We start from the raw sequence: 57,671 nt of genomic DNA on the forward strand, positions 1-57,671 counted from the left end.
ATCAATTTTCAAACCTGTTGCCTCCAACCATATGAAAAAACAATCAATAACCTATAAATAAAAATGAGTACAAGTAACACTTACTTTGAAACAAAAAAACACTACCCTATTCTTGACGGGCTGCGCGGCGTTGCCTCTGTTTTGGTTATTTTATACCACGTATTTGAAGCGATAAGCAGCGGAAGTCCCGCTGGGCAGCTCATTAATCACGGCTACCTCGCGGTCGATTTTTTCTTTGTATTGTCGGGCTTTGTTGTGGCCTATGCGTATGATGACCGTTGGGGCAAAATGACCCAATGGGATTTTTATAAGCGGCGGTTGGTGCGCCTTCAGCCAATGGTGATTGTAGGATCATTGATTGGTGCCGCGCTATTTTATTTCCAGGTAAGCCCCGCGTTTCCGGCGATAGCGGGCACACCCGTTTGGAAAATGCTGCTTATTATGCTGATAGGCTGTACATTGATCCCGGTAACAAAATCAATGGATATCAGGGGCTGGCAAGAGATGCACCCATTAAACGGCCCGGCCTGGTCGTTGTTTTTTGAATATGTTGCCAATATTCTTTATGCGCTGGTAATACGCAGGTTTTCAAAATTGGCGCTATCAGTTTTTGTTTCGTTGGCTGGTTGCCTGCTGATAGGCTATCTCCTAACCGGTAATAACGGCGACCTTATTGGCGGTTGGTCCATCGATCAAACCCAGCTGTTTATAGGTTTTACGAGGCTTCTATATCCATTTTTTGCAGGCATATTGCTTTGCCGGGTGGGCAAAATTATTCATACTCAAAATGCTTTTTTGTGGTGCAGCGTGCTGTTGCTGATAGTTTTATGCATACCGCGAATAGGCGATCATCAACACGTTTGGATGAATGGATTATATGAAGCCCTATGTGTTATTATTATATTCCCGCTTGTAGTAGCTATGGGGGCCGGAGGCCAGCTTAACACACCAACATCAACCAGGATATGTAAGTTTTTAGGAGATATTTCTTATCCCTTATATATAACACACTTCCCATTAGTTTACACCTATACGGCCTGGGTTTCAAATAATAAACTAACCATGAACACCTATACCATCGCGGTTGGCTTAGGCCTTACACTAACAAGCATATTTATTGCTTACATCTGCCTTAAACTGTATGATGAACCTGTAAGAGAATGGCTAAGGAAAACCGTTTTGATAAAAAAAGCCTCAAAGTAAGTTCGTACACATGTCATCCATTAAATCGCCAGTAAAATTTAAACTTTCACAGCGGGCGATAAATATGCCAAAATCCATTTTTTCATTTTTCAAATGCAACTAAGTTGCATTTGAAAAATCTTTATCTATTTTTGCCATCCAACAACGATAGATTTAAGATGAAAAAATTACCGGTAACCGTACTAAGCGGATTTTTAGGGGCAGGGAAAACCACTTTACTTAACCATGTTTTGCACAATAAAGTAAATATGCGGGTGGCCGTAATTGTGAATGATATGAGCGAGGTAAATATCGACGCGGAGCTGGTAGCCAATCAAAAAACACTTTCCCGAACCGAAGAGAAGCTGGTAGAAATGAGTAACGGCTGTATTTGCTGTACGCTGAGAGAGGATTTGATGATAGAGGTAGAAAAACTGGCCCGTGAAAACAGGTTTGATTATTTGCTGATTGAAAGCACCGGCATTTCAGAGCCTATTCCCGTTGCACAAACGTTTTCATTTGTTGATGAGCAGGCTGGGATAGACCTGAGCCGTTTTTCACAACTGGATACAATGGTTACCGTAGTTGATTGTTTTAACGTTCATCGCGATTTTGGATCGAACGAACTTTTGCTTGATCGCAGCCTTGTTGAAAGCGAGCAGGACCAGCGGACCATCGTTAACCTACTTACCGACCAGATAGAGTTTGCGAATGTTATCATCCTGAACAAAACAGATTTAATTGAAGCTGAATATGTGCAACTACTGGAAACATTGATAAAGAAATTAAATCCCGATGCGAAACTGATCCGCTCCCAATTTGGCGCGATAGATCCTGCTGAAATATTAAACACGGGCTTGTTTGATTTTGAAAAAGCATCACAATCTGCCGGATGGATCAGGGAATTGGAAAATGAGCACATGCCCGAAACAGAAGAATACGGTATAGGTTCTTTTGTATTCAGGTCATCAAAGCCTTTTCACCCCCAGCGTTTCTGGCATTATTTAAATTATGAGTACCCTACCAATATCATCAGGGCAAAAGGATTGTTTTGGATCGCCTCAAAGCGGGATGAAGCTTTAAGTTTTTCGCAGGCCGGAGGTTCATCGCGTTTGGAAAATGCAGGGGTTTGGTGGGCTTCAATGCCTTACCAGGAACGTATTAAGTACAGCGATTTTGTTGATAATCAACAGAAAATTGAGGCCGGCTGGTCGGCGCAGTTTGGCGACCGTAAAAATGAATTAGTGTTTATTGGCCAGCATATGGATAAGGAGAAAGTTATCGCGGAGCTTAACCAATGCCTGATCAATAACGAGGAGATGGAGGCTTATAAAAACCAACAGTACTTTGAAGATCCCTTCAATCAGGTTTTGTAAATCTTTCGAAGCGTCTGTTTAAATCATATAAAATTAGAAGGCAATTATGTTTTTGGGAGAGATAAATCTACCCGATCAACCCAATTCGTCGACACATTAATCATCTTCGTCTACTTCAGTTGCCGTTTAGCAAGGTAATGGTTTGCTTTGACGAGTTTTTAACCGTATCGCGGGTATTACCCGTGGTATATAACTACCAAACAAAAACATGAAAAAAATAATTTTAACCTCGTCCCTCTTCCTGGCCGTATTAGTAACCAGTCATCCTGCAAAAGCGCAGGTTAGCATCAGTGTTAATATCGGTTCACAACCGGCGTGGGGCCCTACAGGCTATGATCACGTAGATTATTATTACATCCCTGCAGTAGATGCTTATTACTACGTTCCTTCCTCGCAGTATATTTATCTTGTTAACAACAAATGGATCTGGAGTTCGGCGTTGCCTTCACGTTATTCAGGCTTTGATTTGTACGGTGCTTACAAAGTAGTGATGAACAGCCCGAAACCGTATCTGCAACATCAATCACATATTACAAAATATAGCAGGTACAAAACTTATACGGCCAAGCAACCGGTTATCAGGGACAGCCGCGACGTGAAATACACTAAAGCCCGTTCAAACGAAGGGCACAACCAACCACAACAGCAACGTGGCCCGCAGCAACCAGAAAAAAGCAGGTCCACGCCGGCGAGAGGAGATCAGCATCAAGCCCCATCATCGCAAAAAAACAATAAGCCGGGTAAAGATGATAAAAACGGCCATGGTGGCCATTAATTAAATTGATCGCATTAAGTTTAGCAGTACACAATTTATAAGTACGCCTAACTTAATGCGATCATTTACCATTTTCTCTCTGACTAACCAACCGTGATAGCGCTAATCAATAAAAAATCGGTTTAGCATTATTAAAAATAGCGGATAATAAACGATATTGTAGGCTCCAATCAATTACAGCCTAATGAAATTATTTACACTCCGATTTTTTATCGCCCTGCTTTTACTCGGGGCAACTATTGAAAGTAACGCCCAAACTACCACTGCCGTTATTCCCGGCGACTTTCCTGATCCTACCATTATCTCAACTCCTAAAGGTTATTATGCTGCGGGAACATCATCCGAGTGGGCTCCTCATTACCCGATATACCACTCAACCGATCTGAAAAACTGGAAACAGGTTGGCTATGTGTTTGATAAAACTCCCCAATGGATAACCGGCTCATTCTGGGCACCGGAGTACTACCACATCGGCAATACCTATTACATTTATTATACAGCGCGCCGTAAAGCTGATAACATCAGCTGCATTGGCGTGGCCACCTCAAAATATCCCGACCATGGTTTTACAGATCACGGTGTTATCGTTGATTTTGGCAAAGAAGCCATCGATCCGTTTATCTACAACGATAATGGCCAACTCTACATCAGCTTTAAAGCCTACGGGCTTGACAACCGCCCTATCGAGCTGTTGGCCTACAAACTTTCGGCAGATGGTTTGAAAACAGAGGGAGAAACCTTCTCTTTATTAAAAGACGATAAAAAAGCAGGAATGGAAGGGCAAAGCTTTTTGAAGCATGGCAAATATTATTACCTGTTTTACTCGGCAGGTGGTTGCTGCGGTATCCCTTGCAGTTATCACGTAAAAGTAGCAAGGGCCACCAAATTTGCAGGCCCTTATGAAAAAAGTGATAACGAACAATTGCTGAAACCCGCACCCGGATGGAAATGCAGCGGGCACGGTACCTTTGTAAAAAACACCAATGGTACATACGCCTACCTTTGCCACGCCTACAGCGAGCGCAGTGAAGTGTTTACAGGACGCGAGGGTGTATTATCAACCCTTAGCTGGGATGCAAAAAGTGGCTGGCCGGTTATGAAGGCTTTAAACGAGGCCCGTCCCCTACCCAATATCCATGATAACTTTATGGCTAAAAGTCCGGCTTTATACTGGCAATATGATTTTCATAACGCTGCGCCTGTTGTAAAACAAGGCAACGGGATCTTCTCATTATCAGGAAAAACGCTTGATAAAAACACAACCGGAATAGTTTATGGCGTACGCCCCCTATCCGATCATTTCGATATGACAACTACCGTAACTAACCATAATGATGCGCTTAAAGGCCTTACATTTTATGGCACCTCAAATGCCGCCCTGGGCATTGGTACAGCGGGCAAGAGCGTAAAATTGTGGATGGTGCGCGATGGAAAATTTAGTGTGATAGATTCGGCAGCTATTACCGGTAACTCTCGTGTTGAACTTAAATTCAGCATGACGCCCGACAGAACCTGTAAAGCTTATTACAAACAGGGTGGCGACAAATGGACAGAGCTAAATGCAGGCGGCAATGCCTCGTTAAACTTTTTGCCGCAGTGGGACAGGCCGCAAAGAATAGGATTGTTCTTTAAGGGACTGCCAACCGAAAAGGCCCAATTTAGCAGTTTTAGTGTGGAGAATAAGAAGGATTAGTAACTTTTGAAGATAATTCGTTAGCTAATCTATTAACGGAGGTAAAGCCTGGTATAAACATACCGGGCTTTACTTTTTAATATCCTCATCAAAGCCAAACCATACAAGCATTGGCAGGATTTGTACAAATCTTTCCCGTTTTTGTCCATGTTGGCAGATAGGCCATCAGGCTAATTTTGTTTCATCAAAGCAGGACATTTTAACCTCAACGGGATATGAAAAACAACGGGATCATTATTCGCCAAAGTCAGTTACCGGTAAGGGAAACCCTCGATAAGATAGCAGACGTGCTATCAAAAAACGGGGCGACTATTTACGTCCGAATAAACCAGCAAGCTGAAGCTGCCGAAGCAGGCATTCAATTAAACCATCTGGAGTTTATCCTTTTCGGAAACCCCAAACGCGGGGGACTGGTAATGAAAGAAAATCCGGTTGCCGCGCTCGATCTACCATTGAAGATCATGGCCTGGCAGGATGATGAAAACAAAACCTGGGTTTACTACAACGCGGCCGATTACCTGCAAACAAGGTTTTCCTTAAGTGCAGAAGCCACCGCCCTGGTTGATATCGATGCTCTGGTTACCAAGATCCTGCAATAACAACACATTAAAAAACACACATAACATGCGGGGCACACCAGCCAACACATCGCATGCAAAACAACTTTATGAAAACTTTAAAACTCATTATCGGATTACTCTTAGTATCCGTAATAACCGCAAACGCGCAAAAAACAAAATCATTACAATGGATAGGCGGCCCAACCTATGTACTTCATTTGGGCAGTTTTAAAATATTGACCGACCCAATGCTAAGCCCTAAAGGCGATTCGGCATTTATTATCAAACAGCATCCTACCACAGGGCAGCTAAATGCACCTATCACCCGCCTCATAGCACCCGCTAAATTTGATATGGATAATATCGATGTGCTTTTAGTAAGCCACCCCCATGCCGATCATGTGGATAAACAGGCAGTAGCAACATTACCCAAAAACCTGCACGTTGTAGGCCCATTGATAAACAAACAGGTTTTTAATGATTGGGGATGGACGGTATTTACCGGCCTTAACTGGGGCGATAGCACTGTAGTAAAAAAGGCAAACGAAACACTTACCATCACTGCGGTAGAGGCGCATCACGCGGCTAACGACCCGCTTAAAGCACAGTTGGGTAAAGGCAACGGATACATTATTACATATAGCAATGGAAATGATATTTACCGCATTTACTGGGCTGGCGATACCGTATGGTTTGATGATATAGCCACTTACACCAAATATGGTAATATAGACTTGCTAATACCTGATATGGGTGCAGTTGGCTCGGACGGGGCCATTGGGAGAAGAGGTTTAAACTCTGCCGATTGCCTTCAAATTGCCAAAACACTTAACCCGCAAATGATCATCCCAGTGCACCACAGTACTTTTTCGATGTATGTTGAACCGATCTCGGTTTTAAAAGACACACTCAATAAAACCGAATTTGGCAAACGCCTGCATATTCTTAAAACCGGGCAAACAGCTAAACTATACCCCGTAAAACAGCATAATTTTTAATAAATATATAAGTGATATCGATGAAAGAGAAAGTGATAAGATCAACCGAAGGACAACAAATTAACGTGCTAACCGGCAGTCAGATCATAAAACTGACCGGCCAGGAAACTAACGGGCAATTTGCTTCAATTATTCAAAACCTGCCGCCCGGCACGGGTGTCCCCCGACATATCCACAATGACAATGACGAGCATTTTCATATACTGGAAGGCGAAGTCCATTTTGAATTTGGCGATGATGAAGGTACTTTAAAAGCCGGCGACATGATATTTTTACCCCGTAATGTACCACATTCGATACTTGCAGTTGGCGATCAAACAGCAGTTATTGCATTAACTGTAACACCCGCCGGTGCCGAAAATATGTTTTTAGAATTGAGTGAGCTGCCCTCCGGAACGCCGGATTTTGAAAAGGTTAGCGAAATATGCAGCAGGTACGGCATAAGCTTTGTTTAGAAACACCTAAGGCCCATATAATTATAGGCCAAAAGGTAAAATATGATAAGGTTTAGGTTGTAAAGAACTAAAAGGGTAGTTAATTAAAATTTTGCCCTTTAGTTCTTTACAATACAAAAGTAACCTTACCCTTTTTGCCCTGCAATACTGAAAAAGTGGTATATCAGTATGCTCTGAATTTATTAATTGCTTCTACTTTATTCTGTACCTGCAACTTAACGTAGGTATTACGGATATGCTTTTTTATGGTACCGGTGGTAATTTGGAGCTTATCGGCAATTTCTTTATACTGCAGGCCGCGTGCCAGGTAGTTAAGCACTTCTATCTCACGTTCGGTTAAATTTTCGGCAGCGGGCGAAGCTGGCTTGGCTTCGGCAGTGTTGTTAAATGATGCTATTACACGTCGTGAAATGTAGGCGCTCATCGGCGAACCTCCCGCGGCTATCTCGTTAATGGCATTTTTAATTTCATCGGCCGATGACTCTTTGAGCATGTAACCGGTTGCCCCGCTTTTTAACGATTCAAAAATATTGGTGTTATCATCGTTTATGGTGCATACCAAAAACTCGGTTCCGGGAACCTGAGGTTTGGCCCGGCGTATAAACTCAATGCCGGTCATGCCGTCAAGGTTTATATCAACTATAAAAATATCAGGCTTAAGCTGCCCTATTTTTTTGAGTACGGCTTCGGCATTACTGTATGATCCCATCAAACTTACACCGCTCATATCATGGATTATCTGTTCCAATCCACGCCTGAAATGTAAATTATCTTCTATTAAAACTATCTGGAGCATGCTTGCAGTAAATGTAGATGGCTAATATCCTAAATTATATACACTTTTGTTATACCTATTAAGTAGTAGATTAAATGTGCACTTTAAAGCTGATTGATGTTCCTTTTCCACGGGCTGTATCAATTTTTAGATCGGCATTTAACCTCCCTGCCCGCGCGTAAATATTGCGGATCCCCATGGTTTCAAGTTTACGTGGATCCAGCTCAAAACCTTTCCCATCATCGCGGATAGTGATATGCAGCTTTTTTTTATAAAGGCTGATACTCAGAAAAGCATTCCTCGCACCCGAATGCTTGATGATGTTGTTCAGACCTTCCTTAACCAGCAAATAGATCTGCCGCCTTTTTTCGCCGCTGATGGTTATAGTAACATCACTAACTAAAGTACTTTCATTAAGGCGGATATCGCTAAATTCAAACAGCCTGATAGCCTGCTTATGAATAAAATCGGTAAGGTTGCCCACTTCGTCGTTTTCCGGGTCAAGGCTCCAGATAATTAAACGCATTTGGGTTGATATATCGGTAATCGCCTCGTGAATAGCATCTATCTCTTTAAACGCGGGCTGGTCGGCCACCCTTTTACTCAACAGTTCGGTACGCAATTTAATACCAGATATACTTGCACCCAGATCATCATGTACTTCGCTACTAATCCGCTGACGTTCACGCTGCAGCGCAAGGGCACTTTCATAGTCCTTTTTTTGCAGGCCTATAATGGATAAATAATACTTACGCACTACCAAATACACTATAATTATCGCGCCTAAAACAGCTACTATTTGTAACCATAATTGTTGATACCATAAAGGCATCACATCAAAGCTAAAAACAATTGTGCGGCTCAATTGATTAAAGCGATCGGCAGCGGCGGCTTCCAATTCATAATGCCCGGGTGGTAACAGGTCGAAACGCTTTTCGCCGGATGGGGCCACACTCCAGCTTTTATCAACTCCTTTAAGCCTGAAACGGTATTGTATTTTACCCATGCTTTTGTAGGATAGTGCAACACAATTAAACACAACGGGCTGCCCATAGGTAAAGCTGCTTTCCTCTGTGCCTGCCCCATCATCAATTATAACCGGCTTGGGCAAATTAGTGTTCCCCATGTTTTGAGTAACCGCTATACCCTGGTCGGTAGCTATATAGTAATCGCGGTTGTTCCGTACAACGTCGGCAACGTTATCTGATGGTAAGCCGTTGCTGGTATTAAGCAGGCTTACCTTATAATTTTGATAGTTATTTTTAAAGCTGATAATGCTTACCCCGTTGGCCGTGCAGGCCCATAAGGTGTTATCATCCGTCCAGATGAGTTTACGGATATCGCCCGATGATATAACAGGCGCGTTAAATTGCACCACCTTTTTATCAACCCATAAAAACAAACCTTTGGCCTCGGTGCCTATAGCTAACGCGCTATTGTTTGATGCCATGCATTTTACAACATCAATCCCCTTATCGGGAGATATTTTGGTATAATAACCGCTACTTTTATGGTTAGGCTTAAACTGATATAAACCGTAAAGCGAACCTATCAACATGTGGTTTTTATACCAGGCTAAGGACGTAAGTCGCAAATTTTCGAACGCGTAACCCTGCAACTCCTTAAAATCATTCGACATGGTAAGCACCGAGTTTTGCGAAATAAAACACAGGTCATCGGGCTGTTGGGCAATTCCTTTTATAGGCCCAAAAAAACATTTTACCGGCTGCCATGATGAGGGCTTGCTATTGGAAACATCCAAACCAAATATGCCATTATCAGTACCCACCATAAGCCTGTTGCCCGAAATGGTAACCAGGCTGGTGATCCGATTAAAATCAGACCGGTCCTGCTTTATGGTTATGCTGCCTATGGCCGGGTTGGGATTAGCATCAAGCTTCATGTAATTCAATACACTTAAAATGTGCCCGGTAAACAAGTAGCCGCCTGCTATGCCCAGTTTTAAAACATCCTCATTGGCCAGCCCGCTCTCTTTATTGATAACCGTTACCTCGGGATTAGTGCTTAAAAAGAAGCCTTTATCATAACTGCCAAACCATATGTTATTTTCCTTATCAACAACCGTTGCCGTGGTGATGTTGTTGTTCAGATAATTTTTACGCTCGCCGGTAAGGTAGTTGATGATATAAGTGCCCTGCTTTACCGTGGTAACAGCAACCGTATTTTTACCCGTTGGATAAACCGACGTAACGTTCCCCTCAAAGCGGACTTTATAGATCGGGACGATGCCGTTTTCTGTCGACTTGTAAACCTGCACCCAATCTTTGGTTATTAATAACAAATGATTTTGCTGCAAAGCCAACCGGTAAGGCCTGGTATTATCTTTAGCTGTAAAGTAGCTTAGCTGCCCGGCGGAGAGTTCCTTTTCAAGTATGTTGATATCATTGTCGGTAAGACTTAGTTCTTCACCGTTGGGGCCATAGGTATAGCCTACCAAATGTTGCAAGGCATGTGGTTTTGACCGCAGTTGCGCAAAATGATAAACTTTGGTACTGAGCGCATAGGTTACACAAAGCTCGTTGTATCGGTTAAAAAAGAAATTGCCGAAAGGCAGCACCCATATTTTTTGCTGAGGATCAAGCTTATGGATAACACCGTTTTCATAGTAGCAAAAGCGATAGTTATTACAATAAAAAAATATGCGGTGGTAATTATCTTCGGCAATACGGAAACACTCATTGCTTTCCAAACCATCGGCCGAGGTGAAATTTTTAAAATGCTGTCCGTCAAACCTACTCACACCTTTATCGGTAGCTATCCAGATAAAGCCTTTACTATCCTGCATCATATAGTTTACCCGCGAACTTGGCAAACCATCGGGTGTGCTATAGTTTTTGAGGTATACTATTTGGTAGGGCGTACTGGCGTATACGCCCGAAAACGAGCATAAAGCAAGTATTAAAAGTTTTAGAAAAGGCATCTTTAATCCCATGCTTAAAGGTGTAGTTTAAAGCTAATGGATGTCCCTTTTCCGCGGGCGGTATCAATTTTCAAATCGGCATTTAACCGTTTTGCGCGTGCGTAAATATTACGTACCCCCATGGTTTCAAATTTCCGCGTATCCAGATCAAAGCCTTTGCCATCATCGCGGATAGTGATCTGCAAGCGTTTTTTATAAATGCTGATGCTTAAAAAAGCGTTTCGTGCGCCCGAGTGCTTGATAATGTTGTTCAGTCCCTCTTTCACCAGCAAATAGATCTGCCGCCTTTTTTCGCCGCTGATAGTAATAATCTCTTCGCCTACAGAAGTGCTTTCGTTAAGGCGGATATCACTAAATTCAAACAGCCTGATGGCCTGCTTATGGATAAAATCGGCAAGGTTGCCCACCTCGTCATTTTCCGGATCAAGGCTCCAGATAATTAACCGCATCTGGATGGTAATATCGGTTATGGCCTCATGAATGGCATTTATCTCTTTAAACGCGGGCTGATCGGCCACCCGTTTACTCAATAGTTCGGTGCGGAGCTTAATACCCGAGATACTCGCGCCCAGATCATCATGTACCTCACTGCTGATGCGCTGACGTTCACGCTGCAGGGCAAGGGCATTTTCATAATCCTTTTTTTGTAGGCCGATAATGGATAGGTAGTATTTACGCACCACCAAAAACACGATGATTATCGCGCTTAAAACAGCCACTATCTGCAGCCATAATTGCTGGTACCACAAGGGCATCACCTCAAACTTAAAAACAAGTGAGCGGCTTAGCTGATTAACACGATCCGCGGCAACGGCTTCCAGTTCGTAATGGCCGGGGGGCAACAGATCGAACCGTTTTTCGCCGGAGGGTGCTATGCTCCAGTTTTTATCAACTCCCTTAAGCCTGAAACGGTACTGTATTTTCCCCATGCTTTTGTAGGATAGGGCAACACAGTTAAACACCACAGGCTGGCCATACCTAAAGCTGCTTTCCTCTTCGGGGATCCCATCGTCTATAATAACGGGCTTTGGCAAATTAGCATTCCCCAAATTTTGAGTAACCGCTATGCCCTGATCTGTAGCTATATAATAATCCCGATTATTACGTACAACATCGGCCACGTTATCTGATGGTAAGCCATTGCTGGTATTAAGCAAACTAACCCGGTAATTTTGATAATTATTTGTAAAGCTGATGATACTTACCCCGTTGGCAGTACAGGCCCATAAGGTATTATCATCCGTCCAAACCAGTTTCCGGATATCGCCGGATGATATAACCGGCGCGTTAAATTCCTCCACCTTTTCATTCACCCATAAAAATACGCCCTTACCTTCGGTACCCACGGCCAGCGCTTTGTTATTTGATGCCAGGCATTTCACAACATCAATCCCCTTATCGGCCAGGATCCGCTCATTTTTAAATTTGCCCTGGTTAATTACGGGTATTAAAGGTGTAAAACGGTACAAACCGTACAGTGAGCCTACCAGCGTTTGGTTTTTATAACGCGCGAGTGAGGTCATGCGGACCGATTCAAGGTTATAACCTATCACATCCTTAAGTTGGTGCGAAAGGATCCCGATAGAATTGTGCGAAATAAAACTTACCGTATCAGGCCAGTTTGCGATTCCTTTTATGGGGCCAAAAAAGCGTTTCACAGGCTGCCATAGCGCAGGGTTACTATTAGAAACATCTATACTAAATATGCCATTATCCGTACCAACCATAAGCTTATTATCAGGAATGGTGACCAAACCGGTGATCCGGTTAAAATCAGACCGCTCCTGCTTTATAGTTATACTACCTATAGAAGTGTTCGGAGCCCCGAGCTTCATATAATTAAGCACACTTAAAATATGCCCGGTAAACAGATAGCCGCCCGCTACACCCAATTTTAAAACATCCTCGTTGGCCAGGCCGCTTTCTTTGTTAATAACTGTTACTTCGGGATTGGTGCTTAAAAAAAAGCCTTTATCATAACTGCCAAACCATATGTTATTTTCTTTATCAATAACCGTAGCCGTGGTGATGTTGTTGTTCAGATAATTTTTACGATTGCCGGTAAGGTAATTGATAATATAGGTACCCTGCTTTACTGTGGTAACCGCCACCGTATTTTTGCCCGTTGGATAAACCGATGTAACGTTCCCTTCAAAGTGGATCTTGTTAAGCGGAACAATTCCATTTTCTGTTGATTTGTAAACCTGCACCCACTCTTTGGTTATTAGCAGCAGGTGATTTTTTTCTACGGCAAGCCTGTAGGGTTTAGTGTTATTTTTGGCAGTAATATAGCTTAATTCCCCATCCGAAAGTGCCTTTTCGAGTATATTGATATCATCGTTGGTAAGGGTTAGTTCTTCGCCGTTGGGGCCATAAGTATAGCCCACCAAACGTTGCAGGGTATGAGGTTTTGACCGCAGTTGCGCAAAATGATAAACCTTTGTACTAAGGGCAAAATTTACGCAAAGCTCGTTATACCGGTTAAAAAAGAAATTAGCAAAAGGCACTACTAATATTTTTTGCTGCGGATCCAGCTTATGGATAAGCCCGTTTTCGTAATAACAAAACCGGTAATTGTTGCAGTAAAAAAATATCCGATGATAATTATCTTCGGCAATACGGAAGCACTCATTGCTTTCCAGCCCATCGGCCGAGGTGAAGTTTTTGAAATGCTGCCCGTCAAACCGGCTTACACCTTTATCTGTAGCTATCCAGATAAAGCCTTTGCTATCCTGCATCATATAGTTTACCCGCGAACTGGGCAAACCATCGGGCGTGCTGTAGTTTTTAAGGTATACCACCTGGTAAGGTGTATCGGCATATACTCCCGAAAATAAAAACAGACTTAGAATTAGTATTTTAAAAAAAGGGCTTTTCAGCAGCATTTTATCACCTACAATCAATTATATATCTTTCCCTTGTTAATAATACACAATTATACGGAGTGCGCGGCTTTGTGTTATATTATTGGTGAATATTAAAGTTGAACAGGTTTTTCATCTCAACGCACCATCGCGGTTATACCGCCCGCGATATTCTAACGGAGAGAAGCCCGTAATTTTTCTGAATACCTCTCTAAAAGCCTTTAAATCGGCATAACCAACCTCATACATTACTTCGTTAACAGTTTTCCGGCTGGTTTCAAAAGCTTTTTTCGCTGCTTCTATCTTAACCCGCTGGGCATACTCTACCGGGGTATTGCCGGTAGCCTTGATAAACCTTCTGTCGAAATTACGACGGCCAATGGCAAAGCTGGAAGCAAGACTTTCTATAGAGATCCGTTCATCCAGTTTACTTTCAATATAAACCTGTGCTTTTTTAACCAGCTCATCGCCGTGGCTGCGCTGTCCCTTAAAAATAATGAATGAAGATTGGCTGTGCCTGTCCATTTCTATCTGAAAAACTTTTGAGCAATAAATGGCGGTTTCCCTGTCGTAATATTTTTCAACTAAGTAGAGGATGAGGTTAAGAAAAGAGTAAGCGCCGCCGTTGGTATAGATCCCCTGCTCATCGGTTATTAACTGATCGGTTTTCAAATTAATATCAGGGTAAAGCTGCTTTAACTGATCTGCCGCCGACCAATGTGTTGAGCAACTTTTACCGTCCAACAAACCAGCAGCAGCCAACAGGTAAGCCCCGGTGCAAATACTGGCAATGCAGGCACCGTTGCGATATTGATCACCTATCCAGTCAATTATTTCGCCATTTAGTTTTATAGCCTGTTGATAGTTGTGATTGAGTGACGGAACAACAACCAGATCGGTTTTATTTATGGCCGAAATATGTTTGTGAGGGCGGGCGGTAAATAATCCACCATAAAAATCAACCTCGGCCGCAATACCCGCCAGTTCAATTTTAAACACTTCTTTTTTGCCCTTTTCTTTTTGGTAAGCATTGGCGCGGGTGAATATTTTATAAGCGCCTACAATGCTGCTCAGGTTGTTTTCGCCGTTGGGCACAATGATGGTGAGGTGTTTCATAACTATGGCTTTGAAGTAAAGATAGGTATTTCGATATGTCCAAATCAACCCACCACAATGTCTAAATAACACCTTTTATCGGCGCATTCCGGATGGTATATTTGTATGTAAAACATTGAATTACTTAACCATACCAATATCAAACCAATGAGAAAGCTAACTTTTTGCCTGTTGCCAGCATTGCTAAGCCTTAGTGCTTTTAAAAACGATACCCGGTTACCACACTCCGTTCAGTTAAACACCATGACAACTATATCAACTACGGCGAAACCCGATCAGCTTACACCTAAAGAACGGGACTACGCCATTAAATTTTTAACCGAAACAGAATCGGGAGTTTTTGATGCAGTAAAGGGACTATCAGAGGCACAGCTACAATTTAAGCCCGCGGCCGATAAATGGAGTGTGGAAGATTGTGTGAAACACATAGCAGCGTCCGAAAAAAATCTTTGGGACATGGTAGATGCATCGCTAAAGCAACCGGCCAACCCCGAAAAGCGCGCTGGAATTAAATTTAGCGACGAACAACTGGTTGGCGCTGTGGAAGACCGTTCGCATAAATCAAAAACTTTCGCGGCCCTTGAACCGGCAAACTCACCCTATAAAACACTACCCGAAGCACTTGCCGCTTTTAAAGAAAACCGCGAAAAACTGATCGCCTTTGTTAAAAATACGGATCAGGACTTACATAACCATGTATCTGTTTTGCCTATCGGTACTTATGATGCTTACCAATTTATCCTGCTTATTTCGGCACATACCAACAGGCATACTCAGCAAATTAATGAGGTGAAAGCAAGTGCTGATTTTCCGAAGAGTTGATTGAGGAACCTATTTAAAAACGATTAGATAAAATTACTATCCCTAACGTCATTGCTGTAATTAAAAGCCGCGGCATCTAAAGGAGGTATGACATTATCCCATTTGTCATGCTGAGGTACGAAGCATCTTCTTCGCCCTGTATAGCGGATATGCTTGTTGAAGAAGATCCTTCGCTATCGCTCAGGATGACAACAGTTTTTAATTATGTCATGGGTAGGCACGAAGCAATCCCCGACTTTACAGGGCGGATTTGCATAGCCACTCTGCCTCTTGGGGATTGCTTCGTGCCTCGCAATGACGGCTTCGATATGTTTTAAGCCGCCTCTGAAGAACAATATATAAATACCATGAAAGATTTCACTACCTCATTCACCTTTACCCAAACGCCCAAGCAAGTATTTGATGCAGTAACCAATGTTCGCGGCTGGTGGTCGGAAGGGTTGGAAGGCCAATCTGCGCAGCAAGGCGATGAATTTGTTTACCGCCACAAAGATATCCACTACAGCCGCCACCGCTTAACCGAGGTTATACCAAACAAAAAAATAGTTTGGCTAACCACCGATGCCAGCATCAATTTTGTTGACGATAAAACCGAATGGACGGGCACTACCATTACTTTTAATATTGATGAGAAGAACGGGCAAACAACCCTACGCTTTACACACAAAGGCTTAACGCCCCAACTGGATTGTTTTGAGGCCTGTAGCGGCGGCTGGAATTACTACCTGCAAAGCCTCCATGATTTGGTTATTACAGGAAAAGGACATCCCGACGAGGCTTGCTAAACGTTTTTAAGTGCTGTTGAAAAATGCAAAGTATTCATTGCCGTTGGTTTCAACCAACGGCAAAAAAGACAAAATTTCCTGGCTTTAGCCCAACTAAGCAAGCGGATTGGGCTAAAGCCCATTTGCTTGTTGTTCATTATTCCGTTGGTTAAAACCAACGGCAATGAAGGCTTTTAGCAGGATGTGATTATCATACTATCAAACAAACAACGCCTTACTCTTCGGCGTAACTTTCCCAATCCGGCTATCCTTAAGGGTTACCAATTGGCAAAGTTGTACCGCGGCGCTTTCAAAATCATCATGCTTATCGCTAAGCAGCAGCCAGGCGGTATCAAAGCCCTCTTCCAGTTCAAAATTGGTAATAGCCGGTATCTCTGTTTTTAAACTATCGTGATACTCCCTTTTAGTTTCGATCCAGATGCCGTTGTGTTGCGGATTCTTATTTGTTTTGCGGAAGATGAGGACTATCTTTTTATCAAAATAGATATAGAACATACCAACGGCCGGCTTAACGATCAAGCCCGGGGGCAAATAATCGAGCAGGAAATCAAAAGGCATGGGTTTCTTCATTGTTGCTTAAACTAATGACCACTATTATACGGATAGTGGCAGTGTAAACCAAAATGTACTACCGTTCCCCAATTCACTTTTCACTCCTATTTCGCCGCCATGTTGTTTAACAATTTCGGCACAGATGTATAAACCTAAGCCCAGGCCCGATTGAGGTGCACCGTTTTCCGACCGGAAGTATCGCTTAAATATATGCGGCAATTGATCCGGCTCTATGCCCGGCCCCGAGTCTGTAACATTAACCCGCACAGCATCCGGAAGTTGTTGCACCTGGATGGAAATTACCTTAGAGTATGGAGCGTATTTTACAGCGTTTTCTACCAGGTTAACCAATACCTGTTCTATTTTTTTCTCGTCGCCAACTACTTGAACAGATAAGTCGCCTTCAATATCCAGTTCATGCTTGCCCGAAACAGTGATAAAATCGCAACAGGTGGTGATGAGGTTCCCCAAATCAAAAGGCAACTTTTTTAAAGTATAATTTCGTGCAGCCAGCCTGCTGGCATCAAACAGATCGGTTACCAGGTAAGTAAGTTTATTTACACTCCGGTTGGCCTGCTCTATCATTATTTTATTCAGCTCTATCGGACCTTCATCCTGGTGGGCGTGCAAAACCTGTATTGCTGCCTTTAATGCCGTAACGGGAGTGCGCATTTCGTGGCTGGCTATGGCTATAAATTCATCGCGTTGTTGTAACAGCGCGATATTGTTACGCCTTAACTCGGTTTGCTCCATCGCTACGTTGGCCAGTTTTTTCAGAAGCTTCTGTTCTTTTTCGGTAAACAACCGTGGTTCGGTATCAATAAGGCACAAGGTGCCAATAATGTAACCATCGGGCGTAATTATGGGGGCACCGGCATAAAACCTGATCCGAAGTTTATCGGTAACATAGGGATGATTAACAAAAAGCTCGTGCTTATAAGTATCCTCAACCAAAAGCAGATCGGGCTGTAAAATTGCTACCGAGCAAAAACCAACGCCCCTGTTTACAAACTGTAAACCATTTAGGCCAACTTCGGCTTTAACAAATTCGGTATCGGCGTTTAAAAATGAAATGTGACTTATCGGACAGGAAAATAACTCGCAGGCAAGCTCACAAATGCTATCAAAAGCTTTTTCCTTGTGCGAGTTGAAGATCTGGTAACGCTCGAGCGCCGCAATACGCTCCGCATCATTATCAGGAATAAGGTTTATTCCGTAAACATTGTCCATAATACGTTTTAGGATTGACAGCAACTAATATAAACTTTTCAAAAGTTATTATTTATAAACATTAAATATCTTTCCTAATATTCAATGCAATTAACTATAGCGGCAAATAAAATAAAACCCGGGCGCCAACACCGTTAGCGCTCCGGGTTCTTCAATAGTGAAAGGTAATAGGTTAAAATGGCTTGCGTAGTGTTGCCTATTCGCCCCTATCAGGGTTGGTTATTTCGAAAAATCAAATTTGCCTTCAAACAATTTGCCTACCACCGGGAGCGGTTTGGTAGCTTCGTTATTGGCGGTAATTACACCAAGTAACAGCAATACAAGTGTTACAATGCCGGTAACCATAGATACCATTGAAAGCGCCGGAACAATGGCGGCCAATACAGAAAGTGCTACACCTAACACTACCGATAAAATAATTAAACCAAGAGATTGCCCAAGATGATAGTTAACAAGCGGGCTTTTATCGGTACGTTTTTTATACTCCAAATAAGATACGATCCAACCGATGATGGTGATGTATGCCACAATGGCCATGCTTTTGTTTGTCATAACTTTTTGTTTTTTAAGGTTAAACGATAAATGATGTTGACCCAAAATTAGGGTGCACTTTATCGTCAACCAAAAAAACGCCGACTACAAGCCGTCTACAGCTACAACTACACGCATCTACAAAACATCTACAACAATTAGCTAAGTTTTTGTGTTACAAAGATGATCTTGTAACCTTAACAGCAAATCAAACAATACATCCTAATGCCTTTAAAATATATAATTGCCGCAACAATTTGCTTTATTTCAACCACATATGCTACGGTAAGTAAGGCCCAATCGCTAATGATCGATTCATTGCAGCAAGCTTTAAAAACCGCGCCGAACAACCAAAAGCCGGTTATCATGGCCGAGTTTGCCCGCAGTACAGTTGATAAGGATATCCGTTTATCAATTACCAATGCAACTAAAGCCATAAAACTGGCAAAGGATAATAACGATGCCGGTGCGAAGGCTTTCTGTTACGCCACCATGGGTTATTTACTGATGCAGAACGATCAGCAGCACCGTGCTTCTCTTTTTATTGATAGCGCGGTGCAAGCGGCAGCTAAATCAAAAGATAACACCCTGGCAGCATTTGCCTGGTTGCGCAAAGGCTGGTTTGAATTGGTTAAAGGGAACAATGAAAAGGCTATGCCCGGTTTACTCAAAGCCGAACAACTGCTACAGAATAATACCGACCGGCGAGCCTTTAGCTACAAAACGCTAATAAACCATTACATAGCCAGCATTTATGCCTACGGCAGCGATACCCTAAAACAACGCAGATACGCTAAAGATTGCCTGGCGGCGGCAAGGCAAAGCCAATGCCCTGATGATCTGACCCTGGGTTATATGACCTTAGGCCACAGTTTCTTTTCAGCATTTGAAAAAAACATTTCCAACCGTACATTGCTCGATTCATCTACAGCCTGTTACCGGGCATCGATGGTTATTTATCAACGCTATAAACAAAAGATCTTATTACAAAGCAACGCATCTACCACTGCGCTGAATATCGCCAACAGCTACCTCAAATATTATCCCCCGGTTTATAAAGACAGCGCTTACCACTACGTTAACATGGCCCTCGAAATAGCCCGGCAAACCAACGGCAAGGAGATAATTGCCAATTGCTACGGCATTTTAAGTGAGTATGCGCTGCGCGATGGATCGCCGCAAAAGGCTGAGCAGTTTTTATTAACCGGCCTTTCAGAGTTAAAAGATTCAACAACCGGGGTTGATATAACGCGCTCAAGGTTAATGCAGGGGCTTGCAGGAATAGCCGAAAAAAGCGGCAATAAAGCCAAAGCGCTTGATTATTATAAAAAGTATATCGATTACTATCGCAAGGCTTTCGATAGTCAGAAACTGGCCACCATTCAGCAGCTTGATGAGGAATATCAATCTGTACTGAAAGAAAAGGAGATAGCCTATTTAAAGGAGCGCGGCAACTTTAACAGGAAGCTGAACTGGCTTTATGCCATTATAGGTTCGGCAAGTATAGTTTTACTTGGTTTGCTGCTTAGCTCGTACCATTATAAACTAAAGGCGTCGCAACAGCAAAAGCAGCTTACCGAGCAGGAGAAGGAAGAAATGAAGCTGTTAGCCCAACTGCAACAGGCCGAAGCCCAGCGCCTCCTCCTCGAAAAACAGGAGGCCGAGTTACAGGTATCTTTACGCGAAGAAGAACACGCCCGCGCCAAAGCCCAACAGGAACTGTTGCAAGACCGTACCGACTGGTTGGAAAAAGAACTTCTGGCCGGATCTCTCAAAATAGAAGAAAAGAACGCCATTTTAGAACAATTGAAGGAGAAATCGCTCAAAGCGGATTCGCCGGGGGTAGCGAAGCAAATAGGCCGCATCATTAATCAAAACCTGCGGATGGATAAAAACATCGACGAGCAACAGGCTATCAATCAAACCCATCCGGGCTTTTTCCATGCGCTACAGGAACAGGCCGAAAACAACCTCACCCGGCTCGATCTTAAATATTGCTCGTACATTTTAATGGGGCTTGATACCAAAGAGATAGCCAACCGTCTGGGTGTTGAACCTAAAAGTATTAGGATGGCGAAATACAGGCTTAAACAGAAACTTAGGTTATCTAAGGATGAGGATCTGGATCAGTTTATTACCCGGGCGGGGAATTATGTATAGATGATTACATAAGGGGTGCATCGGTCATCTTTTTTAAGCAGGAAAGGAATATATCTTCAGTAAGATTGTTACACCCAACCAAACCCTATCTTTAATAAATTGCTTTCATAAATCCGTCAACCCATGTCGCTTGAAATTAAAGCAATTTATATAACCGTTGCACTGTTTTTCTGCACGTTAATTTCATCCGCGCAGCAAACCACATATCCCCCAACAGATAAAGTAGCTGCCGATTTTAAAAAGCTATTGGAGCGCCCTCGCGTTCCATTTAAACCGTTTTTCGAGGAGATCAAAACAGATTCGGTAATTATTGAACGTGGGTATATTTATAGCGACCGGAATGAAAAGGTGCCTTTCCTCATTTACAAACCTGTTACCGGTACTAAACCCTACCCCGCTGTTATTTTTTTGCATGGCACGGGCGGCAAAAAGGAAGATTGTAAAGAGATGCTGTATCAACTGTCGAAAAGAGGCATCATGGGCGTTGCCATAGATGCCCGCTTTCATGGCGAACGTATTAAAGGAGGTGCACACGGATCAAAAGAATATGTAGCCGCCGCTACAGCCGCATGGGAGAATAAAGATAAAGCCCATCAAAATCATCCCTTTTTATTCGACACCGCCTTCGATCTTTGGCGAATGACCGACTATCTGAGCGACCGGATGGATGTAGACCCTAAAAGAATAGGCATGGGCGGCATCTCCATGGGCGGGATTGAAACATGGCTTGCCGCCTCGGTTGATAAACGGATAAAAGTGGTGGTATTGGATATTGCAGTGCAGAGCTTCAAGTGGTCGTTAGATAATGATAAATGGCAGGGACGCGTGGGTACCATACAGGCTACACACCTGCGGGCAGCTCATGACCTTGGCGATTCGGTGTTGAACAAGCATAATGTAAAAGCGGTTTGGGATAAGCTGATACCCGGTATCACCGGCGAGTTTGATTGCCCATCAATGCTGCGGTTGATGGCACCACGAGCGATGTTGGTTATAGGAACTGAGAATGATCCCAACTGCCCCCTGCCCGGTGCAAACATAGCATATGCTTCGGCGCTAAAATCATATGAGCAACAAAACGCTACAGATAAGATCCATCGGGATGTAACACCTAAATTAGGCCATACCTCTACCCCAGAGCATTTTAAAATGACACTGGATTGGTTTAGTAAATGGCTATAGCTGATTTGGCGCCATTGTTTGTACGCACATTATTTGGGGCTATTAATCATCGCTTTAGATATATTTTTCGATAAAAGGCAAAGTTATGTGTAACCAAAGGACCCCTTTGGTAGTCTTTTAGGCATGAAGATACTTCGACCTTTTTTCTTAACCTTGTTCACACTGTTCCTGTTCAACTTTGCCAACGCGCAAACTCCCGGCGGTAAAATTTCGGGTACTGTGTTAGATGAAACCAAAAAACCACTCGATGGGGCGACCGTTATATTGCTTACAGCAAAAGATTCGTCGGTAGTAGCCACCCAGCTTGCCAAAGCTGATGGCAGTTTCGCATTCCAAAATTTAAAAGATAATACCTATTTAATTAAAGCAACCTACATTAGTTTTAAAAACTATGTTGGTAGTCCCATAAACCTCAGCGAGGCAAAAACCATCAACTTACCTGCGTTCTCGTTAGCACCAATAGGTAAAACGTTAAACGAGGTATCTGTAACCGCAAAAAAATCATTCATACAACAAAAAATTGACCGTACCGTAGTTAACGTTGGCGCGCTGATATCAAACACCGGCACCAACGCGCTGGATGTGCTTTCAAAATCGCCGGGCGTGCAGGTTGATGCCGATGGCAATATTACTTTTAAAGGCAAGGGCGGCGTACTGGTGATGATTGATGATAAGCCCACCTATCTTTCGGCATCTAACCTTGCCACTTACCTGCGTTCGCTGCCATCGTCGGCATTGGACCAGATCGAACTGATGGATAACCCACCCGCTAAATATGATGCTGCCGGGAACGCTGGCGTTATCAACATCAAAACAAAAAAGAATACTACCCGTGGTTTTAACGCGGTTATCTCGTCGGATGTATCGCAGGGCGTTTATTTCCGTACCAATCAGAGTATTAACTTTAACTATCGTATTGATAAGGTTAACCTGTTTGCCAACGTAAGCTACAACAGGCAGCGCACCCACCGCAAACTTGAGATAGACCGTGATTATTTTGATGACAACGGAACCAAGACCTCATCATTGGCGGATATTTCCTACTTCAGGCCAACAAGTAACAACACAGATATTAAAACAGGGCTTGACTACTACCTATCGCCTAAAACAACCTGGGGTGTAGTGTTTACGGGAACACTATCTAATGACCATGACAGCAGCCCGGTTTATAGTATGCTGTATAATCAAGCCGGAGGCCTCGATTCGACCATTAACACCCTCAACACCTCAAAAAATCACTTTAACAGTAAAGGTGTAAACGTTAACTATACCCATAAATTTGACAGCACCGGTCGTACATTAACTTTCGACTTAGATTATATTCATGACGCGGCCGGCAGCAACCAGATCTTTGTGAACAACACTTTTTTGCCCGATGGCACTTTAACAAATTCACAAACCATTACCGATAATTTACCATCAACAATTAATATCTACTCGGCCAAGGCCGATTATTCACACCCGCTTAAAGGCAAAGCCAAATTTGAAGCAGGCATTAAAAGCAGCTATGTAAATACCGATAACGCGGCCAATTATTTTAATGTAATTGATAACATAACCACTATTGATTATAATAACACCAACCGCTTTTTATACAAGGAAAACATAAACGCGGGGTACATCAACTTCAATAAAACCATTGGCAGGTTTTCGATACAAACAGGCTTAAGGATGGAAAACACCAACGGCAAAGGGAATCAATTGGGCAATGCACAACGTCCAGACTCATCGTTTGTAAAGCATTATACCAACCTGTTCCCTACGGCGTATCTATCTTATAACCTTGATACGGCAGGGCATAATGTATTGGTAGCATCGTACGGCAGGCGTATAGGGAGGCCAAGCTATGGCAGCCTTAACCCTTTTACTTTTTTTGTTGATAAGTTCACCTATTTTTCGGGCAACCCATTCCTTAAACCGCAGTTTACAGATAACTACAAACTGGCCTACAGCTTTAGGAGTTTAATTACCATAGCGGTTACTTACAACTACACCGCTGATGTTCAAAACGAAACTATTCATAAAGATGGGCAAGTATTCATCAGCACCACCGGCAATATAGGGCAACAAAAAACGCTGGATTTTTCTGTGAACAGCAATTTTCAGCCGGCCAAATGGTGGTCGGTTAATTTATATGCCGAAGTTTATAAAAATACTTACCAGGGGGCTTTTTACACTGGTTACCTTAACCAATCAAAATATACCTTTAGCGCTAATGGCAATAACCAGTTCACCATATCAAAAACATGGAGCGCCGAGCTAAGCGGCTTTTTTAACAGCAGCGGTACTTACGGTCAGTTTGTATCGATACCAACCGGCATGCTCAACACGGCTGTTCAGAAAAAGATATTGAACAACAAGGGATCAATAAAACTGAATGTGCGGGATGTGCTTAAAACCTTTAGCCCGAGCGGCACCATAACCAATATTGAAGGCGCTGCAGCCAAATATCATAATACCCTCGATACAAGGGTGGCAACCCTGGCGTTTACCTATAGCTTTGGTAAATCGACCAATAATCCGCAAAAACGGAATATCGGTGGAGCGGATAGCGAGCAAGGAAGGGCGCATTAATCTAACAAGGAAATTTCCACCTATTTTTTTGATCCATAATAAAAAATGTGCTGGCGAAACATAACAGTCACTACCAGACACATTTTTTTAACCGCTATAACGGATAGCTACCTAACTACAGGTGATATGCTTTGCTTAATAATACTCGGCCGCGCCTATATCACAAATGCCATTATTTATGCGTTTACTACCATAATAATCATACCACACAGCAGATGAAGAAACATCAGTTCCCTTATTAATAAACGGAGAAGATGATAACAGCCGATAGTTACCCAATTTGTAATTTACAAATCCACACAAATTTATATCGGTACCAAAATAATTGTTTGAAGCTTTTAGCTTTACACTCCTGCTTTTTGTGATTATAGTTGGCAAACCGGCTTTTTGCACAATAGCGTTGTTAATAACGGTATTCATGGGAATGGTTTCGGAGTTTAATTTTATGCCACCCAAAGCCGAGCCAATGATAGTATTATTTAAAAACTGAAAGTTTGGTCCCGGCGTGTATCTTGAATCGGCAAAAATACCGTACGATTTTGAATCCAAAATATAATTGTTGTACACCACGTTATCGCCTAACCCTAACACTATAATGCCATTACCGGGCGCATTTTGTATCAAATTATTGTAGCATCTACCACCAGTACCTTCGCCTAATTGAATACCATTATCCTGGTATGCAGAAAAAGGCGATACACCTGGATTTTTAACTGTATTAGTATTAATAATACAACCGAAAGTAGCACTTCCAACCTGAATCCCTTCCGAGCCTGTGGAATCTGTAAGGTTACGCAATACTTTTAAGTTCACCACATCGTGCGGTAAAACTGTTCCGCATGATGTAGAAACACCATCTTCATAAAATGAATTTCCGATGTATAAGCCTTCCCCCCCTGTTTTATGAACATAATTATCATGAATATAAACATTGGCCATTGTAAAATGGCCGCGCCATGTAGCCTGATCACAGGTAGGGTCGGTTTTTGCCATTATTCCTGCAAAGCCGGTATTGTGAACATCTACGTTGGCTATTTCAAAATCCGAACTCAGGTCGTCCATTGTCATACCTATGTTCCCGCCGTTTACCTCAAAACCATATTTTACAGATGAAACACCATTTCCAAGCACTTTAAAATAACGACAATTTTGGGTTTTGAATCCATACGAAGCACTCAGGTCTGTTGAAAATGTAACTTTTCCTCCCTGGTTTACAATTATAATAGGCGCAACTGAAGTACCTTTTAAATTTTTCAATAATAGTGCACCTCTTTTTCCAGCTGGAATATAGATAGTGGCACCCGCCGGTATCTTTGTTCCATCAACCATCCATTCGGTAGGCTTAACGGTGTATGTAAAATTAGTAACTGCCAAACTCTGCATGTTTGCTACAGCTGTATCAGACATTTGCGCCGAACTTTGTGGTTTTTCGAGTGAGTTTATTTTTTTTGTGCACCCCGCTAAAAATGATAAAGCCAGTACACCGGCTGTCATTTGAATTAAGTAGTTTTTTCTCATCAACAGTTAAAAAAAATAATTAATAGATATTTTCTTAAATCATACTTCAGGGTACTCTGGTTCAAGAAACTTGGTCATTATACGTTATTTTTAATTTATAGTTGCCAAAAAATCGGGACGATTAAAAAAATAGCCAAAAACAGGGTATAAAGTATCCCAGCAGATTGTTGTATCTTTCAGCGTATTCAGTTATGATCACTAAATGAAAAAAGCGGTTATCATTATTTTGACAATGTTTTTTATGCCACTGATAACACTGGCTCAAACTACTATACATTGCCTTATTAAAACCCAATTGGGCAATATTGCTATTGAGCTTTATCCGGCCAAAGCACCGGTTACCGTGGCCAATTTTATGCATTATGTAGATGATAAACAATATAATGGGAGCAGCTTTTTCAGAATTTGTACACCCACCAACGAGGCAAACCGGAAAGTGAAGATCCAGGTAATACAAGGCGGCAATGTGCCCGATAAGATGAGTTTTGACAGCATCAAAATTGAAACCACCAACTACACGGGTATCCTGCACAAAAATGGCACCCTATCTATGGCACGTAGCGGTCCCAACTCGGCCACCAGCGAATTTTTTATTTGTATAAATGATCAATCCGCTTTAGATTATGGCGGAGCCCGCAACCCCGATAGGCAAGGTTTCGCTGCCTTTGGCAAAGTGACCGCGGGTATGGATGTGGTGAAAAAAATTCAATCGCAAAAAGATACTTTCCAATATCTGGTTAACCCGGTAAAAATATTGCAAATAAGCAGGGTAAAATAGCAGGCCCTACTAAACGGTAAGTCCCTTACCGTTCAAAATTTGCGGAATACACTTTTCAACCCTTGCCTCCCTGGTTTTGGCTTGTTTAGGTTGTGAAAAATGGAGCAGATAAGCTCTTTGCCTTCCGGGAGTGAGTGTTTCAAAAGCATTTTTTAGTGCGGGGAGTTCATCCAGCTTTTGTTGAAATTCATCTGCCACTGCAAATTCGGTGGTCTTTTTTAATTCTACTTTCAGGCCTGCTTTTTCAACTTCGATAGCCTGATAGATATAGGTTTTCAGGACGGCGGCAAGTTCTGTTATTTGCTTAACATCCGTAAACCTGATCTGCCGCGCAGCCTGTACATTTTCTGATTGCTGGATAAGGATGCTATCAGTATCACTTAATAATGCGCCTTTAAAAAACAGGAAGGCGCAATACTCTTTAAATACATGGATCAAAACTACGTTGCTTTCGCCCAACGTATAACAGGGACAGCCCCATTTCAACTCTTCATCTAACCCACAGTCGAGCGTGATCAGCCTCATCTGTTCTATTTCCTGCTGCCACTTTTGTTCTTTACTGAAATAAAAATCAACTTTCGGATTCATCAAGATCGTTTTAAACTTTTAACAAACCACGAAACCCACGGGCCGCATAATAAGATTCAGCACCATTGTGATAGGTAAAAACGGTATCATATCTTCGATCGCAAAATATGGCACCGCCAAGTTTACGGATGTTGGCAGGCGTTTTTACCCAGCTTGAAGTTTTCAGATCAAACTTACCCAGTTTTTGCAAATCGCGGTATTGTTCTTCTGTTAGTATCTCTATCCCCATATCCTCGGCGGCGGCTATAGCGCTATTGGCGGGTTTATGTTCTTTTCGGGCTTCGAGTGCTTCGTGATCGTAACAATAACTCCGGCGGTTTTTAGGGCTTTCGGCAGCGCAATCGTAAAAAACGTATTCGCCGGTGCTTTGATCATGGGCCACAACATCCGGTTCGCCGCCGGTTAGTTCCATTTCGTTAAGCGACCATAATTTCACTGCATCAGCATTAAGTTTGGCCAGTACGCCGGCCCATTCAATGCCTTTATGGCGATCTTTATTTTTTTCGAATCGGGCTTTCAGTATGCCAAGCAGCTCTTCGGTTTGCTCTGTAGATAATTCCTTTTTCATTCGGTTTGTATTATTGGTTTGCTGAAATAACTTTCCTGTCGGCAGGCCTAAAATACCACGATACTATGGTTAGCACGATCAGTAGCACTGGGCCAAAAAATTCCTTCCCGCCATCGCCCACCGCTAAATGCGAAAATACCGCGCCCGACATTACAAAAAAGAAACCCGCGTAGGCCCATTCTTTCAGTAAAGTAAATTTAGGGATTAGCACCACTATTACACCTAAAATTTTCCAAACGCCTATAATGGTTAACACGTATGCAGGATAGCCCAGATGTGCCATCATAGCTGTTTCATCCTTCATTTTTATTAGCTGTACAACGCCGGTAGATGTCATTCCGAAAGCCAGCCAAAGCGTGGCTATCCAATAAATGATCTTGTTTCTTTTGCTCATGATGGTTTATTTTAATTTGCCAACAACTTCCTGTAAACGGTTATGCGCCCAGTTAATACCTTGCGCAAAGGGCAGTTTCAGCATCTCGTCCCTCAGTGCAGCCGATTGATATATGGAATGCATATTCAGCTTACTGGTGCTATCAGTAAGTTTTTCGAACGACAGAATTTCCAGTTGCGCGCCAAAAGGGGCGTTCTCCATTTCAAAAGTGCGGACTATCTTTTGGTTGGCCGTAAACTCGTGAATGGTTCCGTTAGCTTTAAATACCACGTTCCCTTTCGGGTCGGAAGTTTCAAAGCGGTAGCTGCCGTGGTTTTGGTTTTCCAGTTTCAGCACTTTGGTTCCCATCCATTGCTCCACAATTTCGGGTTCAGCGTAGGCTTTAAAAAGCAGCTCGACCGGCAGGTCAAACTCTCTGGTTATCAGCAGGTCCTGCCTGCCGCCTTCCGCTGTGATCTTGGTTTTTAGTTCCATAATATTATTCGGTTTGTTTTGATTGGTATTGTTTCATGATAGCTTCCAGCTTGTTAAAGCGCTCGTCCCACATCTGGCGGAACGGTTCGATAAAATCTGCCACCTCCTTCATTTTTTTGGCGTTGATGTGATAGTATATTTCCCTGCCGCTTTGCTCCTGCTTCAGTAATTCGCACTCGGTGAGGATCTGCAAATGCTTGGAAACCGTTGGCCGGGCAGTATCAAAGTTGGAGGCTATTACCCCGGCCGTCATGGCCTGGGTGGCAACCAATGTGAGGATCGCCCTGCGTGTTGGGTCGGCAATGGCCTGGAAAACATCTCGTCGTAAATTCATCATGTAGCTATTTGACTACGAATATATATGTAGTTATTTAACTACGCAAATTTTTCTTTGATTTTTAGATAGATAAGTGCGCAACGGCGTAAAACTTTATAGGTGTATTGCTACAAGAAATAAAAAATTCTATTATTTACTTTGAAATACAAAGTTCTTTTATATACCTTTATATTGAATTTATTTTTACCACGATCTTCAATATCCCGACCATAAAAATATAAACCCAATGAGAGATCAGATCATAGCCCATTTAAACGACGCCGGTTACCTTGAAAAAATGTACCGAAGCAACCGTGGGCCTTTTAAAAAAGAGTTTGCTTCCCTTTATCCCGATGTAAAAGGAAACGCCCTGGCCGATTTCTGGAACGAGCGGCTCAGCTACGAAAATGATGAAATTAGCTGGGGCAACAGTCGCGAATTATTATTAGTGATACTGGCAGCGCTTACGGCCGGATTCATTGCCAAACTTCCGGCGATCCTATCTATCAGTCAGGATTTCTTTTATCCCCGCAACATTGGCTTTATCATATTTCCGCTGCTTACAACTTATTTTGCCTGGAAAAACAAGTTATCAACCGGTAAAATCGCTTTTATAGCTGGGAGTATTCTTTTAGGGGTGATATTTATCAATTTGCTTCCCCACAATGATAAAAGCGATACCCTCACTTTGTCCTGCATCCATCTTGTTTTGTTTTTATGGTCGGTTTTAGGGTTTGCATTTGTTGGTGGGGCAAAAAATGATACAGATAAGCGCCTGGGCTTTTTAAAAGTAAACGGCGATGTGGTAGTAATGACGGGCCTCATTGTAATAGCAGGCGCAATCATGACGGGCGTAACTATCGGGCTTTTCTCCCTCATTCATTTCAACATCGAAAAATTTTACACCCAAAATATCGGCATTATGGGCCTTGCTGCGGCTCCGATCATTGCCACTTACCTTACACAAACTAACCCGCAGCTGGTGGGGAAAATCTCGCCGGTAATAGCTAAGATCTTTTGCCCGCTGGTATTGATCACCCTGGTGGTTTACCTTTTTGCCATGATCTCCTCGCGCGAAAACCCATATAACAACCGCGATTTCCTGATGATATTTAACGGTGTACTACTTGCTGTTATGGCTATTATCTTTTTCTCGGTAGCAGAATCAACCGGGGGTAATAAGAGTCATACGCAAACAGTAATTCTTTTTCTTCTATCCGTAGTAACTATTGTGGTTAACGGTGTCGCGCTTTCGGCTATTGTTTTACGAATTTCGGAATGGGGTTTCTCTCCTAACCGCAGCGCTGTTTTAGGGGGAAATATTCTCATTTTAATTAATCTGCTATTGGTGTCTGTTCAGCTTTTTAAAGCGGTATTTAAGAAAGGGGAGGTTGGCAACGTGGGTAAAATGATAGCTTTTTACTTGCCGGTTTATTTTGTTTGGGTGGTTATTGTGACGTTTTTGTTCCCGTTGGTGTTTGGGTTTAGGTAAAGTCCTTCGCGAGTAAATAAGAATAGCGATTTATTTCGATTCCCTCCTTGGGGAGGGCGCGATGGATTGTGTTGTGGCAGGGAGGGGTTTGTACGCCTTGCTTAACGGATAAGCATATTCGAGAAACCCCTCCCTACACCCTCCCGGGGGAGGGAATCGCACAAGCCATTGCTTTTTTTGTTTTTCACTCCCCCAAAACATTCCCCTTAAACCCACCCGTCGGCAAATCAAAACAATCTTTAATACTCATCAAAGCATTAAAGTTTTTAACCGGAACCATCGATTTTACATGGTTACCTGTAACCCTCAGCCCCGAATTAGCCGAAGCGCTTAAAAATAAGCCCTCTTTTATAACCGCCTTATTGTTGATGATCTTGATACCGAAATGCACCGCTTTTTTTACGGCTATTTTAGTTTCCGGTAAAGTACCGATCACAGGTCCTCCACACTCAAAAAACAGGTTATTACGGATAGTTACATCCTTAACTGCTCCCGATTCGTACCAACCCGAAGCATCGTCGTTGATCCAGATAGCGCTGTTATGGGTTCGGTTAAATACGTTGTGCTCAATTACACTTTTCCTTAATGTGGTTAGGAGGATACCACGCGTAGGTATTTTTTCGATGGTATCCTGGTGGATCCATACCTGTGGTGTAGCGGTTATATTTTCTACTACATCTCCCGTTTGCATTTCAGCAAGTAGTGGTTTGCTTAGCTTTAAAAGAAACTCTTTATTATTGAGTTTTTGCACCGATAAAAGCTTGTTATTTTGATAAGTAAGCAAGCTGGCCGGGTTTACCATACCAACACTATCTCCTGCTGAAAAGGCATCGAAACCATAAGTTTGATCGTGCATAAACTTCACTTTTACTTCGGTTGAGGAAAGCCCCTCGGTGATCTTTAAAAATGTACCGTGGATATTGATGGCATCATCATTAGCTGCCGATAGATAACTGTTAGCCACTTCTATCTTACCGCTGCATCCTGAAAAATGCAAAATATCCGCCCAGGCCGCACAAGTACGCCCGGTGCGGGCTTTTACGCTTACATGGTTAAAACTTAAATTTTGGCTAAACTGACTTACCACACCCATACCATGCATAAAATAAATGCGCACATGATCAAAACCAACGTTTTTACTTTTCTGGATAAAAATGCCTGCGCAATCGCGGGTTACATCGCGGTTCTGATAGGTAAATCCTTTTTGATAGCCTGGGTTCTGTTTAAAGTAGATGCGCAACTGGTTTTCGCCGGTATTTACGTAGCGTAGTTGCTTTTGCTCTATTTCTTTTCTTTCAAGCTCACGCGTGGTAGGGTTGTATTGCTGCCAGTATCCATCAGGCTGGTAACTCCAGCCCTCACCTATCCAGGTCAGCACGCTATCCTTAACGGCAAATTGGTCGCCTTTGTTAACCTTCACATCAGCATAGTTTGCTGCCACTTGAGTCACCGTAAACTCTGAAACTGTTGGGCGGTGATAATCATAGCTTAGGCCATTCAGCTTGATATTATTACTGTGATTAATATAAGTTTCGATCATTTTACCCCGCAGGTTGATCAATGCGCCCGTGCCAGATACATTAACAAATTCGCTGCTGTCAACCATCAGGGCGATCGCCTTTAAACCATACGGAACATCATTGGTATTGGAGATCTGCAACTGGGTTTTAAAAGCTCCGTCCGGGAAAAAATTGTACTTGCCAGGTGCGAATCTGATGTTTACCGGTTTGGAAGATGAGCCGTAGGCAACAATAGCCATTGATTCGTGGAAATCGCCGGATGATAGTACCGAAACTCCATCACCGGGCGATAAGATAAGCCGGTTGATATGAACAAATGTTTTCCATGGCTTAGTTTTACTTTTGCCGCTGTTTTGGTCACTACCTTTTACAGGGTCGATAAAATAGGTTTGATTACCGGGAGATTTGTGGCGGGCTTTTATTGAAATATATTCGATCTGTTTATTTTGGGCGTGTAATAAGTTATTTATCAGCACTAAGCATAAAATTGCCAGGCTTTTTGGGGTAAAATTTCTCATGGTATATATCAGGTTACGAATATATAGTGTAGATGGGAGAAGCTTTACACACAGCGGTTATAAAAATAATTGCTATTTATTATACACTGTCCAACGTCCACTACCTTGCGCTCGTTTGTAACGAGCGCTTCATATGGTTTCGCGTTTGCAACGCGCTTATTGCTCACGTTACAAACGTAAGCCCAGGTTAAGCACTCATCACAGATGAGCGCAAGAAAAACTATAGAGTTACAAACTCCATGCATAGTAGTTCGAAGTTAAAAACTTCGAACAGCAGTAAAATGCAGTTATAACTATCTACAAAATATAAAGAAAAACAACAACGAAACCGCCACCCCGCTATATTGCGGATACCATGATCGCAGAAATTTTAAAGCGATAGTGATCTGATTTTCTACAGTGCGTTTAGAGATATGCAAACGCTCGGCAATTTCATCATTGCTCAGGTTCTCTACCCTGCTCATCCAGAAAATTTCCTGGCAACGGCGCGGTAGTTGTTTAAGCACATTACCCAATTCGGTTTGCAAGTCCTCATAACCCAGCTTAATATCCACCTCGTTAACAGCCGCAAGTGCGGGATACTCAGGTAATTCCTCGCGGTATTCAACTTTTTCTGTTGCCAAGGCACGCATCCGTTTATAAACATGGTAGCGGGTGGTAACCAGTATATACTTCTGAAAATCGATAATATTGGAGGTATGCCTTTTTTGCCACAGGGCTACAAAAACATCGTGCACTATCTCTTCGGCGGCGGTATCATCTTTCAGATACTTTTTTGCCGATTGATATAATTTATGCCAATACCTGTTGTACAGGACCACAAAAGCCCTGGAACTATCCGACGCGACGGCGGCCCATAATTCGTTGTCAGTAAGTTTATTGGTCATGATTGGTGCGATAAAAGTAGAAATTATTTGTGATTTGCAAATGTTGACCACACAAAATTAATTTGATACTTTTTTTTCGAATATATGTGTGTTAGCTTAATCTGTGATACACTATCTAAACAAAGGCCCCGATCCCATAACGGCCCAACCAATAATGACACCGGAAGAATACATCAAATTATACGAAAAGTTTGCTTCGGGCAGCTGCACGCCCGAAGAGGAAGTCCGCCTGCTGGAATACCAGGATGAATTTCATTTACCCGAAACCGGCGATGAACAAGCCATCAATCCGGCAGATAAACAAAAACGCGCCCTGATCTACTCCCGAATCCGCGAATCGATAACCGAGCGCCCGCAACAACGGCGCACTCTGCAAATGTGGGGATGGATAGCAGCAGCTGCCGTTATTGTATTAGTCTCCGGTATATTCTTTCTTCAAAAAAAGCAGCCGGTTCAAAATAGCATGGCTGTCAATCGCACAAAAAAATCGCCTTTTAAAGCTATCAAACCTGGCAGAAACACCGCTGTACTTACCCTTGCTAATGGCTCAAGTATTACATTAGATTCTGCTCAAAATGGTGTACTGGCAACTTCGGGCAAAACGGCTATTAAAAAATTAGCCAACGGACTTATTGAATACAGCAGTAATAATACCGACCAGTCTGCGGCCCAGCCAGCAATGAACACAATCTCCGTTCCTCGTGGCGGTCAATACACCATTAAATTGCCCGATGGCACTATGGTTTGGCTAAACTCGGCCTCATCCCTATCCTATCCTGTTGCCTTTAACGGTGCAACCCGAAACGTAACCCTAAGCGGCGAGGCATACTTTGAAGTTACTAAAAATCCGCACCAACCATTTACCGTGCATACCGACAATGTTGATGTTAAGGTATTGGGCACCCATTTTAATGTGGAGGCTTATGCGGATGATAAAAACAGCAAAACTACCCTGCTTGAAGGTTCTGTAAACCTGTCAAACCAAAACTCATCGGCCTTATTGGTTCCGGGGCAGCAGGGTGTTAGTACTACGGGACAAAACATTTTTACCCACAGCGTAAATGTTAACCAGGTAATAGCCTGGAAAACGGGCTACTTTCTGTTCAGGGAAAATGATATCCGCGAGATCATGAAACAAATTTCGCGCTGGTATGATGTGGAGGTTGAATATGAAGGTAATATCACCCATAAAACTTTCGGCGGCATCTACTCAAAAAACAAGGATATCAACGAGTTATTAAAAGGGCTTGAATTAACCGGACTTGTGCACTTTAAAATTGAAGAAAGGAGGATAATCGTAATGAATTAACCAGCAATTACGGTTACCCGGTAAATATACCGGAGGCATTGGCGTGCCCCCGGTAAAAAGGCCAGGTAATTAACGATCAATTGAGCACCAACCAATTATTAATTAAAACCTAACATTCAAATGTATAAAATATTTACTGAATCAAAGTTCAGGCGGCACCACCATGCGCTGCTCAAATTAATCCGGATTATGAAATTAACGTGTGCACTGATCATGATGGTGATCATGCAGGTAAGCGCCAGAACTTATGCGCAAAAGGTAAGCCTTGATGTGCAAAAAGCATCGCTTGAAGATGTGCTTTACACCTTACAGCAGCAAAGCGGCTATGATTTTATTTACAGCTCTACGTTGGTTAAAAACGCGGCCCCTGTATCCCTATCGCTTAAAAATGTAAACATTAATAAAGCGTTGGATATTATTTTCGCCAACCAACCACTCACTTATCTCATCAACAAAAAAACCATCACCATAAAACCCAGGCCCGAACCGGAAGCTCCTGTAGCCATTCCCGTAAAAGGTAAAATTGTGGATGAAAAAGGTCAGCCTTTTCCCGGTGTAAACGTGCAGGTAAAAGGTACCCAAACCGGCACCATCAGCAAAACCGACGGTACCTACACCCTCAATGTGCCTGATGGTAACGCGGTATTGGTATTTAGCTTTGTTGGCTACGCGAAACAGGAAATTTCTGTAGGCGATAAAACAGAGATCAACGTTACCCTGCTTGAGGATAAAAAGGCACTTGGCGAGGTAGTTGTAACCGGTTACAGTACCCAAAGTAAACACACGCTAACCAGCGCCATCGTATCTGTAAAAGGCGAAGAGATGACCAAAAGGGTAGCAACAGACGCTACTTCATTACTGCAAGGCCAGCTTCCGGGCTTATCAGTAGTACAAAACTCGGCCGAACCGGGTAACGAAAGCATTCAGCTCCGTATCCGCGGTCTGGGTACTTTTAGTAGTGCCGGTAACAATCCGCTGATTATAGTTGATGGGATCCCCGGCAGCTTAGCGGTTATCAACCCTAATGATATCGAATCGGTAACGGTTTTAAAAGATGCCTCGGCGGCGGCTATTTACGGCTCGCAGGGTGCAAATGGTGTTGTGGTAGTGAAAACTAAAAAAGGTAAGGCCGGCGCGTTCACCTTAACCTATAACTACAACGTAGGCTTTGCTACTGCAACCCGCTTACCTAAGCTGATTACCAATTCGGCCCAGTTCATGCAGCTCCTTAACGAGGCCGAAGTTAATTCGGGCAACGCCACCATATACACCCAACAGCAAATTGACCTTTATGCCAACGCAACCGATAGGGTTAAATATCCTAACCATAACTGGTTAAATGATATGTTCTCGACAGCGGTTGTGCAAAACCACTACCTCAACATGAGCGGCGGTAACGAAGGTACAACCTACAGTATCGGTTTAGGCTTTGTGAACCAGCCGGGCACCATGCGCGGTTTTGATTACAAAAAATACACGCTAAATCTGGGCATAACCTCTAAGGTGAACAAACGTGTAACCCTGGGTGCTAACTTCCAGTTCAGGTATGGTGATAGGAACTCTCCTTACAACGGCGCTGCCGATTTGTATATCTCTACCCTATCGCAATCGCCGTTATACCCGGCCCAAACAGCCGATGGTTTATGGATAACCAAAGCTTATGATAAGGAATTGGGTAACAAAAACCCGGTATTGGCTTCGCAGATCTTGACCCATAACCCTAATTATTATGGACAGGGCAATATCTCGTTAGATGTTGATATAGTTGATGGTTTGCGTTGGGAAAACCGCGCGGGTTTAAACTTTGATTATGATAAAAGCAAAACCTTCAGACCAACAATACCCGAGTACCTGTATAGCGATCTATCCTACAACCGTAATGCCGACGTAGGCACCCCCGGTTTATCTGTTAACAACCAGGATGAGATCCACTCTACCATCTATAGCCAGTTGAATTTCCATAAACAATTGGGCAAACACGATTTGACTGTTTTAGGCGGTGTGCAACAGGAAGTTGATACCCGGAGTTATATTGATGCTTACCGTGTTGGCTATCCAACCAATGATCTGGACGAATTACACGCAGGTTCGGTAAATAACCAAACTAATGATGGCATCTCTACCCAATGGGTGATCCATTCATTATATGGTAATGTGAACTATAACTTTGACGATAAGTACCTTTTAGGTGCCAACGTTAGGTACGATGGTACATCGAGATTGCCGAGTGGAAGCCGTTGGGGCTTGTATGAATCATTTTCGGGCGGATGGCGCATTTCTAAAGAGGAATTTTTGAAAGATGTGAGCTGGATAAACGACTTGAAGTTACGTGGCTCGTGGGGACGTTTGGGTAACCAGAATATCACTTTGCCTGCAGGTGATATCCATACACCGTATCCGTATCCTTACCAATCAACCTATACACAAAACAGCTATGCTTTTGCAGGCCAGGTATCGCCGGGCTATATTCCGGGCGGATTGGTTGACCCTAACTTAACCTGGGAAACCACTCGCATGACTGACCTTGGTTTCGACCTCGTGGCCTTAAAAAATAAGCTGACCTTTACTTTCGACTGGTTTAATAAATATACCTACAACATTTTGCGCCAATCGCAAATACCATTGGCATTGGGTGTAGCTGCACCTATAGTTAATAACGGTGCGGTAAGCAACAAAGGCTTTGAATTTAGCCTGCGTTATCAAGATCGCCCGTCCGAAAAATTCAGCTATTATGCACAGGCAAACTTCCAGGTTTATCGTAATAAGTTGGTATCATTTGGTGCCGATGAAATTATGGGGCCCGATGGGCAAACCATTATGCGCAATGGTGCGCCGATAGGTTCGTTCTATTTGCAAACTATGGATGGCATTTTCCAAAGTCAGCAGGAAATTGCCAACTCGCCAGATCAATCATCATTAGGGGGGCCGCCAACTCCAGGTGATATAAAATATAAAGATGTTAACGGTGATGGTAAGGTAGATGCTAATGACCGCAGCATTATTCCGGGGCAGTACCCTAAGTTTGAATATTCATATACCATGGGTGCAACCTGGGGTAATTTTGATGCCAGCGTGCAACTTTACGGCTCATACGGCAACAAACTGTACTTGTACAAATGGGGTGTTGATCCGTTTGCGCAAGGTGCCATGCCTACTACCGACTGGCTAAACCGCTGGACTCCGCAAAACCCATCAACCACAATGCCTAAGGTATATATGGGCTTTTACGGTTATCCTAAAATAACCAATGTGCAATCAACCTATCACTTATATAATGCCAGCTTTATGCGCATTAAAAACGTGCAGTTAGGATACACCTTCCCGGTTGGGCTTGTTAAAGGCGTTAAATCGATCCGCGTTTATGGTGCTGTAGATAACCTGGCGCTATTTACGCCGCTTAAACAAGGTACCGACCCCGAAAGGCAGGATATCAACAACAAGCCCGATGCCTGGTATGGCTTTGCCAACTATCCGCAAAACCGCACTTATTCATTTGGCGCATCTGTTCAATTCTAACCTCAACACTAATTTAAATGAAAACACGCATAATCATATTTGCAGCAGCGGTGATAGGTTTGGCATCATGCAAAAAGCTGGATGTTAACCCACCCGATAAGCTATCTTCAAGCGGATTCTGGAAAACACCTGCCGATGCCGACCTGGCACTTACCGGCCTTTACGGCACATTAGAAAACTCAAACGCGGGATCATTCAGTCCTGTTTTATGGGACGATTTTAGCGATAACGCTTACAGCCAGAACAGCCAGGGCGGGTCGCAGCAATCATTAATTGCTGGCTTAACACCCACTATTGGCGGTTATGTTACCGATGTTAACAGCAGCGTTTATACTGCCGCTTATGTCAGCATTGCTGCAACCAATAGCTTTTTAGCTAACGTGGGCAAAGTGCTAACCGGCGATAAGCTTAACCAATACAAAGGCGAAGCTTCCTTTATCCGCGCCTTCGATTACTTTTTACTGGCCCAAACCTATGGTAACGTACCTATTTTAACAGCCGATCCGGTAACTGCAGATCCTAAGGCAAAATTAACCAAATCAAATCGCGAGGATGTGCTGAAACTGATAGAGAGCGATCTTGACCTGGCCATCGCCTCTTTGCCGGATAACAAGTACACCACCGGGCATGTGGTAAAAGCTTCGGCCCAGGGTATTAAAGTTAGGGTGCTTTTGTTCGAGAAAAAATATGCCGAAGCAGCAGCTTTGGCCAAAACCATCATTGATGCAGGGCAATTTTCTTTAAACAGCAACTATGCGGCTAACTTTTACAAACCCGATCAGCGCACAAGTCCCGAAATTATGTTTTCGATCCAGTTTCAGGCGCCGTCGGTTCCTCAACCCTTCCCTATTACCATTTTGATCATTGGTACCGGATACAAAGACCTGCAGGGAACACAGGATATGATCAACGAGTACGAACCTAATGATCCGCGTAAAACCATGACCTTCTTTTTCCCGGGTGATACACAGGCACAAGGCTGGCCATATCCAAACACCGTTGGCACGCCGGGTGTAAACAACTGGACAGTTGGTTTTTACCCTGCTAAAAAATGGCTCGACCCTAAAAGCATTGATCCGCAACCGGGTATGCTTGATGATCAGGATTATGTTTGGTTGCGTTTTGCCGACATCAAACTGATGTATGCCGAGGCTCAGAATGAAGCCATTGGCCCGGATGCCAGCGTTTATAAACAGGTAAATGAAGTGCGCGCCCGTCCGGGAGTGAACATGCCTGCATTAGCATCAGGCTTATCGCAAGAGGCAATGCGCGATAAGATCAGGCACGAGCGCCGGGTAGAACTGGCACTGGAAGGTACCCGTTATTTCGACCTCCGCCGTTGGGGTGTAGCCCAACAAAAACTTAATGGCTTTATTCAAAATCCATTAACACCGGCTACCAAAACAATTTACAGGGCCAACTTTGATTTTTGGCCACTGCCGCAATCAGAGGTGGATAGGAACTCACCTAATTTGATTCAAAACACAGGATATTGATCCTATTAAATTAAAACGAAAGCGGCTACTTTAACGAGTAGCCGCTTTCGTTTTTTAGATACGCTTAATAGGAGTTCCCCACGGAATATGTTTTGTGCGATGGTTTATCCGATCGAATCGCATCCTGTAGTATTTGCTATTCGTCGATTTGTTTAACCTCCACGCCGATTGTGTGATATTTTATAAATGTTGGTTATTAACTTCAATTATAATTAACAAACGGCGATTCACTCTCCAATCTAATTTTAGATAATGACATACAAACCAACCTGGTCCCGACGAGAATTTCTTACTACGCTTGGCATCGCCGGTGCGGGCGCGGCATTGATAGGTCCACTTGCGGCATGGACTATTGACGATATCGACCCAAGGGTTGCCGCGATAGTTGCCGGTACTATTGGGATAGATACACACAACCACATCGATGTACCACTAAATACCAACGAATTACCCAGACCAGATATTGACCTTGCCGGCGAGATGAAAAAATCAGGCCTATCCGCCATCTGCATGACATTCGCGCTTGATTATCAGCGCATGCAAAACCCCGGCGAAGCTTATGAGCGTTTTAAAAATGGCCTCACGGCCATGGATCAGCAATTGGCCCGCAACGGAATGAAGCGGTCACTTAACTTAAATGATTTACGCTCTGCTCATCAAAACAGACGGCCAACAGTTATCCAATCTATTGAAGGCTCGCATTTTTTAGAGGGAAAGCTGGAGCGTTTGAGCGAATCTTACGAACGTGGGTTGCGCCACCTCACTCTGCTTCATGATAGCGATGCATCAGTACCCTTGGGTGATGTTTATACCAATCCACCACGCTTAGGCGGCCTAACGGCGTTCGGTGCAGATGTGATCAAAGAGTGTAACCGTTTAGGCATTTTGGTTGATCTGGCACATTGCAGTAATGATACAGCCATTGCAGCCATGAAACTGGCTGCCCACCCGATAATCATTTCACACACCGGGCTGGATACTCAATTAGGCAGCAATGAATTTATGGCCAAAATGATGCGTCCGCGACTCATCAGTAAAGAACAGGCTAAAATTGTAGCTGATTCCGGTGGGGTAATTGGTGTATGGACACATTTGGCTGATACCCCTTTAGAATACGCTCAAAATATCCGCGCACTGGTTGATGTTGTTGGCGTCGATCACGTATGCATCGGTACCGATACTAAGTTAACACCCCCATACCGACCGCAAGGAAATTTTGGCCCGCCACCGGGCGGCCCTGGTCCGAAACCCGGCGATGGCCCAAATGGCCCCCCTCCCGGACCACCAAAAGATAACGGCGGCCCTAACAAAGCCCGCGTTGGCGAACGCACCAACGAAAGCTGGGCCGATCAAAAAGTTGGCTTTTATTATGCCGTTGTTGATGGCTTGTTAAAAACTGGTTTTACCGCTGATGAAATAGGCAAAATAGGCGGCGGGAATTTTTGCAGGGTGCTTGGGGAAGCTACGGGAGGAAAGGGATAATAAACCGGCTTCTCATTAGCTCATCTAAAAACGATTATAATAAAAAACGTCATTGCGAGGCACGAAGCAATCCCGACTGTACAGGGTGAATTTGCTTAGTTGCTCTGCCTCTTGGGGATTGCTTCGTACCTCGCAATGACGTGGTGGTGATAGCCTATATCATAAATCCTTTATCGTCTCCCAATCAACTACACCAACTTTATTCGCCCAAGCCTGATATTCCTTCTCCAATTCAACAACCTTAGCCGGATACTTCGTAGCTAAGTCGTTAATTTCAGAACGATCGGCATCAAAATCATATAACTCCCAGGGTTGCTTTGGTTCAGCCACCAGTTTCCATTTGCCTTTACGGATGGCGCGGCTGCCTTCATGTTCCCAAAACAGCGTTTGGTTACCGGCATTGGGTTTTCCTTTAAAAGCATTAAGCAAACTTTTGCCAGCTAAAGGAGTAAGTTCCCTGTTTTTAAATTGAGTAGGATAATTTACCCCCGCCAACTCCAAACAGGTGGGCATCAGATCGATCAAATGCCCTACGCTGCTGTTGGTACCTCCCGCTTTAATATGTCCCGGATACCAGGCTATCAACGGCGTGGCTATTCCGCCCTCATGCGTATTACGTTTAAATAGTTTAAACGGGGTGTTACTTACATTAGCCCATGGGATTTCATAACTATCAATCGAATTAACTGAACCCGGTTCACCGTTCTTTTGAATCACTGTCGATAAGCTTTTCACCTCATCGGCGCTTCCACCATTATCAGATGCGAAAAGGATGATGGTGTTTTTATCTTTTCCCAATTGTTTTAGTTTGGTTAAGATTTCGCCTATGCAGGCATCCATCCGGTAAACCATGGCGGCATAAATAGCCATTCGGGTATCCCATTTTTCTTTTTCTTCTGCGGATAGCGATTTCCATGCTGCGGCACGTTTATCACGAGGTGATAATGCCCATTGCTTTTTGATGATACCGAGAGCCAGTTGCTTTTCATAACGTTGCTTGCGCAGTACATCCCACCCCTTGAGGTATTGGCCTTTAAACTTAACGATATCTTCGGGCAAAGCCTGGATAGGCCAGTGCGGTGCGTTGTAAGCCACGTACATAAAAAAGGGCTTTTGTTCAGCTTTGATTTCATCTAAAGATTTAACCGCAAAATCGGTTATAGCCCGGGTTAGATATTTTGAGGTATCGCTTCTGGTAATTTCCTTGTCGTTCAGCATAAACGTGATCTTACTACCATCGTTATACAGCGGTGCCGAGTTGAAATAGCTGCTGCCATTGTTCAGCATGGTGAACGATTTATCAAAGCCGCGGTTATAAGCTAAAGCCGATTTTTGCAACCCAACATGCCATTTACCGGATACGATGGTGTTGTAACCGGCTTGCTCTTTCAACAATTCGGCAATCGTAGCGCTGTGTTCGTTAAGATAGCCCTGGTAAGCGGGCGAGCCTTTGTATTTCACCATATCACCTACTCCGGCTTGATGCGGATACAGCCCGGTTAATAAAGCTGCGCGCGATGGGCAGCATCTGCCCGCGTTATAAAATTGCGTCATTTTCAAGCCTTCGCGGGCAAGCCTGTCGATGTTGGGTGTGCTGATCTCCGAACCGAAACAGCCGATATCAGAAAAGCCCATATCGTCGGCCAGGATGACCACGATATTGGGCTTTAGTTTTGGGGCCTGTCCCAATACAGGCCCCGTGCAACATATGGCGATGATTATGTAGCCGATTTTTTTTAATAACATAAACTGCTTTTATTTACCATTAGCCGCCAACGGACTCTTAGCCGATTCGGTAGCCGCGATAACCTGGAAGGTTGATGAAAAGCCCTGCTTTTTCCAAACCTGTTTACCGTTTTTATACAGAACTAAAGTTGGCAGCACATTTACTTTCAACTCCTTGGCCAGGTTGGTATTATCATAAACCTCAATGCTGATCACCTTGGGCGAAAACGCTTTATTAGCTTTCAATGAATCCAACACAGGCACCAGCTTTTTACAGGCACCGCAATACCTCGAACCAAAATCAACCAAAACCTCGGGTGATGAGGCTGCCAATTCATTAAACTGGCTTCTAGATAGCGACACGTCTTTTTTAGTGGTAGAGATAATAGGATATCCCGAACCTATCCAGTTGGCCAAACCACCCGGCAGTTCTTCCACATCTTTAAAGCCTTTCGCCCTTAACTCGCGCGAAAGCACGGTGCTGCGGCCATTGGCTATCGAATAAACGAAAGTTGATTTCTCTTTATCCAAAGCATCTAATTTCTGTTGATAATCGGCTGCTTTAGCATCTACATTAGTAGCTCCCTTAATATGGTTCTGCACAAATTCTTCTGCCGAACGGGCATCCAGTATCTGCGGTTCTTTGGCCTGTTTTAGTTTAGCCGCGAATGCTTCGAGCGATAACAGCTTTGGTGATTGAGCTTTTACCTCGCCGGTAACGATTACCAGCAAGGCGAGTAAAACAATTTTTAAGTTTTTCATGGTTAATTGTTTTCGAGTTTGTGGATGCGTTTGTTATTGATATCGTCGCGGTCGATAAACGGATAGATGTGATTCTTTTTGGCCTCGGCATCGAACAGGTCTTTCAGCTCTTTTAGTTTTTCAGGATATTTTTTGGCGAGGTCGTTGCGCTCGTTAAAATCCTCGTTCAGGTTGTACAGCTTCCAAACATCCTTATCGTAATTACGCTCGGGGATGGTTTTCTCTTTCGGAAAGTTCAGCAGATCCACGTTATCCGGGCGGTGCGCAGCTTCGGCTTTCCAACCATCTTTATAGATCGACCTCGAAGTGAAAATGTAATAGTACTGCTGCGTATGCAGTGTTTTCGCCTGCGCGTTATTGAATGAACTGAAGAACGATTTGCCCTGCAAAGTATCCTGTTTAATACCTTTAACATAATCAGGCAGTTTTAAACCGGCTGCCTCAATGGTAGTAGGGAACACATCGGAAACGTGGCTGTATTGGTTACGAATGCCACCTTTTTCAGTTATCAATTTTGGATAGTAAACTATAAGCGGGTTGTGGGTACCACCCTCGGCATCAGCGTCAGATTTCCAGTATTTGAATGGCGTATTAGCAGCCTGTGCCCAACCTAAAGGATAGTTGGTGCTGGCTTCGGGCGTGCCGATGGTTTCGTAATCGCTTTCGTTCTTTTTGATATAATCAGCCTCAAGCGTGGTTGCTGCCGAGTTTTTAGGATTGATCACACCATGAACTGTACCCTCTTTACTCGCACCGTTATCACCTATCATCACAAAAACCAGTGTATTATCAAATTGGCCAGATGCTTTAAGGTAGTTGATCACACGGCCAACCTGGTTATCGATGTAGGTAAGGTATCCCGCATAAACCTCCATAAAACGAGCATACAGTTTTTTCTGATCGGCAGGCAGGCTGTTCCATTCCTTAATGCGCTCGTTACGCTCGGGTAGTTTGGCGTAGGCGGGGATGTAGCCTGCCTTTTTCTGATTTTCGAATACCTTTTGGCGGTACACATCCCATCCCTCATCGAACTTGCCTTTATACAGGTCACTCCACTCATGGCTTACCTGGTGCGGGGCATGGGTTGCGCCCGGTGCATAGTATAAAAAGAACGGCTGATCAGGCGCGGCTTTGTGGGCGGCATCGATATAGGCGATGGCCTTATCGGTGATCTGCTCGTTCAGGTTACGACCATCGGGTTTGATGTGGAAATTATCCTCAACCAAATGCGGCGGGTTATATTGATCCGTAGCCGATTCGAGGAAACCAAAATGGTGATCAAAACCTTTACCAGTTGGCCACCTGTCAAACGGACCAACGGCAGTAGTATCTTCATCCGGCGTTACGCCCCATTTACCCACCGCGAAGGTGCTGTAACCGTTAGAGCGTAAAGCTTCGGCAATAGTGCCCTTATCCGGCGGGATACGCCCGTCATAACCCGGAAAACCGGCAGCTGTTGAAGCATGGGCAAAGTTACCCATGTGCACATAATGATGGTTACGCCCAGTTAGCAATGAGGAGCGGGTAGGCGCACAGATACCCGCTGTATGAAAGTTGGTATAACGCAGGCCATTGTTAGCCAGCGTATCAAAATTAGGTGTATTGATGAGACCGCCAAAAGTTCCTGATGCACCGAAGCCTACGTCATCTAATAAGATCCATACAATATTTGGTGCACCTTTGGGCGCTTTGAGTGGTTTGTTCCACCATTCTTTTGATTCGGCGAGGGTTTTACCTTCCACGCCTTTGTAATTGGCCGGATCAATAGGCGCTATATTGGCAGGTGTCACTTTCACCTGCGGTAACTGCGCGAAAACCGGCGCGCTAAAGGCGAGGGACAATGCCGAAAGCGCCGCGATTCGTTGATAAGTTTTCATGATAAAATGGGCTTATTGGTTATTTTTTGTAGTTTTTGTGGATGCGCTGGTGATATACATCGTACCAATCAATAAATGGGTACAGGTTGTTTTTCTGCGCCTGTGCTTCAAATACCGCTTTCAGTTCTTTTAACTTTTCAGGATATTTTTTGGCGAGATCTATCCGCTCGTTAAAATCCTCGTTCAGGTTATATAGTTCCCAGGTATCCTCGTCGAAACTTTTATCCGGTACATTCTGCCCCACTTTAAAATCGCCCAGCTCCACATTGTCCGGATGGTGTGCGGCTTCGGCTTTCCAGCCATCGCTATAAATTGATCTCGAACCAAAAATGTAATAGTGTTGCAGCACGTGTTTCGATTTGGCTTCAGGATGATCGAACGAATAAACCAATGAAGTTCCCTGCAAAGTATCCTGTTTAATACCACGGATATATTCAGGCAGTTTAATACCAGTGTACTCCAAAGTAGTTGGCAACACATCAATCACGTGTCCGTATTGAGTACGGATAGTGCCCTTATCTTTAATCCCTTTAGGGTAATAAACAATCAACGGGTTGCGGGTGCCACCTTCCGAATTAGCATCCTGTTTCCAGTATTTAAACGGCGTATTGGCAGCCTGCGCCCAACCCAGCGGGTAATTGGTGCTGGCTTGAGGTGTGCCTATATCGTCAATATCCTCGATATTGGTTTTCAGGAAAGCCTCTTCAGTAGCCAGTTTAGGCGAGTTCTTTTTAGGATTGATCACTCCGTGAACCGTACCTTCTTTACTCGCGCCATTATCGCCAATAATTACAAATACCAATGTGTTATCCAACTGACCGCTTTGTTTAAGGTGATTAATTAAACGGCCAACTTCATGATCGGTATAGGTTAGGTAACCTGCATATACTTCCATAAAGCGGGCATATAGTTTTCTCTCGGCATCGGGTAATGATTTCCAGGCCGGGATGCGGGTGTTAAGCTCGGGTAGTTTGGCGTATTTGGGGATAATACCCAATTGCTTTTGCCTTGCGATAACTTTCTCCCTGAAATCGTCCCAACCGCTGTCAAACTGGCCTTTGTATAGGTCGCTCCATTCTTTGGCTACCTGGTGCGGTGAGTGGGTTGCGCCCGGCGCATAGTATAAAAAGAATGGTTTATCGGGTGCTACTTTGTGCTGGCGGGTTAAATAAAATATCGCCTTATCCGTGATCTGATCAGTAAGGTGACGGCCGTCCGGCGTTACGTGGGCGTTATCCTCTACCAGATCGGGTTTGTACTGATCGGTTGCCGAACCTAAAAATCCGAAGAAATGATCAAAACCTTTACCAGTAGGCCAACGGTCAAACGGACCGGCATCGGTAGCATCCTCATCAGGCGTTAAACCATATTTACCAACCGCGAAGGTGTTATAACCATTCTCGCGAAGCACCTCGGCAATAGTCCCCTTATCCGATGGGATGCGCCCATCATAACCTGGAAAACCGGCCGACATGGTAACATGCGAAAAGCCACCCTCATGAACGTAATGGTGGTTACGCCCCGTTAACAAGGCCGAACGGGTTGGCGCGCAAATACCCGCCGTGTGAAAATTGGTGTAACGCAGACCGTTATTGGCCAGCGTATCAAAATTTGGAGTTTTGATGATGCCGCCAAAGGTGCTTGTTGCTCCAAAGCCAACATCATCCAAAATGATCCATAATACGTTTGGCGCGCCGGCGGGCGCTTTATGAGGCTCGGGCCACCACTCCTTCGATTCATCAAGCGTTTTGCCCACCGTGCCGCCAAATACCGGTGTTCGTCCGTTTTGCGCTTTGGCCGTAACTGCTGCGAGCAGGCCAAGCGACAGGAACAAGGTTATTTTATTCATTTTCATGTTTTAGTAGGTTTTATTCGGCATAACTGGAGCGGAATTTTACGCCCCAGCGTCCGTTTTCTTTGGTTAAAATGTATAGTGATTCATAATGCCCTATCAGGCTGCCATCCGCCCTAAAGCGCGAAAAGCGGGTATCCACATGCACCTTATCTGCCGAGGCCTGCACAATGTTGCGGTGGTCCCACTGGCTATGGTCCCAGCCTTGCTTTTGCAATTCCCCAAATACTTTTGCAGAATCACGCAGACCGGCCTTTTCCAGTACCGACATTTTGCCGCCAGCCAGCCGGTAATGCGGGAACTGGTAGGTATCCTCCCAGCCTTTCAGGTCTTTGGCGTTGAAGGTGGTCATGTACTCGTCAAGCACCTGAAATACAGCTTCGCACACCCTCGGGTCGATACCGTGGGATCCGCTTTCGATGGGTTTGCTTTGTGCTGATACCCGGCCGGTTAGGACGGCGAGGATGAGCAGGAGCATTGTTATCTTTTTCATAGGTAATCGCTTTTAAAATCATCGCAAGTTCAAGCGTCCACGCTTGAATTATAGCTATGGTAAGCGTCCACGCTTACCATAAAACGGGAGCGTGGACGCTCCTATCCCGAATAATTCAAGCGTGGACGCTTGAACTTGCGAGTTCTATTTGCCGTTCTACTGCCAGCCCGGATTCTGAGTCAACTTGCCGTTACTGTTATCAATCTCCTGCTGCGGTATCGGGAACAGGTAAAACTTACCTGCCGCGCCTTTGCTCACGTTGGTTTTGCCAACTTTAAGCAGCGCCGCTTCCAGTATCCCCTTACCCGATGCATCCCGCTCGCGGATAAGATCGAACCAACGTTGGTATTCGAACACAAACTCCAAACGGCGTTCTAAATAAACCGCGTCTCTAAATGAATTTTGATCAAGCCCTGCAAGGTCATCCAAACCAGCGCGTTTCCTTACTCGGTTAATTGAGGCGTAAGCTTTTGCAGTTGGTCCGTTCAGCTCATTCTCAGCTTCCGCATGGATCAGCAGCACATCTGAGAAACGGATAATAGATACATTGGCACCAGATTCAGCCTCATTAGCTACCACACTTGGATCGTAATATTTATTGAAGAATGGGATGGAATCGTTGGCGATAGTTGGGTCGTTCAGTTTACCATACCACAGGTTGGTTGTAGGGCTTTGAAAACGGGTTACAAAGCTTACGCGTTTGCGTTTATCATTAGCCGAATACAACTTATAGATGCTGAAAAATTTATCAACACCACCCGGTTTGGTAGCATCGGGCACAGAATAAAACACCACCTGATCGGCATAGCTACTTATCATGCCAGGAATGCCATTCAGAATAGAGCGCGGGGCCTGGTTGTTACCTTGCCCTTGCGAGTTAGCTTTAAACTGGGCCGAAAAAATGTGCTCCTTGCCATTTTCGGTAGCCGGTAAAAACGCATCGGCATAGTTGGCAAACAGATCATACCCGTAAGGACCATTTATTACAGCTTCGGCTTGCGTTACGGCCTTGTCCCATTTACGCTCGGTAAGGTAAACTTTGGCCAATAATGCGTTGGCCGCACCCGCTGTTGCCCTGCCAACATCGGCACCGGTATAGCTATTAGGCAAATCAACAGCTGCATTGGTCAAATCGGTTTCTATCTGCGTATAAACGGCAGCGGCGGGGTTACGTGGCACCTGCAAGTCAGATAGGTTGATAGATGTTTGATCATGCAGTACCAAAGGCACATCGCCATACAGGCGCACCAAATTAAAGTAATAAAGCGCCCTTAAAAACTTAGCCTCGGCAACAAGTCTTTTATTTAATATAGCATCAAATTTGATATCGGGAATAGTATCGATAGCGATGTTAGCCTTTTTAATTGCCGCGTAGTGCTGTTGCCAGATCTGCAGAACACGCAAACCAGAAGCCGAATGCCCAAGTACAGCTTGTGAGCGTACATCGGGATTAGTAGCGCCAGGCCCCGGACCTTCATCATCGGCCATAAAATTCATACCGGTGTTAAAAAGGGTATTGTAAGGGGTTTGAACACTATTTGCACCACCATTAAGCAGTGAATATACCGCGGTAACTGCCGATACGGCATCGGCCTGGGTTTTGTAAAACTGGCTTGCCGGGATAAATGATCGCGGGTCTTCATTAAGCTTGGCGCATGATGCCGCAATAAAAGCTGTTAATAAAACCAGGTATATAATATTTTTCGTTTTCATGTTAAAAAAATCAAAGGTTATTGGTTACAGGGTGATACCTATACCCACAATAAATGATTTGTTGTTAGGATACGCCCCGTTATCAACACCCGAGGTAATGGCCGATTGCTCATTGCTGCTCACCTCCGGATCGTAACCGGTGTATTTAGTCCAGGTAGCCAGATTTTGCGCGTTGGCATAGATCCTAATCTTTTTGATAGGCGACCTTGACAGCACCGATTGCGGGAACGTGTAACCTAAACTGAGGCTTTTTAGGCGCAGATATGAGCCATTTTCAACAAACCTGTCGGATATTGTTGCAGCTGGATCCTGATATGCGCTGTGTACGTCAGTATTGGTGTTAGTTGGTGTCCAACGGTTAAGTAAAGTAGTGGTTGCATTGGTGTAACCTGTACCCAGCTCAAGCGTGTTACGCTGCTGGTTGTAGATCTTATTACCGTACGACCCTTGTAGAAATACGCTCAGGTCAACACCTTTAAACGAAAAGGTATTGGTGATACCACCTGTAAATTTAGGCTGCGAATTACCAAGTATCACCCTATCGGCCACCTGGGTTATTTTACCATCGCCATTAATATCAACATAGTTTTGGGCACCCGGCGCGGTATTGGCGGCAGGTGTAAGTACCGGTCCACCAGCCTGGATCAGGCCATTGGTTTTATAACCGATAAATGAGCCTATGGGCTCGCCAACTTTAATGATAGATGGCAGCGATGAATCCGGAATAAACTGGTTTACACCATTACCGCCAAGGCTCAATACTTTGTTACGGTTAACCGCGAAAACCAAATTGGTATTCCAAACAAAACCACCAGTTAAGTTGCGTGAACTGATGCCCAACTCAAAACCTTTGTTTTGCACCGAGCCAACGTTTTCATACTGCTGCGGATTGGTAATCGAAGTATTGGTAATTATTGTTAATCCGCTTGTTGATGGTAAAGGAAGATAAAGCAACAGATTGGTTGTTTTTTTATAGTAGATATCGGCCGTTACGCTGATCCTGTCTTTAAACAAACCGAGGTCGAAACCAAAATCGTATTGGCTGGTTTTTTCCCAGGTTAAGTTAGGGTTATATAAACTGTTTGGCGCGAAACCTGCAACTGTAGCGTTACCAAAATTGTAACGGTAGTAACCCAATTGCGAATACGATTGATAAGCAGGGATATCGCTGTTACCGGTTTGGCCCGCGCTAAAGCGTAGTTTCAACTGGCTGATAGCCGTTACGTTTTTCAGGAAATCTTCGCTCGATGCATTCCAGGCTACCGCGGCCGACGGGAACGAGGCCCACTGATGACCCGGAGCAAATTTAGATGAACCATCAGCACGTAGGGTTAACGTTAACAGGTATTTGCTGTTAAAGCCATAATTCACCCTGCCCAGGTACGATTTCAATGCCCACACATTCGATGATGTAGAAGGCGCGATAGCGAAGCCGCTTCCTGATATGTTGGTAACACTGCCCGAGCCGAGGTTATTGTAAGTATCATAATCGCTAACAAAACCTGAGGCACCGGTAATGGCACCCTCAGCTTTAAACTGCTGCTGAGTAAAACCGGCCAGCACATTTAAGGAGTGTTTACCAAATTTTTTGTTGTAGGTAAGCGTATTTTCGTTTAACCAGTTAAAAGAGTTGAGCGTACCGGTTTCGCCTAAACCGCCATAGCCCTGGCCTTCAAATACAGTGGAGGGAAGGTAGCGGTTTTGTTTATTGTCGATGATATCAACACCAGCCAATACTCTTGCGGTTAAGTTCTCGGTGATCTTATAATCGCCCGCGATGTTACCCAAAATGCGGCTTGTGGTGGTGCGGTTGATCTGATTGTACAACGTATTGATGGGGTTACCGTAGGTGCCCTCAAATATATTTTTAACAAAGAACGAACCATCGGCATTGTAAACCGGTGTGGTAGGCGTCATCAATAAAATAGCTGGAACAACGCCCTGCGGCGCAATTTGCGCGGTGGTGCGGCTACCTGTTATGTATGATGTGATCTTAAACTTATCGTTATAATCGTGCTCCACGTTCACACGGCCTGCATAACGCTCAAAGTTGGTATTTTGCAGGATCCCATCCTGTTTAAAGTAGTTGCCAGAAAATGCCAGCCTGGTGCGCTCGGTACCCGAAAATATCGAAAGGCTATGGTTCTGCGAGTTCGCTTTGCGGAAAGCGGCGGCCTGCCAATCGGTATTGGCACCGTATGGGTTAAGCTGGGCTTCGGTTTGGGTTGCTTTTCCTGTGTTTACCAAAGCATCGTTACGCAAGGCTTCCCACTGGGTGGTATTGAGCAGCGGCAAAGTTTTGATTACCTCCTGCCTGCCGAAGCTGCCATCGTAATTAATAGATGATACACCGGCTTTACCTTTTTTGGTGGTGATGATAATTACACCATTGGCACCACGGGTACCGTAAATAGCGGTGGCAGATGCATCTTTTAATACCTCGATACTTTCAATATCCGATGTATTGATAGATGCCAATGGGTTGATCTTCGGCCCATTGGTTACGCCTGCATCAGTTAATGAGTTGCTGTTTGAAGTTGGGAAACCGTCGATAACATACAACGGCTCAGCAACAGCATTGATGGAGTTCACACCGCGTACCTGTACAGTTACACCCGCTCCCGGCTGCCCGGTAGCCTGCGTAACCTGGATCCCTGATACCGAACCCTGCAAGGCCCTATCTAATGACGGGATGGGCTGTTTCAGGGCCAGCGCCGGTACCGATGCAACAGATCCGGTTATATCCTTACGTTTTTGCGAACCGTAACCCACTACAACCACCTGGTTTAACTGGGTCTGGGCATCTTTCAGTTTAATTTCAACCGGGCTGCCGTCGGCAATAAATTCCTTTTTTTCGTAGCCGGTAAAGGTGATGATCAATTTATAAGGGAACTTTTGCCCGGTAACAAAGCTGAATTTACCCTCAATATCTGTTGAAACAACGTGCGTGGTACCCTGAATTTTAACCACCGCTCCGGGCAATGGTTCGCGGGTGGCACTGTCAATTACACGGCCAACCAAATGTGAGTTAATGGTAGGTTGTGTTTGCTGCGCGATGGTTAACAATGGTAAACCTATCAGCAATAAAAACGGTATTAATAAGAGTTTTTTCATGTCGACAGGTTGTTAAAGGTTGAAAACTCTGCCGATTGGTTTGCCGTGTAAAACGGCCTGTATAATTGCTGGGGATGAAATGCATCCTCAATAATTTGCAGCGTAAAGGGTGCTGCCTGCCGGGCAAAAGGCAACGTATAGCCTTTTCCCGCCTTTGCAATATTTTGCATAGATTTGAATAATTAAAATGACACCATGAAACAGGCTCAACGCCAATCGATCCCTGTTTCGTTGTTTTGATCCGGAGGGAAAAGCACTGCTTTTCCCTTATTTGTAGTAGGTAAATATTATCGTTTCATGTTCCTTTCTGTTTGTGCCTTGCGTTAAGCAGGCAGGTCAATTATTTAATTCGGGGTATTTAATTACTAACACAACGGAAACCGAGGTGTTCCATTCCACTATCTTCGGTGGTTTTCATCCGGCGCGATACCCGGTAACCCGAGCAATAGCTATCGTTACACAAAAACGATCCGCCGCGTACCACCCGCTTTATGGCATAAGGCTCATCCGGATCGTACGATTTTGAAGCGCCTTTGGGGTTCTTCACACCGTTTGTACCCAATGTTTTGTAATAGTTATTGTTGTACAGATCGGCACACCACTCCCAAACGTTACCGGCCATATCATACAAACCATAACCATTTGGCTTGAAAGAGCTTACCGGGGCTAAGTAATAAAACTTATCGCGCTGGGTATTTTTATAAGGAAAGCTTCCCTCCCAGGTATTGGCCTTGGGTTGCCCTTCGCTTATTTTTTCGTTGCCCCATGGGTACACTTTATCTTCAAGTCCGCCCCTTGCCGCGCGCTCCCATTCGGCTTCGGTTGGCAGGCGCTTGTTGGCCCATTTACTATAGGCTACGGCATCGTACCAGGATACCTGCACTACCGGGTAGTTATCCTTACCCTTAATATCACTGCCGGGGCCATGTGGATGTTTCCAGTTTGCACCGGTTTTCCAGGCCCACCATTGCGCGTAATCATTCAGGTTAACCGGATGATCTGCCGGTACAAATACCAGCGATGCCGGTACCAGCAAACTATCGGCAGGCTTTTCGGTGCCGGGCGGCATTTGTTTTTTCAGTTCGTTCCAGTCGGGTTTGCGCTCCGCAGTGGTTACATAGCCTGTGGCTTTTATAAATTTGGCAAACTCGGCGTTGGTTACTTCCGTTTTATCTATCCAGAAACCATCAACGCTAACATCGTGTTTGGGGTATTCGTCAGGCTCGGCCTGTTGGTTATCCGCCCCCATCCTAAAAGTCCCGGCGGGTACCCATACCATCCCCGCATGGTTGGCATGGGTGTTGCCAGTATCAGGCAGGGTAAGCGCCGCACCGCTTAGCCCTGCTGTTTTAAACCTGTTTGGTAAATTCGATTCGCAGCAAACTTTCTTTTTACTGCCCGGAACCGGGGCAATAGCCGCAACGGTTACCGGTTTTTCATGCTGCCCGCACGCAGCTAAAAACATCGCCCCAAACAGTATAAGTACTATATTTTTCATTACGCTTTTACCGGCTGTAACTGTAACTGCGCATCAACCTGCTCTTGTTCTGCCTCTAACGCAACAACAGGATCTGGTCTATATAATTGATGTGGTTGCAAAGGCACATCTTCTCTAATTATAGGGCCATCGGCAGCCAATTCGCTTCCAGCTACTTTTGATTTAAATAGCGGCCATGCCAGTTGCGCATACCATTGGTCGCCTTCATAGTGCGAGATGCCATAAGCTTTAGGGTACTGGCGCGAGATATGTGCCGTACCGAAAATGATATCCCACCAAAAAAACATATTACCAAAATTGCCTTTGTAATAGCCTACGCCGTCATCGGTAGTGGCGGCATGGTGCGCATGGTGTGTAGCCGGGGTTGATATGGTACGCTCTAAAATCCAGGCAAGTGGGTGCAATACTTTATATTGGTAAAAAGGTTTATCCCATGGGATACTTGAATGTGCCAACGTAGTGATAGTACCTTTGATACCTTTTACCACAATGGCCGGAATACCCAAACCAAGGTAAACCAATGCCGCGGTTAAATAAGTTTGCGAAAAGAACAGTGTGTAAATAATATTTTGCCTGCTGGCCATAGCCATACCCATGTACGATGCCGAGTGGTGCGTACGGTGGAAACGCCATAACCATGGTACCTGGTGGTGCAGGCGGTGGTACCAGTATTGGGTCAAATCGTCGGCCACGGCTATGATGGCGCATCCCCATAAAAATGGAACCCAATCGAAAGTATTTTTCAGAGTTGGTAACAGCGCCGGCAAGGCCAACAGGCTGTAGTAGGCAACCAAGGGTTTCACTACCAGTTTAGGGATGGTAAAGCAGGCTATATCCACCCATTTTTCATTAGTATTCCAACGTTTTTTGTACAGGCCGAACGAAAATTCGAGTACGCCTAATACCAGTACCAAAACGGAAAATCCGTAGCCGTTAAGGTTGTCTATTACTTGTTTTATCTGCTCAATCATTGTCTTGCTGGTTTGAAGTTTTAGTTTTTACTGTGTTTTCCTGTTTATGCTGATGTTGTTTCTTTTCCCAGGGGCGCTGGCCGGTAATGGCAAACGTGCCAAACATGAGCGCGATAGGCAGGATATACAAGAACAGGCTCAGCGAGGCGTTTCGGATGATCTGCTTTTTGGTTGATTCTTCTAATTTCATGAGGCGTTAATGTTTTGAGGTTGAACAATTTGTGTTGTTTTGGCATTAGCACCTCTGTCAAGCAATTTGCGACCAAGCCACAAGCCTCCGAAGATGATAATGAAAGGAATGATGGTTACGATAATGCCCACCAATACCTTCTTCCCGATAAGGGAAACGTCGTTAAGGGTCATGATAAATCTGATTAAGTGATTATAGCATAGGCACCTTATAGCGGTCCGCATTACCGGTATAAGCACCTGTTAATTAAAAAATTGATCGGAAACCTGTTTATTTAAAACAAGTTAAAAGGAAGGGAGAAATTCCCAATGTTGCCTTATTAACAGCAACAACAAGAAGTACAACAGCAGGTAAAAGCAGAGGCAGGTAATTGATGTTTAGCAAAGCCGTTTTTGAGTAAATGTTCGGGTTGCATGGTGGGTGCTTTTAAACTATTTGATTGTAGTGATTTTGTTTACTGGCACAAATGTAGAAAAAGAATTGATAAATACTACTATTTCTATAGAAATTATATAATAATTATTGGATTTGTAAGTTGGAGGGGCTTAAAAAGGCGAAAACGAAGTTTTTTTTAAGTAGAGACGCGTCACATGCGTCTCCCGCGTGCTATTTACGTTTAATATCGGCTACGATCAAAGTGCGCGGTGGCCTGACAGAAAAGCGGGCCGGGAGTATGCATTGCGGGGGGGAAGCTTTTTTTGTCTTGACTTTTTGGGTACTTTTGTGTCAAGACAAAAGTACCTGGCCCCGCCCGGCCAAGAGGGCGACCGTGTTAGTTATATTGAACCAAAGCCTGTTATCTAACGAGAATAACGAAAGCCATTTGAACAGCGACACTTTCATGATGGCTATTTTGTTCTAACAGCTTTCTGTTATCCCAAAAGCATTGGCCCGCTCAATCGCCGCGGGTAGGCTTTGTTCTTTTTCTTGATAAAAAGAACCAAAAATCAAGTCACCAGGAAGGCTTCTTTGCGCTACGGCCGACGCGCTATCCCCCACCGCTTGCCTCTGCCCTGCAAATCGGGCAGAACCACGGGCTGCTAAATTTTGCCCTACTGCGTTCGCTCAAAGCCCCACTCTTCTGCAAAAAGTAGCTATGCCACTTCCTGCGCTCAAGGCCACCATCGTTCTGCCCGCTTTCGCCCGAAGCTTTCCTGCTGACGGTAATTGCTATAATTGAACATTCCGCTATCTTAACAATTATAACTCCCGAAGTTATTTTATCTTCGCCCCACGATGAGCACCGAAAGATTAGCAGCCCAATTAGAGACCAGGATCTTTTATTTTTATATTGTAGATCAAACCCCGGAACGGATCAAGATCACGATGTACAGCACGCCTTACACCTTAAGGAAGCAGGGCGAAAAATGGAGAAACGCATCGGCTAATGTGATGCAAATGTCGCAGGAGTTGATCGATTCGGTTGTTGCAACGGTGTTATCCCAGGAATAAATCAGCATATCGCCGCGAGCCTCCCCCAGAGCGGGAACAGCTTTGTAGTAAAACCTACGACCTGATCAGCCGTGCCAGAGGTACGGAACGCTGGTGTTATGTACCTCTGGCACATCAAAGCTCTGACTTTTTCATTTCTACAAAGCTTTTGCACCTCTGGTGCAGCCATGCAAGTCCCTTAATTTAACCTTTATAACATTTAAGTCTACCATAGCTGAGGAGTTGTTTGCCTAAACTACCACCTTTCCCGGACTTTCAACCAAAACAAAATCTTCCTTACCACTACAACAAACCGGGCATTCATAATTGGCAATATCAGCAAAAGGCGTATTTGCAGGAATCCCGTTTAATTCATCGCCATAAACTTCATCATAAACAGTAAAGCAGTTTTTACACTGATGGATCATTTTAGGAGCAATAGCTTGAGCGTCATCTTTCCCGATATTTATCGCCACAGGTTTCCCCGCACTTAGCTGCTGATAAAACAGGTCACAAAGTTCGATAAGGTGCTTACTTAATTCAGCCTTGTTGATATCCGATTTATAAACCACAAAATCACGGGTGTTATGATTAAAATCGCGGGTGTGGATAATTTCA

47 protein-coding genes (1 of these 47 only partly in view) are annotated in these 57,671 nt (G+C 44.0%); 19 read left to right on the forward strand and 28 right to left on the reverse strand.

Annotated features, from left to right (window positions below; genetic code table 11):
• Positions 1 to 63 precede the first annotated feature (63 nt).
• The 7 genes from AAFN85_RS27430 to AAFN85_RS27460 all read left to right on the forward strand — a co-directional run bounded on the left by AAFN85_RS27430 (position 64) and on the right by AAFN85_RS27460 (position 7,039).
• Complete coding sequence (locus tag AAFN85_RS27430) at positions 64 to 1,203, forward strand: acyltransferase (protein WP_347531163.1); 1,140 nt, start codon at positions 64 to 66, stop codon at positions 1,201 to 1,203.
• Positions 1,204 to 1,361: 158 nt separating this feature from the next.
• Positions 1,362 to 2,558: a GTP-binding protein gene (locus tag AAFN85_RS27435; RefSeq protein ID WP_347531164.1), complete on the forward strand. Its 1,197-nt coding sequence runs from the start codon at positions 1,362 to 1,364 to the stop codon at positions 2,556 to 2,558.
• 208 nt (positions 2,559 to 2,766) lie between these two features.
• Positions 2,767 to 3,333 (forward strand): hypothetical protein, encoded by a 567-nt coding sequence (locus AAFN85_RS27440; RefSeq protein WP_347531165.1) that lies wholly within the window; start codon positions 2,767 to 2,769, stop codon positions 3,331 to 3,333.
• A gap of 184 nt (positions 3,334 to 3,517) precedes the next feature.
• Positions 3,518 to 5,026, forward strand: a complete 1,509-nt coding sequence (locus AAFN85_RS27445) for a glycoside hydrolase family 43 protein (protein WP_347531166.1) — start codon at positions 3,518 to 3,520, stop codon at positions 5,024 to 5,026.
• A 215-nt stretch (positions 5,027 to 5,241) separates the two neighbouring features.
• Positions 5,242 to 5,625 (forward strand): DUF302 domain-containing protein, encoded by a 384-nt coding sequence (locus AAFN85_RS27450; RefSeq protein ID WP_347531167.1) that lies wholly within the window; start codon positions 5,242 to 5,244, stop codon positions 5,623 to 5,625.
• Between the two features lie 68 nt (positions 5,626 to 5,693).
• Positions 5,694 to 6,584 (forward strand): MBL fold metallo-hydrolase, encoded by an 891-nt coding sequence (locus AAFN85_RS27455; protein WP_347531168.1) that lies wholly within the window; start codon positions 5,694 to 5,696, stop codon positions 6,582 to 6,584.
• 20 nt (positions 6,585 to 6,604) lie between these two features.
• The gene (locus tag AAFN85_RS27460; protein WP_347531169.1) at positions 6,605 to 7,039 is read left to right on the forward strand and encodes a cupin domain-containing protein; all 435 of its coding nucleotides are present in this window, start codon (positions 6,605 to 6,607) and stop codon (positions 7,037 to 7,039) included.
• A 163-nt stretch (positions 7,040 to 7,202) separates the two neighbouring features.
• Here AAFN85_RS27460 and AAFN85_RS27465 read toward each other — a convergent pair whose 3' ends face one another.
• The 4 genes from AAFN85_RS27465 to AAFN85_RS27480 all read right to left on the reverse strand — a co-directional run bounded on the left by AAFN85_RS27465 (position 7,203) and on the right by AAFN85_RS27480 (position 14,735).
• A complete protein-coding gene (locus AAFN85_RS27465; RefSeq protein ID WP_347531170.1) occupies positions 7,203 to 7,835 on the reverse strand; it encodes a response regulator transcription factor in 633 nt (210 codons plus the stop codon).
• A 70-nt stretch (positions 7,836 to 7,905) separates the two neighbouring features.
• Positions 7,906 to 10,767: a histidine kinase gene (locus tag AAFN85_RS27470; RefSeq protein ID WP_347531171.1), complete on the reverse strand. Its 2,862-nt coding sequence runs from the start codon at positions 10,765 to 10,767 to the stop codon at positions 7,906 to 7,908.
• Between the two features lie 2 nt (positions 10,768 to 10,769).
• Positions 10,770 to 13,640 (reverse strand): two-component regulator propeller domain-containing protein, encoded by a 2,871-nt coding sequence (locus tag AAFN85_RS27475; protein ID WP_347531172.1) that lies wholly within the window; start codon positions 13,638 to 13,640, stop codon positions 10,770 to 10,772.
• A gap of 111 nt (positions 13,641 to 13,751) precedes the next feature.
• On the reverse strand, positions 13,752 to 14,735 hold the full coding sequence (locus AAFN85_RS27480; protein WP_347531173.1) for a helix-turn-helix domain-containing protein: 984 nt from the start codon (positions 14,733 to 14,735) through the stop codon (positions 13,752 to 13,754).
• A gap of 147 nt (positions 14,736 to 14,882) precedes the next feature.
• Between AAFN85_RS27480 and AAFN85_RS27485 the strand changes: the two genes are divergently transcribed.
• Both AAFN85_RS27485 and AAFN85_RS27490 read left to right on the forward strand, forming a co-directional pair.
• A complete protein-coding gene (locus AAFN85_RS27485) occupies positions 14,883 to 15,557 on the forward strand; it encodes a DinB family protein (RefSeq protein ID WP_347531174.1) in 675 nt (224 codons plus the stop codon).
• Positions 15,558 to 15,904: 347 nt separating this feature from the next.
• Positions 15,905 to 16,342, forward strand: a complete 438-nt coding sequence (locus tag AAFN85_RS27490) for an SRPBCC domain-containing protein (protein ID WP_347531175.1) — start codon at positions 15,905 to 15,907, stop codon at positions 16,340 to 16,342.
• 198 nt (positions 16,343 to 16,540) lie between these two features.
• Here AAFN85_RS27490 and AAFN85_RS27495 read toward each other — a convergent pair whose 3' ends face one another.
• The 3 genes from AAFN85_RS27495 to AAFN85_RS27505 all read right to left on the reverse strand — a co-directional run bounded on the left by AAFN85_RS27495 (position 16,541) and on the right by AAFN85_RS27505 (position 18,676).
• Positions 16,541 to 16,912, reverse strand: a complete 372-nt coding sequence (locus AAFN85_RS27495) for a hypothetical protein (protein ID WP_347531176.1) — start codon at positions 16,910 to 16,912, stop codon at positions 16,541 to 16,543.
• 24 nt (positions 16,913 to 16,936) lie between these two features.
• Positions 16,937 to 18,124, reverse strand: coding sequence for a GAF domain-containing sensor histidine kinase (locus AAFN85_RS27500; protein ID WP_347531177.1), 1,188 nt, complete (start codon positions 18,122 to 18,124; stop codon positions 16,937 to 16,939).
• Between the two features lie 219 nt (positions 18,125 to 18,343).
• Positions 18,344 to 18,676, reverse strand: a complete 333-nt coding sequence (locus AAFN85_RS27505) for a DUF4870 domain-containing protein (RefSeq protein ID WP_347531178.1) — start codon at positions 18,674 to 18,676, stop codon at positions 18,344 to 18,346.
• A 204-nt stretch (positions 18,677 to 18,880) separates the two neighbouring features.
• On the opposite strand from AAFN85_RS27505, the gene AAFN85_RS27510 reads away from it, so the two are divergent.
• The 3 genes from AAFN85_RS27510 (at position 18,881) to AAFN85_RS27520 (ending at position 24,571) form a co-directional block, all read left to right on the forward strand.
• On the forward strand, positions 18,881 to 20,815 hold the full coding sequence (locus tag AAFN85_RS27510; protein ID WP_347531179.1) for a LuxR family transcriptional regulator: 1,935 nt from the start codon (positions 18,881 to 18,883) through the stop codon (positions 20,813 to 20,815).
• Between the two features lie 123 nt (positions 20,816 to 20,938).
• Positions 20,939 to 21,997, forward strand: a complete 1,059-nt coding sequence (locus tag AAFN85_RS27515; protein WP_347531180.1) for an acetylxylan esterase — start codon at positions 20,939 to 20,941, stop codon at positions 21,995 to 21,997.
• A gap of 123 nt (positions 21,998 to 22,120) precedes the next feature.
• Positions 22,121 to 24,571, forward strand: coding sequence for an outer membrane beta-barrel protein (locus AAFN85_RS27520; RefSeq protein WP_347531181.1), 2,451 nt, complete (start codon positions 22,121 to 22,123; stop codon positions 24,569 to 24,571).
• A gap of 135 nt (positions 24,572 to 24,706) precedes the next feature.
• On the opposite strand, the gene AAFN85_RS27525 is transcribed toward AAFN85_RS27520, so the two are convergent.
• Positions 24,707 to 26,089, reverse strand: coding sequence for a right-handed parallel beta-helix repeat-containing protein (locus tag AAFN85_RS27525; RefSeq protein WP_347531182.1), 1,383 nt, complete (start codon positions 26,087 to 26,089; stop codon positions 24,707 to 24,709).
• Between the two features lie 241 nt (positions 26,090 to 26,330).
• On the opposite strand from AAFN85_RS27525, the gene AAFN85_RS27530 reads away from it, so the two are divergent.
• Complete coding sequence (locus tag AAFN85_RS27530; RefSeq protein WP_347531183.1) at positions 26,331 to 26,867, forward strand: peptidylprolyl isomerase; 537 nt, start codon at positions 26,331 to 26,333, stop codon at positions 26,865 to 26,867.
• A gap of 9 nt (positions 26,868 to 26,876) precedes the next feature.
• Here the strand turns inward: AAFN85_RS27530 and AAFN85_RS27535 are convergent, their stop codons facing one another.
• Genes AAFN85_RS27535 through AAFN85_RS27555 form a run of 5 tightly spaced genes read right to left on the reverse strand, consistent with a single transcriptional unit; the run spans position 26,877 to position 29,225 of the window.
• The gene (locus AAFN85_RS27535) at positions 26,877 to 27,455 is read right to left on the reverse strand and encodes a YdeI/OmpD-associated family protein (protein ID WP_347531184.1); all 579 of its coding nucleotides are present in this window, start codon (positions 27,453 to 27,455) and stop codon (positions 26,877 to 26,879) included.
• A 10-nt stretch (positions 27,456 to 27,465) separates the two neighbouring features.
• Complete coding sequence (locus AAFN85_RS27540; RefSeq protein WP_347531185.1) at positions 27,466 to 28,023, reverse strand: DUF4256 domain-containing protein; 558 nt, start codon at positions 28,021 to 28,023, stop codon at positions 27,466 to 27,468.
• 10 nt (positions 28,024 to 28,033) lie between these two features.
• Positions 28,034 to 28,417, reverse strand: a complete 384-nt coding sequence (locus tag AAFN85_RS27545) for a DoxX family protein (RefSeq protein ID WP_347531186.1) — start codon at positions 28,415 to 28,417, stop codon at positions 28,034 to 28,036.
• Between the two features lie 6 nt (positions 28,418 to 28,423).
• Entirely contained in the window at positions 28,424 to 28,891 is a 468-nt protein-coding gene (locus AAFN85_RS27550) for an SRPBCC domain-containing protein (protein ID WP_347531187.1), read from the reverse strand.
• Positions 28,892 to 28,895: 4 nt separating this feature from the next.
• Positions 28,896 to 29,225: a metalloregulator ArsR/SmtB family transcription factor gene (locus AAFN85_RS27555; RefSeq protein WP_022829661.1), complete on the reverse strand. Its 330-nt coding sequence runs from the start codon at positions 29,223 to 29,225 to the stop codon at positions 28,896 to 28,898.
• 229 nt (positions 29,226 to 29,454) lie between these two features.
• Between AAFN85_RS27555 and AAFN85_RS27560 the strand changes: the two genes are divergently transcribed.
• Positions 29,455 to 30,699, forward strand: coding sequence for a hypothetical protein (locus tag AAFN85_RS27560; RefSeq protein ID WP_347531188.1), 1,245 nt, complete (start codon positions 29,455 to 29,457; stop codon positions 30,697 to 30,699).
• A gap of 184 nt (positions 30,700 to 30,883) precedes the next feature.
• Here AAFN85_RS27560 and AAFN85_RS27565 read toward each other — a convergent pair whose 3' ends face one another.
• On the reverse strand, positions 30,884 to 32,737 hold the full coding sequence (locus AAFN85_RS27565) for a hypothetical protein (protein WP_347531189.1): 1,854 nt from the start codon (positions 32,735 to 32,737) through the stop codon (positions 30,884 to 30,886).
• Between the two features lie 293 nt (positions 32,738 to 33,030).
• Complete coding sequence (locus tag AAFN85_RS27570; protein ID WP_347531190.1) at positions 33,031 to 33,624, reverse strand: RNA polymerase sigma-70 factor; 594 nt, start codon at positions 33,622 to 33,624, stop codon at positions 33,031 to 33,033.
• A 103-nt stretch (positions 33,625 to 33,727) separates the two neighbouring features.
• Between AAFN85_RS27570 and AAFN85_RS27575 the strand changes: the two genes are divergently transcribed.
• The 4 genes from AAFN85_RS27575 (at position 33,728) to AAFN85_RS27590 (ending at position 41,427) form a co-directional block, all read left to right on the forward strand.
• The gene (locus AAFN85_RS27575) at positions 33,728 to 34,933 is read left to right on the forward strand and encodes a FecR family protein (protein WP_347531191.1); all 1,206 of its coding nucleotides are present in this window, start codon (positions 33,728 to 33,730) and stop codon (positions 34,931 to 34,933) included.
• Between the two features lie 189 nt (positions 34,934 to 35,122).
• Positions 35,123 to 38,449, forward strand: a complete 3,327-nt coding sequence (locus tag AAFN85_RS27580) for a TonB-dependent receptor (RefSeq protein WP_347531192.1) — start codon at positions 35,123 to 35,125, stop codon at positions 38,447 to 38,449.
• A gap of 17 nt (positions 38,450 to 38,466) precedes the next feature.
• The gene (locus tag AAFN85_RS27585; protein ID WP_347531193.1) at positions 38,467 to 39,945 is read left to right on the forward strand and encodes a RagB/SusD family nutrient uptake outer membrane protein; all 1,479 of its coding nucleotides are present in this window, start codon (positions 38,467 to 38,469) and stop codon (positions 39,943 to 39,945) included.
• A 252-nt stretch (positions 39,946 to 40,197) separates the two neighbouring features.
• The gene (locus tag AAFN85_RS27590) at positions 40,198 to 41,427 is read left to right on the forward strand and encodes a membrane dipeptidase (RefSeq protein WP_347531194.1); all 1,230 of its coding nucleotides are present in this window, start codon (positions 40,198 to 40,200) and stop codon (positions 41,425 to 41,427) included.
• Between the two features lie 159 nt (positions 41,428 to 41,586).
• Here the strand turns inward: AAFN85_RS27590 and AAFN85_RS27595 are convergent, their stop codons facing one another.
• The 12 genes from AAFN85_RS27595 to AAFN85_RS27650 form a co-directional block, all read right to left on the reverse strand.
• On the reverse strand, positions 41,587 to 43,173 hold the full coding sequence (locus AAFN85_RS27595; protein WP_347531195.1) for an arylsulfatase: 1,587 nt from the start codon (positions 43,171 to 43,173) through the stop codon (positions 41,587 to 41,589).
• A 9-nt stretch (positions 43,174 to 43,182) separates the two neighbouring features.
• Positions 43,183 to 43,914 (reverse strand): thioredoxin domain-containing protein, encoded by a 732-nt coding sequence (locus tag AAFN85_RS27600; protein WP_347531196.1) that lies wholly within the window; start codon positions 43,912 to 43,914, stop codon positions 43,183 to 43,185.
• A gap of 2 nt (positions 43,915 to 43,916) precedes the next feature.
• A complete protein-coding gene (locus tag AAFN85_RS27605) occupies positions 43,917 to 45,791 on the reverse strand; it encodes an arylsulfatase (protein ID WP_347531197.1) in 1,875 nt (624 codons plus the stop codon).
• Between the two features lie 19 nt (positions 45,792 to 45,810).
• Positions 45,811 to 47,640, reverse strand: coding sequence for an arylsulfatase (locus AAFN85_RS27610; protein WP_347531198.1), 1,830 nt, complete (start codon positions 47,638 to 47,640; stop codon positions 45,811 to 45,813).
• A gap of 19 nt (positions 47,641 to 47,659) precedes the next feature.
• Complete coding sequence (locus AAFN85_RS27615; RefSeq protein ID WP_347531199.1) at positions 47,660 to 48,136, reverse strand: hypothetical protein; 477 nt, start codon at positions 48,134 to 48,136, stop codon at positions 47,660 to 47,662.
• Positions 48,137 to 48,292: 156 nt separating this feature from the next.
• Positions 48,293 to 49,849 carry a RagB/SusD family nutrient uptake outer membrane protein gene (locus AAFN85_RS27620; protein WP_347531200.1) on the reverse strand — a complete coding sequence of 519 codons (1,557 nt, stop codon included), beginning with the start codon at positions 49,847 to 49,849 and terminating at the stop codon, positions 48,293 to 48,295.
• A 24-nt stretch (positions 49,850 to 49,873) separates the two neighbouring features.
• Entirely contained in the window at positions 49,874 to 52,963 is a 3,090-nt protein-coding gene (locus tag AAFN85_RS27625; protein WP_347531201.1) for a TonB-dependent receptor, read from the reverse strand.
• Positions 52,960 to 53,133, reverse strand: coding sequence for a hypothetical protein (locus tag AAFN85_RS27630; RefSeq protein ID WP_347531202.1), 174 nt, complete (start codon positions 53,131 to 53,133; stop codon positions 52,960 to 52,962). Before AAFN85_RS27630 ends, AAFN85_RS27625 begins: the two co-directional genes overlap by 4 nt.
• A 188-nt stretch (positions 53,134 to 53,321) precedes the next feature.
• Complete coding sequence (locus AAFN85_RS27635; RefSeq protein WP_347531203.1) at positions 53,322 to 54,461, reverse strand: formylglycine-generating enzyme family protein; 1,140 nt, start codon at positions 54,459 to 54,461, stop codon at positions 53,322 to 53,324.
• Complete coding sequence (locus tag AAFN85_RS27640; RefSeq protein WP_347531204.1) at positions 54,461 to 55,432, reverse strand: sterol desaturase family protein; 972 nt, start codon at positions 55,430 to 55,432, stop codon at positions 54,461 to 54,463. Before AAFN85_RS27640 ends, AAFN85_RS27635 begins: the two co-directional genes overlap by 1 nt.
• Positions 55,425 to 55,622 carry a hypothetical protein gene (locus AAFN85_RS27645; protein WP_119408821.1) on the reverse strand — a complete coding sequence of 66 codons (198 nt, stop codon included), beginning with the start codon at positions 55,620 to 55,622 and terminating at the stop codon, positions 55,425 to 55,427. The genes AAFN85_RS27640 and AAFN85_RS27645 overlap by 8 nt, the downstream gene beginning before the upstream one ends.
• On the reverse strand, positions 55,619 to 55,795 hold the full coding sequence (locus AAFN85_RS27650) for a hypothetical protein (protein ID WP_347531205.1): 177 nt from the start codon (positions 55,793 to 55,795) through the stop codon (positions 55,619 to 55,621). Before AAFN85_RS27650 ends, AAFN85_RS27645 begins: the two co-directional genes overlap by 4 nt.
• A 1,063-nt stretch (positions 55,796 to 56,858) precedes the next feature.
• Here AAFN85_RS27650 and AAFN85_RS27655 point away from each other — a divergent pair.
• Positions 56,859 to 57,074 (forward strand): hypothetical protein, encoded by a 216-nt coding sequence (locus tag AAFN85_RS27655; protein ID WP_347531206.1) that lies wholly within the window; start codon positions 56,859 to 56,861, stop codon positions 57,072 to 57,074.
• 230 nt (positions 57,075 to 57,304) lie between these two features.
• Here the strand turns inward: AAFN85_RS27655 and AAFN85_RS27660 are convergent, their stop codons facing one another.
• Positions 57,305 to 57,671: the 3' end of a rubredoxin gene (locus tag AAFN85_RS27660; RefSeq protein ID WP_347531207.1), read on the reverse strand. 1,082 nt of this gene lie beyond the right edge of the window; the window shows 367 of its 1,449 coding nt (coding positions 1,083–1,449); the start codon falls outside the window, past its right edge; its stop codon occupies positions 57,305 to 57,307.

Origin of the sequence: Mucilaginibacter sp. CAU 1740 (genome assembly GCF_039839285.1) — a bacterium.
In the GTDB taxonomy this organism is placed as follows: Bacteria; Bacteroidota; Bacteroidia; order Sphingobacteriales; family Sphingobacteriaceae; genus Mucilaginibacter.

What these genes read in the sequence shown, in the direction of transcription:
- AAFN85_RS27430 (WP_347531163.1), top strand. Translation starts at nt 64, where the DNA reads ATGAGTACAAGTAACACTTACTTTGAAACAAAAAAACACTACCCTATT.
- AAFN85_RS27435 (WP_347531164.1), top strand. Translation starts at nt 1,362, where the DNA reads ATGAAAAAATTACCGGTAACCGTACTAAGCGGATTTTTAGGGGCAGGG.
- AAFN85_RS27440 (WP_347531165.1), top strand. Translation starts at nt 2,767, where the DNA reads ATGAAAAAAATAATTTTAACCTCGTCCCTCTTCCTGGCCGTATTAGTA.
- AAFN85_RS27445 (WP_347531166.1), top strand. Translation starts at nt 3,518, where the DNA reads ATGAAATTATTTACACTCCGATTTTTTATCGCCCTGCTTTTACTCGGG.
- AAFN85_RS27450 (WP_347531167.1), top strand. Translation starts at nt 5,242, where the DNA reads ATGAAAAACAACGGGATCATTATTCGCCAAAGTCAGTTACCGGTAAGG.
- AAFN85_RS27455 (WP_347531168.1), top strand. Translation starts at nt 5,694, where the DNA reads ATGAAAACTTTAAAACTCATTATCGGATTACTCTTAGTATCCGTAATA.
- AAFN85_RS27460 (WP_347531169.1), top strand. Translation starts at nt 6,605, where the DNA reads ATGAAAGAGAAAGTGATAAGATCAACCGAAGGACAACAAATTAACGTG.
- AAFN85_RS27465 (WP_347531170.1), bottom strand. Translation starts at nt 7,835, where the DNA reads ATGCTCCAGATAGTTTTAATAGAAGATAATTTACATTTCAGGCGTGGA.
- AAFN85_RS27470 (WP_347531171.1), bottom strand. Translation starts at nt 10,767, where the DNA reads ATGGGATTAAAGATGCCTTTTCTAAAACTTTTAATACTTGCTTTATGC.
- AAFN85_RS27475 (WP_347531172.1), bottom strand. Translation starts at nt 13,640, where the DNA reads ATGCTGCTGAAAAGCCCTTTTTTTAAAATACTAATTCTAAGTCTGTTT.
- AAFN85_RS27480 (WP_347531173.1), bottom strand. Translation starts at nt 14,735, where the DNA reads ATGAAACACCTCACCATCATTGTGCCCAACGGCGAAAACAACCTGAGC.
- AAFN85_RS27485 (WP_347531174.1), top strand. Translation starts at nt 14,883, where the DNA reads ATGAGAAAGCTAACTTTTTGCCTGTTGCCAGCATTGCTAAGCCTTAGT.
- AAFN85_RS27490 (WP_347531175.1), top strand. Translation starts at nt 15,905, where the DNA reads ATGAAAGATTTCACTACCTCATTCACCTTTACCCAAACGCCCAAGCAA.
- AAFN85_RS27495 (WP_347531176.1), bottom strand. Translation starts at nt 16,912, where the DNA reads ATGAAGAAACCCATGCCTTTTGATTTCCTGCTCGATTATTTGCCCCCG.
- AAFN85_RS27500 (WP_347531177.1), bottom strand. Translation starts at nt 18,124, where the DNA reads ATGGACAATGTTTACGGAATAAACCTTATTCCTGATAATGATGCGGAG.
- AAFN85_RS27505 (WP_347531178.1), bottom strand. Translation starts at nt 18,676, where the DNA reads ATGACAAACAAAAGCATGGCCATTGTGGCATACATCACCATCATCGGT.
- AAFN85_RS27510 (WP_347531179.1), top strand. Translation starts at nt 18,881, where the DNA reads ATGCCTTTAAAATATATAATTGCCGCAACAATTTGCTTTATTTCAACC.
- AAFN85_RS27515 (WP_347531180.1), top strand. Translation starts at nt 20,939, where the DNA reads ATGTCGCTTGAAATTAAAGCAATTTATATAACCGTTGCACTGTTTTTC.
- AAFN85_RS27520 (WP_347531181.1), top strand. Translation starts at nt 22,121, where the DNA reads ATGAAGATACTTCGACCTTTTTTCTTAACCTTGTTCACACTGTTCCTG.
- AAFN85_RS27525 (WP_347531182.1), bottom strand. Translation starts at nt 26,089, where the DNA reads ATGAGAAAAAACTACTTAATTCAAATGACAGCCGGTGTACTGGCTTTA.
- AAFN85_RS27530 (WP_347531183.1), top strand. Translation starts at nt 26,331, where the DNA reads ATGCCACTGATAACACTGGCTCAAACTACTATACATTGCCTTATTAAA.
- AAFN85_RS27535 (WP_347531184.1), bottom strand. Translation starts at nt 27,455, where the DNA reads ATGAATCCGAAAGTTGATTTTTATTTCAGTAAAGAACAAAAGTGGCAG.
- AAFN85_RS27540 (WP_347531185.1), bottom strand. Translation starts at nt 28,023, where the DNA reads ATGAAAAAGGAATTATCTACAGAGCAAACCGAAGAGCTGCTTGGCATA.
- AAFN85_RS27545 (WP_347531186.1), bottom strand. Translation starts at nt 28,417, where the DNA reads ATGAGCAAAAGAAACAAGATCATTTATTGGATAGCCACGCTTTGGCTG.
- AAFN85_RS27550 (WP_347531187.1), bottom strand. Translation starts at nt 28,891, where the DNA reads ATGGAACTAAAAACCAAGATCACAGCGGAAGGCGGCAGGCAGGACCTG.
- AAFN85_RS27555 (WP_022829661.1), bottom strand. Translation starts at nt 29,225, where the DNA reads ATGAATTTACGACGAGATGTTTTCCAGGCCATTGCCGACCCAACACGC.
- AAFN85_RS27560 (WP_347531188.1), top strand. Translation starts at nt 29,455, where the DNA reads ATGAGAGATCAGATCATAGCCCATTTAAACGACGCCGGTTACCTTGAA.
- AAFN85_RS27565 (WP_347531189.1), bottom strand. Translation starts at nt 32,737, where the DNA reads ATGAGAAATTTTACCCCAAAAAGCCTGGCAATTTTATGCTTAGTGCTG.
- AAFN85_RS27570 (WP_347531190.1), bottom strand. Translation starts at nt 33,624, where the DNA reads ATGACCAATAAACTTACTGACAACGAATTATGGGCCGCCGTCGCGTCG.
- AAFN85_RS27580 (WP_347531192.1), top strand. Translation starts at nt 35,123, where the DNA reads ATGAAATTAACGTGTGCACTGATCATGATGGTGATCATGCAGGTAAGC.
- AAFN85_RS27585 (WP_347531193.1), top strand. Translation starts at nt 38,467, where the DNA reads ATGAAAACACGCATAATCATATTTGCAGCAGCGGTGATAGGTTTGGCA.
- AAFN85_RS27590 (WP_347531194.1), top strand. Translation starts at nt 40,198, where the DNA reads ATGACATACAAACCAACCTGGTCCCGACGAGAATTTCTTACTACGCTT.
- AAFN85_RS27595 (WP_347531195.1), bottom strand. Translation starts at nt 43,173, where the DNA reads ATGTTATTAAAAAAAATCGGCTACATAATCATCGCCATATGTTGCACG.
- AAFN85_RS27600 (WP_347531196.1), bottom strand. Translation starts at nt 43,914, where the DNA reads ATGAAAAACTTAAAAATTGTTTTACTCGCCTTGCTGGTAATCGTTACC.
- AAFN85_RS27605 (WP_347531197.1), bottom strand. Translation starts at nt 45,791, where the DNA reads ATGAAAACTTATCAACGAATCGCGGCGCTTTCGGCATTGTCCCTCGCC.
- AAFN85_RS27610 (WP_347531198.1), bottom strand. Translation starts at nt 47,640, where the DNA reads ATGAATAAAATAACCTTGTTCCTGTCGCTTGGCCTGCTCGCAGCAGTT.
- AAFN85_RS27615 (WP_347531199.1), bottom strand. Translation starts at nt 48,136, where the DNA reads ATGAAAAAGATAACAATGCTCCTGCTCATCCTCGCCGTCCTAACCGGC.
- AAFN85_RS27620 (WP_347531200.1), bottom strand. Translation starts at nt 49,849, where the DNA reads ATGAAAACGAAAAATATTATATACCTGGTTTTATTAACAGCTTTTATT.
- AAFN85_RS27625 (WP_347531201.1), bottom strand. Translation starts at nt 52,963, where the DNA reads ATGAAAAAACTCTTATTAATACCGTTTTTATTGCTGATAGGTTTACCA.
- AAFN85_RS27630 (WP_347531202.1), bottom strand. Translation starts at nt 53,133, where the DNA reads ATGCAAAATATTGCAAAGGCGGGAAAAGGCTATACGTTGCCTTTTGCC.
- AAFN85_RS27635 (WP_347531203.1), bottom strand. Translation starts at nt 54,461, where the DNA reads ATGAAAAATATAGTACTTATACTGTTTGGGGCGATGTTTTTAGCTGCG.
- AAFN85_RS27640 (WP_347531204.1), bottom strand. Translation starts at nt 55,432, where the DNA reads ATGATTGAGCAGATAAAACAAGTAATAGACAACCTTAACGGCTACGGA.
- AAFN85_RS27645 (WP_119408821.1), bottom strand. Translation starts at nt 55,622, where the DNA reads ATGAAATTAGAAGAATCAACCAAAAAGCAGATCATCCGAAACGCCTCG.
- AAFN85_RS27650 (WP_347531205.1), bottom strand. Translation starts at nt 55,795, where the DNA reads ATGACCCTTAACGACGTTTCCCTTATCGGGAAGAAGGTATTGGTGGGC.
- AAFN85_RS27655 (WP_347531206.1), top strand. Translation starts at nt 56,859, where the DNA reads ATGAGCACCGAAAGATTAGCAGCCCAATTAGAGACCAGGATCTTTTAT.